This is a genomic window from Bacteroides faecalis, from assembly GCF_003865075.1.
GTDB classification, from domain to species: Bacteria; Bacteroidota; Bacteroidia; order Bacteroidales; family Bacteroidaceae; genus Bacteroides; species Bacteroides faecalis.
The window spans coordinates 1-57,671 of the sequence record NZ_BHWB01000004.1 but is presented as its reverse complement, the minus strand read 5'-3'; the positions used below and the strand labels follow the sequence as shown (position 1 = coordinate 57,671).

At 39.1% G+C, this 57,671-nt stretch carries 37 protein-coding genes, 4 tRNA genes, 2 rRNA genes and 5 pseudogenes (1 of these 48 running past the window's edge); 6 read left to right on the top strand and 42 right to left on the bottom strand.

Annotated elements, in window-relative coordinates; translation table 11 throughout:
* The 11 genes and pseudogenes from EJF25_RS08135 to yaaA all read right to left on the bottom strand — a co-directional run.
* Positions 1–157 carry the 5' portion of a glycoside hydrolase family 88 protein gene (locus EJF25_RS08135; protein ID WP_125040835.1) on the bottom strand. 1,043 nt of this gene lie to the left of the window's left edge, so the window shows 157 of its 1,200 coding nt (coding positions 1–157); its start codon is at positions 155–157; its stop codon lies off the left edge, out of view.
* A gap of 160 nt (positions 158–317) precedes the next feature.
* Positions 318–808: pseudogene (locus tag EJF25_RS08130) on the bottom strand (DUF4488 domain-containing protein).
* Positions 809–963: 155 nt separating this feature from the next.
* Positions 964–2,625, bottom strand: coding sequence for an IS1182 family transposase (locus tag EJF25_RS08125; RefSeq protein WP_125040504.1), 1,662 nt, complete (start codon positions 2,623–2,625; stop codon positions 964–966).
* Between the two features lie 139 nt (positions 2,626–2,764).
* Positions 2,765–4,168, bottom strand: a complete 1,404-nt coding sequence (gene asnS / locus EJF25_RS08115) for an asparagine--tRNA ligase (protein ID WP_025075943.1) — start codon at positions 4,166–4,168, stop codon at positions 2,765–2,767.
* A 27-nt stretch (positions 4,169–4,195) separates the two neighbouring features.
* On the bottom strand, positions 4,196–5,674 hold the full coding sequence (locus tag EJF25_RS08110; RefSeq protein ID WP_125040833.1) for a pseudouridine synthase: 1,479 nt from the start codon (positions 5,672–5,674) through the stop codon (positions 4,196–4,198).
* A gap of 72 nt (positions 5,675–5,746) precedes the next feature.
* Positions 5,747–7,093, bottom strand: coding sequence for an adenylosuccinate lyase (gene purB / locus EJF25_RS08105; protein ID WP_125040832.1), 1,347 nt, complete (start codon positions 7,091–7,093; stop codon positions 5,747–5,749).
* Between the two features lie 149 nt (positions 7,094–7,242).
* Positions 7,243–9,123, bottom strand: a complete 1,881-nt coding sequence (locus tag EJF25_RS08100) for a glycoside hydrolase family 35 protein (RefSeq protein ID WP_125040831.1) — start codon at positions 9,121–9,123, stop codon at positions 7,243–7,245.
* A gap of 100 nt (positions 9,124–9,223) precedes the next feature.
* Positions 9,224–9,298, bottom strand: a tRNA-Val gene (locus EJF25_RS08095).
* A gap of 34 nt (positions 9,299–9,332) precedes the next feature.
* A tRNA-Val gene (locus tag EJF25_RS08090) sits at positions 9,333–9,407 on the bottom strand.
* Positions 9,408–9,857: 450 nt separating this feature from the next.
* Positions 9,858–10,409 carry a sugar O-acetyltransferase gene (locus tag EJF25_RS08085; protein ID WP_125040830.1) on the bottom strand — a complete coding sequence of 184 codons (552 nt, stop codon included), beginning with the start codon at positions 10,407–10,409 and terminating at the stop codon, positions 9,858–9,860.
* 4 nt (positions 10,410–10,413) lie between these two features.
* Positions 10,414–11,187, bottom strand: a complete 774-nt coding sequence (gene yaaA, locus EJF25_RS08080) for a peroxide stress protein YaaA (protein ID WP_025076386.1) — start codon at positions 11,185–11,187, stop codon at positions 10,414–10,416.
* A 108-nt stretch (positions 11,188–11,295) separates the two neighbouring features.
* Here yaaA and EJF25_RS08075 point away from each other — a divergent pair, with 108 nt between their 5' ends.
* Positions 11,296–13,620 (top strand): PAS domain-containing sensor histidine kinase, encoded by a 2,325-nt coding sequence (locus EJF25_RS08075; RefSeq protein WP_125040829.1) that lies wholly within the window; start codon positions 11,296–11,298, stop codon positions 13,618–13,620.
* Positions 13,621–13,774: 154 nt separating this feature from the next.
* Here EJF25_RS08075 and carB read toward each other — a convergent pair whose 3' ends face one another.
* The 3 genes from carB to EJF25_RS08055 all read right to left on the bottom strand — a co-directional run bounded on the left by carB (position 13,775) and on the right by EJF25_RS08055 (position 19,319).
* Entirely contained in the window at positions 13,775–16,996 is a 3,222-nt protein-coding gene (gene carB / locus EJF25_RS08070; protein ID WP_125040828.1) for a carbamoyl-phosphate synthase (glutamine-hydrolyzing) large subunit, read from the bottom strand.
* A 336-nt stretch (positions 16,997–17,332) separates the two neighbouring features.
* Positions 17,333–18,535 (bottom strand): DUF4934 domain-containing protein, encoded by a 1,203-nt coding sequence (locus EJF25_RS08060; RefSeq protein WP_125040826.1) that lies wholly within the window; start codon positions 18,533–18,535, stop codon positions 17,333–17,335.
* Between the two features lie 55 nt (positions 18,536–18,590).
* Complete coding sequence (locus tag EJF25_RS08055; protein ID WP_125040825.1) at positions 18,591–19,319, bottom strand: 6-bladed beta-propeller; 729 nt, start codon at positions 19,317–19,319, stop codon at positions 18,591–18,593.
* Between the two features lie 399 nt (positions 19,320–19,718).
* On the opposite strand from EJF25_RS08055, the gene EJF25_RS08050 reads away from it, so the two are divergent.
* The 3 genes from EJF25_RS08050 to trpS all read left to right on the top strand — a co-directional run bounded on the left by EJF25_RS08050 (position 19,719) and on the right by trpS (position 25,460).
* Positions 19,719–21,002: a 3-keto-disaccharide hydrolase gene (locus tag EJF25_RS08050; RefSeq protein ID WP_125040824.1), complete on the top strand. Its 1,284-nt coding sequence runs from the start codon at positions 19,719–19,721 to the stop codon at positions 21,000–21,002.
* Between the two features lie 1,009 nt (positions 21,003–22,011).
* Positions 22,012–24,195 carry a glycosyl hydrolase gene (locus tag EJF25_RS08045; RefSeq protein ID WP_125040823.1) on the top strand — a complete coding sequence of 728 codons (2,184 nt, stop codon included), beginning with the start codon at positions 22,012–22,014 and terminating at the stop codon, positions 24,193–24,195.
* A gap of 167 nt (positions 24,196–24,362) precedes the next feature.
* Positions 24,363–25,460, top strand: a complete 1,098-nt coding sequence (gene trpS, locus EJF25_RS08040) for a tryptophan--tRNA ligase (protein WP_125040822.1) — start codon at positions 24,363–24,365, stop codon at positions 25,458–25,460.
* Between the two features lie 91 nt (positions 25,461–25,551).
* Here the strand turns inward: trpS and EJF25_RS08035 are convergent.
* From EJF25_RS08035 to tig, 16 genes and pseudogenes are all read right to left on the bottom strand, one after another.
* Positions 25,552–26,643: pseudogene (locus EJF25_RS08035) on the bottom strand (DUF2339 domain-containing protein); the annotation flags it as partial.
* Positions 26,598–26,804, bottom strand: a pseudogene (locus EJF25_RS25550) (hypothetical protein). The pseudogenes EJF25_RS25550 and EJF25_RS08035, both read right to left, overlap by 46 nt.
* Before the next feature lie 12 nt (positions 26,805–26,816).
* On the bottom strand, positions 26,817–28,103 hold the full coding sequence (locus EJF25_RS08025; RefSeq protein WP_009040242.1) for an IS1380-like element ISBf12 family transposase: 1,287 nt from the start codon (positions 28,101–28,103) through the stop codon (positions 26,817–26,819).
* 135 nt (positions 28,104–28,238) lie between these two features.
* Positions 28,239–29,458 (bottom strand): annotated as a pseudogene (locus EJF25_RS08020) (DUF2339 domain-containing protein); the annotation flags it as partial.
* Positions 29,459–29,655: 197 nt separating this feature from the next.
* Complete coding sequence (locus EJF25_RS08015) at positions 29,656–30,843, bottom strand: OmpA family protein (RefSeq protein WP_025076165.1); 1,188 nt, start codon at positions 30,841–30,843, stop codon at positions 29,656–29,658.
* A gap of 103 nt (positions 30,844–30,946) precedes the next feature.
* Positions 30,947–32,848: a DNA mismatch repair endonuclease MutL gene (gene mutL / locus EJF25_RS08010; protein WP_125040820.1), complete on the bottom strand. Its 1,902-nt coding sequence runs from the start codon at positions 32,846–32,848 to the stop codon at positions 30,947–30,949.
* An 88-nt stretch (positions 32,849–32,936) separates the two neighbouring features.
* The gene (locus tag EJF25_RS08005) at positions 32,937–33,239 is read right to left on the bottom strand and encodes a hypothetical protein (RefSeq protein ID WP_025076167.1); all 303 of its coding nucleotides are present in this window, start codon (positions 33,237–33,239) and stop codon (positions 32,937–32,939) included.
* A gap of 1 nt (position 33,240) precedes the next feature.
* On the bottom strand, positions 33,241–34,971 hold the full coding sequence (locus tag EJF25_RS08000) for an OstA-like protein (protein ID WP_125040819.1): 1,731 nt from the start codon (positions 34,969–34,971) through the stop codon (positions 33,241–33,243).
* A 21-nt stretch (positions 34,972–34,992) separates the two neighbouring features.
* The gene (locus EJF25_RS07995) at positions 34,993–36,375 is read right to left on the bottom strand and encodes a peptidylprolyl isomerase (RefSeq protein WP_125040818.1); all 1,383 of its coding nucleotides are present in this window, start codon (positions 36,373–36,375) and stop codon (positions 34,993–34,995) included.
* Positions 36,376–36,384: 9 nt separating this feature from the next.
* Positions 36,385–37,230, bottom strand: coding sequence for a peptidyl-prolyl cis-trans isomerase (locus EJF25_RS07990; protein WP_125040817.1), 846 nt, complete (start codon positions 37,228–37,230; stop codon positions 36,385–36,387).
* Positions 37,231–37,284: 54 nt separating this feature from the next.
* Positions 37,285–38,829, bottom strand: a complete 1,545-nt coding sequence (locus EJF25_RS07985) for a peptidylprolyl isomerase (protein ID WP_125040816.1) — start codon at positions 38,827–38,829, stop codon at positions 37,285–37,287.
* 131 nt (positions 38,830–38,960) lie between these two features.
* Complete coding sequence (gene guaB, locus EJF25_RS07980; RefSeq protein WP_125040815.1) at positions 38,961–40,439, bottom strand: IMP dehydrogenase; 1,479 nt, start codon at positions 40,437–40,439, stop codon at positions 38,961–38,963.
* An 86-nt stretch (positions 40,440–40,525) separates the two neighbouring features.
* Positions 40,526–42,705, bottom strand: a pseudogene (gene recQ / locus EJF25_RS07975) (DNA helicase RecQ).
* Positions 42,706–42,873: 168 nt separating this feature from the next.
* A complete protein-coding gene (clpX, locus tag EJF25_RS07970) occupies positions 42,874–44,118 on the bottom strand; it encodes an ATP-dependent Clp protease ATP-binding subunit ClpX (protein WP_125040814.1) in 1,245 nt (414 codons plus the stop codon).
* A 2-nt stretch (positions 44,119–44,120) separates the two neighbouring features.
* Positions 44,121–44,783, bottom strand: coding sequence for an ATP-dependent Clp endopeptidase proteolytic subunit ClpP (gene clpP, locus EJF25_RS07965; RefSeq protein WP_125040813.1), 663 nt, complete (start codon positions 44,781–44,783; stop codon positions 44,121–44,123).
* 135 nt (positions 44,784–44,918) lie between these two features.
* Positions 44,919–46,274 (bottom strand): trigger factor, encoded by a 1,356-nt coding sequence (gene tig / locus EJF25_RS07960; RefSeq protein ID WP_125040812.1) that lies wholly within the window; start codon positions 46,272–46,274, stop codon positions 44,919–44,921.
* Positions 46,275–46,672: 398 nt separating this feature from the next.
* Here tig and rbpC point away from each other — a divergent pair, with 398 nt between their 5' ends.
* Positions 46,673–46,918 carry an RNA-binding protein RbpC gene (rbpC, locus tag EJF25_RS07955; protein WP_025076175.1) on the top strand — a complete coding sequence of 82 codons (246 nt, stop codon included), beginning with the start codon at positions 46,673–46,675 and terminating at the stop codon, positions 46,916–46,918.
* A gap of 80 nt (positions 46,919–46,998) precedes the next feature.
* Here the strand turns inward: rbpC and EJF25_RS07950 are convergent, their stop codons facing one another.
* Both EJF25_RS07950 and EJF25_RS07945 read right to left on the bottom strand, forming a co-directional pair.
* Positions 46,999–47,769 (bottom strand): ABC transporter ATP-binding protein, encoded by a 771-nt coding sequence (locus tag EJF25_RS07950; RefSeq protein ID WP_125040811.1) that lies wholly within the window; start codon positions 47,767–47,769, stop codon positions 46,999–47,001.
* The gene (locus EJF25_RS07945) at positions 47,766–48,509 is read right to left on the bottom strand and encodes an MlaE family ABC transporter permease (RefSeq protein ID WP_077155368.1); all 744 of its coding nucleotides are present in this window, start codon (positions 48,507–48,509) and stop codon (positions 47,766–47,768) included. Before EJF25_RS07945 ends, EJF25_RS07950 begins: the two co-directional genes overlap by 4 nt.
* 75 nt (positions 48,510–48,584) lie before the next feature.
* Here EJF25_RS07945 and lptB point away from each other — a divergent pair, with 75 nt between their 5' ends.
* On the top strand, positions 48,585–49,349 hold the full coding sequence (gene lptB / locus EJF25_RS07940) for an LPS export ABC transporter ATP-binding protein (RefSeq protein WP_025076178.1): 765 nt from the start codon (positions 48,585–48,587) through the stop codon (positions 49,347–49,349).
* Between the two features lie 100 nt (positions 49,350–49,449).
* Here the strand turns inward: lptB and der are convergent, their stop codons facing one another.
* The 10 genes from der to EJF25_RS07895 all read right to left on the bottom strand — a co-directional run bounded on the left by der (position 49,450) and on the right by EJF25_RS07895 (position 57,332).
* Entirely contained in the window at positions 49,450–50,763 is a 1,314-nt protein-coding gene (gene der / locus EJF25_RS07935; protein ID WP_125040810.1) for a ribosome biogenesis GTPase Der, read from the bottom strand.
* 48 nt (positions 50,764–50,811) lie between these two features.
* Complete coding sequence (gene era / locus EJF25_RS07930) at positions 50,812–51,693, bottom strand: GTPase Era (protein WP_125040809.1); 882 nt, start codon at positions 51,691–51,693, stop codon at positions 50,812–50,814.
* Positions 51,694–51,776: 83 nt separating this feature from the next.
* Positions 51,777–52,784, bottom strand: a complete 1,008-nt coding sequence (locus tag EJF25_RS07925; protein ID WP_125040808.1) for a beta-ketoacyl-ACP synthase III — start codon at positions 52,782–52,784, stop codon at positions 51,777–51,779.
* An 87-nt stretch (positions 52,785–52,871) separates the two neighbouring features.
* Entirely contained in the window at positions 52,872–53,057 is a 186-nt protein-coding gene (gene rpmF, locus EJF25_RS07920) for a 50S ribosomal protein L32 (RefSeq protein ID WP_002562387.1), read from the bottom strand.
* Between the two features lie 12 nt (positions 53,058–53,069).
* Entirely contained in the window at positions 53,070–53,648 is a 579-nt protein-coding gene (locus tag EJF25_RS07915; RefSeq protein ID WP_077155372.1) for a YceD family protein, read from the bottom strand.
* Between the two features lie 200 nt (positions 53,649–53,848).
* Positions 53,849–53,959 (bottom strand): 5S ribosomal RNA (gene rrf, locus EJF25_RS07910).
* 108 nt (positions 53,960–54,067) lie between these two features.
* Positions 54,068–56,950 (bottom strand): 23S ribosomal RNA (locus EJF25_RS07905).
* A complete protein-coding gene (locus EJF25_RS26115; RefSeq protein ID WP_262707190.1) occupies positions 56,951–57,082 on the bottom strand; it encodes a hypothetical protein in 132 nt (43 codons plus the stop codon).
* A 25-nt stretch (positions 57,083–57,107) separates the two neighbouring features.
* Positions 57,108–57,184 (bottom strand) — tRNA-Ala (locus EJF25_RS07900).
* 74 nt (positions 57,185–57,258) lie between these two features.
* Positions 57,259–57,332, bottom strand: a tRNA-Ile gene (locus EJF25_RS07895).
* Positions 57,333–57,671: the final 339 nt, after the last annotated feature.

Genomic DNA, 57,671 nt, shown 5'->3' with positions numbered 1-57,671 from the left:
TGTTCTGTACATCTTTCAATTGTTCTGCCATGTAAAGCAGCTGATGGTTAGAAGTCTTCACTGCATTCTTAAACCATTTTGGTGTACTTGCCCAAGAAGCACTACAACTAGCAAGCAAGCCCATAGCACAAATGGCAATACATAGTGTTCGTCTCATTTTCATTTTAACAATGTTAGTGTTATATTAATTAATAGTCCATTATTCACGCTACTGATACACAAAATAATGATTCGTCAAAAATATACAAAAATTACGTACTTCTACTCTATACAAAAAAAGAAATACGCAATTTTCCTATACAATATGACAAATTTACTTATCTCACAATATCTTCTGGGAATTTATCCGGCATCCCAACTCGTTTCCATGTTTCTTGATACCAGGTATTCAACTCATTTCCGTTCAAATCATTTTTATAAAAAACTTCAAATGCATGTAATCATTATCCTCAATTACAAACTCCAATACATTGTCCTTATTATCCAACATCGGAAGATGAATATTCTTCTCGATGCTCTCTTTATAAGAATTCTTCGTCAGTTGTTTCCACGTACCATATCCGGTAATGATTGCATCAGAACCGGGAATAAGAGTAAAATTCACAATTCGGCCGTCATCACTCAATACCTTAAAAGTATTACTAGGTTTCAAGTAACCTGCAACGTCCGGGCTCTCTGACACATAATGACATAATTGCCATATTCCTTTCAATTCGGCGGGTTTGAACTTTGTTTTCTTTTGGGCCATCACACCAGTTACTGCCATTAACATCACAGCTAAAACAGTAAAGAAATAGAGCTTTTTCATGATAATATGATTTTAATTAATACTCTTCAATCCCTATGTCCAAATATAAATATTTTTTTTGAAAAGACAATTATTATGAGCAAAAAAAGAGGTTGTGTCAAAACGTTGGCACAACCTTTTTCTAAAATTTATAGTCCTGTTATCTTTTCTTTTGGCTATGCCGCTTTTTTCTCATTCATTTGGTAACAAGTTACTATATTCCCGTTGTATCGAGTTATAAATAGCCCAATAAATATAGATTTAGCAAGTGTAATGAACTCCTTTCCTGCCTTTCTCAGTTTTGCACACATCTTTTTGATATTAAAAGCTATGGCAAAGAAGGCAAAGTCCATTGTCACCTTGTCTTCTCCCATATGCCGGAACCTTCTGTATGCCATGTTGTATTTCATTTGTCCAAAAACGGCTTCCGGTTCTATACACCGCCTGCCCCTATGCCTGATTCCTTCTTCTGAGAGCAACCTTTCCCGTGCCTGCCTTTTGTATTGGTTTAACCGGTGGTTGACTTCTATAATACGGTTCCCCCGGGCTTTAAAGCAACTGCCACGCAAAGGACAGCCTTCGCATCTTTGTGCTTTATACCGGGCACTTTCGGAGATGTATCCGCTCGCTGTTTTGTCACGTCTGGTTCCTATACGGTTCATGTGCTGCCCCATAGGACAAACGTAGTAATCCTCCCCCGCATTGTAATGGAGACTCTCCGCATGGAATGGGTTGGGGGTATAACGGGGACGCTGTTCTTTATGGAAGTAGTTGTACTTGACAAAGGCTTCTATCCCATTATCTTGCATGAACCGGTAATTTTCTTCCGAGCCGTAACCGGAGTCTGCCACACCGATACCCGGTAAGCGGTTATAGCGGTGCTGGAAGGAGTGGAAGAAAGGGATCAGGGTCAGCGTATCGGTGGGGTTGGGAAACAGCCGGAAGTCTATGATGAACTGGTTTTCAGTACCTGTTTGTAAATTATACCCGGGCTTGGTCTGCCCGTTCTTCATGGCGTCTTCTTTCATACGCATGAATGTAGCATCAGGATCGGTCTTAGAATAGGAATTACGTTCTCCAAGGACTTCAAGGTGATTGTCGTATTCCATCAGCTTGTCACGGTACTCCTCAAGTTCCCGGACCTGTTTCTTCTTTTCCCGGATGACTTTCTTTTGTTCCTTGTCCTTTGTTACAGGCTGGTGTTCCAGCACCTCTTTAAGTTCATTCACTATATCTGAGAGCATGGCAGGAGTGAACTCTACGGATGTGTCTTTGGAGGAGTTCTCTTGGGCTATGGCTTCATCTACCTGCTCCAGGAGAATGCGGATCTTATCCATCAGCTTTGTACGGTTCTTTTCGACTGTCTTGCGCCAGACAAAAGTATATTTGTTGGCCATGGACTCAATCTTGGTACCGTCGATATACTCTACGTCAAGGCTGATAAAACCTTTGTCGGCAAGGACAAGAACCAACTGCGTAAATACGGTATTTATTTCTTCTTTTACACGGTTTCGAAAACGGTTGATGGTAATAAAATCCGGATGTTCATTACCGGAAAGCCAGATATAATGGATGTCACGTAGGAGAAGCTTCTCTATTTTGCGGCACGAATAGATATTGTTCATGTAGGCGTAGATAATTACCTTGAGCATCATTTTAGGATGATAAGGACAACGACCGGTTGCTTTATAAAGCTTCTTGAAATTGTCAAGATTGAGATTATCAACAACTGTATTAACGATGCGAACCGGATCGTTCGATGCTATGTTCTCATCAATTCTTCCGGGAAAAAGAACTGTTTGGTTGGGAATGTAAGGACGAAAATGTAACTTTGCCATAACGAAAAACTTTATGCCTAAAGTTACAAAAATTTTGGGTAATAACAAAGCCCGGGCTTGCGAAAGTCTGGGCTTTGCGCATAAAAAAAGGTTGTGCCAGCATTTTGACACAACCTCTTTACATAAATATACTAAAATATTAGAATTCAGCATTTCTTGGCGTACGCGGGAATGGTATCACATCGCGAATATTCGACATACCTGTCACAAATAACAGTAGTCGTTCGAAACCGAGCCCAAAGCCCGAGTGAGGACAAGTACCAAACTTACGAGTATCCAAATACCACCACATATCCTTCATTGGAATATGTAGCTCTTCAATACGGGCAACCAACTTGTTATAGTCTGATTCACGTTCAGAGCCTCCAATAATTTCACCAATTTTCGGGAAAAGAACATCCATTGCACGTACTGTCTTATTGTCATCATTCATCTTCATATAGAAGGCCTTAATTTCCTTCGGATAATCAGTCAGAATAACTGGACGTTTGAAGTGTTCTTCTACCAAATAACGCTCATGTTCAGAAGCCAAATCCACTCCCCAGTAAACGGGGAATTCAAATTTGTGTCCTTTTGCTACAGCGTCTTCCAGAATCTTAATACCATCTGTATAAGACAAACGTACAAAGTCATCTTTCAAAACACCCTGCAGACGTTCTATTAATTCCTTATCGAACATATCGTTCAAGAATTTCACATCATCCGCACAGTTATCCAATGCCCATTTCACACAATATTTAATGAACTCTTCTGCCAAGTCCATATTGTCAAGAATATCATTGAAAGCTACTTCCGGCTCAATCATCCAGAACTCGGCCAAGTGGCGTGGAGTATTAGAATTCTCAGCGCGGAAAGTCGGACCAAATGTATAGATAGACCCTAAAGCTGTAGCAGCTAATTCACCTTCCAACTGACCAGAAACAGTCAGACTAGCCTGTTTTCCAAAAAAGTCATCATCATAAATGATAGAACCGGCTTCATTTTTTTTCAGATCATAAAGGTTCATTGTGGTTACCTGAAACATTTGTCCGGCACCTTCACAATCGGAAGCTGTAATAAGCGGAGTATGGAAATAGAAAAATCCCTTATCATGGAAAAACTTGTGAATAGCAATCGCCATATTGTGACGAATACGGAACACTGCACCAAAAGTATTGGTGCGCGGACGCAAATGAGCAATCTCGCGCAAAAATTCCATGGAGTGACCTTTTTTCTGCAATGGATAGGTATTGTCGCAGACACCCAGAACTTCGATTTCACGAGCCTGTATTTCCACTTTCTGACCGGAACCCACAGATTCCACCATTACCCCATTCACACTCAGACAAGCGCCGGTAGTAATCAACTTCAACATCTCCTCGTCAAAATTAGCCAAGTCTACTACAACCTGCACATTATTTATTGTAGAACCGTCATTCAGTGCGATAAAGTTTACTTGTTTGCTACCTCTACGGGTGCGAACCCATCCTTTCACATTGACCACAGCGCCAAAATCTTCGCGCTTAAACAGATCAACAATTTTTGTTCTACCAATCTTTTCCATAAAATTAATTTAATACAATATTATAAATTACTCAAACGCTCCCATACGGAGATAGTTTACTTCTACCTCTGTCAGGTAACGCCAGTCTCCGCGGCGCAAACCTTTCTTAGTAAGTCCAGCAAAGAATACCCTGTCGAGTTTTATTACTTTATATCCCAGTGATTCGAATATACGACGAACGATACGGTTCTTACCTGAGTGAATTTCGATACCAACCTGGTTTTTCTTAAAATCATCTGTATAGCTGATGTCGTCTGCATGAATTTCACCATCTTCCAATTGAATTCCAGCTGCAATTTGTTCCATATCCGCTTTTGTCAGATTCTTATCCAAATGAACATGATAAATCTTCTTCTTCAGAAATTTCGGATGCGTCAGTTTAGAAGCCAGATCTCCATCATTCGTTAATAGCAATACACCAGTTGTATTACGGTCGAGACGCCCCACGGGATAAATACGTTCTGCACAAGCACCTTTTACCAAATCCATCACAGTACGACGTTCCTGAGGATCATCAGAAGTTGTAACCGTATCTTTCGGTTTATTCAGCAATACATATACTTTACGTTCAATGCTAACCGTTTCATCATGAAACTTCACAACATCTGCACGTTTAATCTTTGTTCCTAATTCTGTAACTACTTCACCGTTTACAGAAACCACACCGGCAGTAATAAACTCATCAGCCTCACGACGGGAGCAAACGCCAGCATTTGCCAAGAATTTATTCAAACGGATCGGTTCGTTCGGATCAATAAATTGTTCTTTGTACTCAATTTGTTTCTTTCTGCTATATTTAGCATTTGGATCATAGTCATTGGTACGTGGACGCGGACGGTAACCACCTTGTCGGTCATTATTAAAGCGTGGACGATAGCCGCCTTCACCATTATTATTGAAACGAGGACGATAAGGACGATCACCGTATGAGCGGTCACCTCCCTCACGATTGTAAGGACGTTGAGGGCGGTCGCCACCTTCACCATTATTGAAACGAGGACGATAAGGACGCTCACTGTATGAGCGGTCGCCTCCCTCACGATTGTAAGGACGCTGCGGACGTTCACCACCTTCACCATTATTATTAAAGCGTGGACGATAAGGGCGTTCACCACCTTCACGATTATAAGAAGGACGTTGTGGACGGTCACCATAAGAACGGTCGCCACCTTCACGATTGTAAGGACGCTGCGGGCGTTCACCACCTTCACCATTGTTATTAAAGCGTGGACGATACGGACGATCACCACCTTCACGATTGTAAGAAGGACGTTGAGGACGGTCACCATAAGAACGGTCACCATAAGAACGCTGAGGACGTTCACCACCTTCATTGTTAGCATTAAAGCGTGGACGATACGGTCGATCGCCACCTTCACGATTGTAAGAAGGACGATACGGACGTTCTCCACCTTCTCTGTTGTAAGACCTGTTACCATCACGGCCGGCACCTGTATTCTCTTCATTAAAAGAATTTTCGCGCCATTCTTCGTTTTCTGTGCTCATTGTTTATTCGAATAAAATTAGACTTTGGCCTCACGGCCTGATTTAAAAACACGTTTATTGTATAGTAAACAATTAAAGTCCCGTATAAGTATGCGGAGTAATTGCTCTTAACTCTTTTTTAATATTTTCGCTTACATTTAAACCCTCAATAAACTCTTTAATAGAACTTTCAGTAATAGCCTGATTCGTTCTTGTCAATGCCTTCAAAGCTTCATACGGATGAGGATAAGCTTCGCGGCGTAAAATGGTTTGTATAGCCTCAGCCACTACGCTCCAACAATTGTCCAAATCACGACATATAGCAGATTCATTGAGCAACAGTTTACGAAGTCCTTTTAAGGAACTCTGAACAGCGATAACAATATGACCGAAAGGTGCACCGACATTACGCAGCACAGTAGAATCCGTCAAGTCGCGTTGTAAACGTGACACTGGAAGCTTCACTGCTAAATGTTCTAAAATAGCAGTTGCAATACCCAGATTACCTTCTGCATTTTCAAAATCAATAGGATTTACCTTATGCGGCATAGCGCTTGAGCCCACCTCTCCGGCTTTGATCTTCTGTTTAAAGTATTCCATTGAAATATACTGCCAAAAGTCCCGATTCATATCCACCATTACAGTATTGATACGCTTCATTGCGTCAAATATTGCAGAAAGGTTATCATAATTAGAAATCTGCGTAGTGTATTCCTCGCGCTCCAAACCAAGTTTTTCAGCAACGAAACGATTACCAAATTCTTTCCAGTCATATTGAGGATAAGCTACATGGTGAGCATTATAGTTTCCGGTTGCACCACCAAATTTTGCAGTAATCGGACAAGCCTTCAAGGTTGCCAACTGACGTTCCAAGCGATAAACAAAAACCATAACTTCTTTACCTAGACGAGTCGGAGAAGCCGGCTGTCCATGAGTCTTAGCAAGCATAGGAATATTTGCCCACTCTGTTGCATAACTCTTCAACTGTGCAATCAGCTCTTCCATCAACGGATAGTATACCTCTTCCAAAGCTTCCTTGATAGAAAGAGGAACAGATGTATTATTGATATCCTGAGAAGTTAATCCGAAGTGAATGAATTCCTTGTAATCATCCATTCCCCCCAGTTTATCAAACTCTTCTTTCAAGAAGTATTCTACTGCCTTTACATCGTGGTTAGTTACACTTTCGATATCTTTAATACGCTGCGCGTCAGCTTCTGAGAAATTACGATAAATATTCCTCAAGATTTCAAAAACGCTCTTATCAATTCCTTTCAACTGAGGTAACGGAAGCTCACATAAAGTAATGAAATACTCCACTTCCACCTGTACACGATATTTAATCAGTGCGAATTCTGAGAAATAAGCTGCTAAAGCTTTAGTTTTGCCTCTATATCGACCATCAATTGGAGATATGGCCGTTAATACATCAAGTTCCATAAGTTTTTAGATAATTATCAGGTCGCAAAATTAACTCTTTTTCCTGATTAACAAGTTAAAACGATGGGTAAAGTTTCTATAAAAGTGACTAAAAAACAATGAGCGGCAGATACTGTCGCTCATCACCATCTATATTTTCACCTACTTTTTCAATTTAATTTCATCAGAACCGGAGTCTTCACTGTCCTTACTTCTGTTTTTGGCTTCTCATTCAATTGCTCAAAAACAACAATTTTATTTTCACCTTTTTTTAGCCAGACACCCGGTATGTAAAGCGTCTGTTGAGGTCCAACTTGCCAATAACGCCCAATATTAATTCCATTAATGAAAATAATTCCCTTACCCCAGTTTTCCATATCAATAAATGTATCACCTATTTTATCCAGTGTAAACGTTCCACTATAAATCACCGGACAGTCTTTTAATTTCTCACTTGCCGATTCATTATTGTCATAAACATCACCTGTTAGCTTTGACAAGTCAGGCACTTCACTCATCGGAAGCTGATACATATCCCATTCACCGGTAATTTCTCTTCCGGCAATCTTCACCGGACTAATAATACCTTTATTATTGTGCACTATTTCACTCCCATAGTTTATACGCCCCATATTTTCAACCAAAATCTGCAAGGTAGCATTGAAAGGCACCTCTATCTCCATAGAATATATCTTTGCATTCCGATTCAAAACTCCCACCTTTTCACCATCTACATAGACAACTGCATAATCACGCAATCCCGGGATTTCAAGTATTCCGCTAATTGGCTGATTAAAGTGACGCGTATAAAGCACATAACCATAACCTTGATTCAGTTGTTCAAATGTTAAAGGAGTATCAGCAGATACTGGCTTCATTTTTTCAGCGAAACCAATCACATCTGCTACTTTATTCAATTTAATAGAAGGTATCTCAATAATAGGATTTTTAGCAGGTACGGCAGGAATCGGATATTTCACATATTTCTTAATGACATTACGCACTGAATCATATTTAGGCGTCTCCCATCCGGCCTCACTTATTGGCGCATCATAATCATAACTAGTCAAATCCGGTTGTATATCACGCTTCTTATCATAATTCGCCCCACTGGTAAATCCAAAATTAGTACCGCCATGCACCATATAGAAATTAATAGAGACATCATTTTTTAAATAAGCCTCAGTTTGACGAGCAACTTTCGAAGCATCTAATTGAGGAAATGGTTCAGCCCAGTGAGACAGCCACCCCGGATAAAACTCCGCTACCATATAAGGACCCTTACCATTATGATACTGATCAACCACTTTTTTCAGATTAGCAATATCACTCTCTCCATTAGCCGTTGGCAAAGCTCCAGGCGTGGAACCACCCTCAAATAGCCAGCTTCCGTCTGAAGTAAATAGTGGCACATCAAATCCTGCATCAGCCAATTGTTGTTTGATCTTCGCATTATAAGCCCGGTGTTCCTCCAATGGAATATCCGTACGCTGAGAGACATAAGATCCAAACTCATTTTCACATTGTACCATTACAATAGGACCACCTTTTGTACACAACAAACCGCCAACTTCTTTATACAAACGATCAATATACGCTTTTGTACATTTCAGAAACTCAGCATTATCCCTTCTAATCTCCATACCTTTTATATTCTGAAGCCACCAAGGATATCCACCAAATTCCCATTCGGCACAAACATATGGACCAGGACGAAGAATAACCATCATACCCTCCTCACCTGCTATTTTAATATATTCTGCCAGATTCTTATCGCCTGTAAAATCCCAGACACCCGGTTCAGGTTCATGAATATTCCAAAACACATAAGTAGCTACGGTATTCAATCCCATTGCTTTCATCATCTGAATACGATGACGCCAATACTGATGAGGAATACGGGGATAATGCATTTCACCGGAAATAATAGGAGTCACTTTTCCATTTCGATAAAAGGCTCCGTCCTTAATCTCAAAATTATTCTTCTGAGCCATTACAAACAAAGGCAAGAATGCCACGAATAGTAACCAGATAATGTTTTTCTTGTGCATAGTAATAATATTGATTAAAAATAGGGGTTATTGACAAATAAAACGCAAAGATAAATAAAAAAAGAGTTCCGTAACAGAATTACGGAACTCTTTTTCAGTGTGGGCGTTGACGGATTCGAACCGCCGACCCTCTGCTTGTAAGGCAGATGCTCTGAACCAGCTGAGCTAAACGCCCTTGTTAATGAGCCGGAAGTGCTTGTGTTTTAGTGTGGGCGTTGACGGATTCGAACCGCCGACCCTCTGCTTGTAAGGCAGATGCTCTGAACCAGCTGAGCTAAACGCCCTTACACTTCCGTTTCAAAAGCGATGCAAAGGTACGGCTTTTTTCGAGACCTGCAAACATTTGCTGAATTATTTTTCAAGAACTTTTCTATCTAAAAAGGAACTCATTGATTATCAATAAATAATAAATAAAGTTTTTTTCATGTAACTTTTATCTCCCTTAAACCGTTTCTTATAAATAGAATAAAAAAGATAATCGCGACTCTTTCTCTCTCATTAAATAATAAACAAAAGATGAAACGAATGATTAGTATCAGCCTATGCATGTCACTTATTGCGCAAAATTTACAGTTAAAGAGAAGAATTACGTTGGAGAAAAAACGTAGAATTCACAAATGTCATTTAAAAGACGATCCTTCTCTTATCTTATATACCTTGAAGATGGCATACAAACGAAGACAACAATGCAGACACACTAAAGTCCGGATAATAAATTTCTCGGATACTCAGTTCTAATCTTTCTTGCGGATAATGCGAGCAGGATTTCCCACTGCAACACTGTCATCAGGAATATCTTTTGTAACAACACTTCCCGCTCCAATTACACAACGGCTTCCAATCGTCACTCCAGGACATATAATCGCTCCACCTCCTATCCAGCAGTCCTCACCTATTGTTACCGGATAAGCATATTCTTTCGAACCGCGACGTTCCAAATAATCCATCGGATGATGAGGAGTATAGATCTGCACACAAGGTCCGACTAATGTATGGGCACCTATCGTAACATATCCTCCATCCAAAAATGTACAATTAGCATTCACAAAAACGTGTTCGCCCAACTGAATGCCATCTCCATGATCACAATGAAAAGGCGGACAAATGATCGAGGTCTGCGGAATTCCAGGGATCAGTTCCTCTAATAATTCTCTATATTCCTCATCATACGTACTCAATCCTCTCATTTGTGCTAATAACTTTTTAGCCCGTTCAAAACTTGCCTGTAACTCGGGCACCGACATATCAGCCAACTGGCAGTTACGCATTTTTTCTACTTCTGTCATTTTCTCATCCTTCTTTACCATTAATAAACACATAGCTTTTCTCATCCGAGAGAGATTCATCAAATTCGAATCCTTCCCACGAAAAACTTTTTAATTCTTCCGGGTCCTCTATCCTGTTTTTTAAAATAGAGCGCGTCATTTCCCCACGAGACATTTTAGTATATACAACAACCGTAGCCGGTTTCCCGTTCTTCCATACATGAAACTCAGGAGTTACCACCCGGACCTCTTTTTCTATCCGTCTCCAATCGAATAATCCCTTCATCTCGTCACTAGCCAAATTACAAAGTATTCCCCCAGCCTTCTTTATGTCATCTATAAACACATCTGTCAACCGAGACCTCCAATAAACAAACATATTTTGAGTGCCCAATTCGGGTAACACAACGTCTCCTTCCAACCTGTATGGATGAATCATATCCAATGGACGCAACAGTCCATAGCAAAAAGATGTCAGCCGCAAATGCTCTTGCGCATAAGAAAATTCCTCCACCGAAAAGTCTTGCGGATTCAAACGCTTAAACACAATTCCTGTATAAGCCAAAAAAGCAGGCAGTTCTGAAGTTCCCTCCGCGTGAAAAGCCTGATAGCGTTTATAGTTCTCAACAGCTATCTTCGAATTCACCCGCAAAATTCTTTCCAAGTCTTCCACAGAGAACTGCGACATCTGAAGAGCTATCTCAGAAGCCTCTTGCCGAAAACGTGGCATTGTTTCAAATGGGGTGGTTATCTTAGACGAACCACTCATTGTTTTAGCACAAGATAATAATACAATCATCCGATCTATCTATTTTTATCATTTAAGAAACAAATATAAATTATTTTATCGTACCTTTGTTCGTATCTGATAAAAAAAGAGAGTTCAACATCATCTTATAACAAGATTATGATAGCACAAAAAGCAAACATTGAGAGCAACAGCGATCTGCAAACCCCAAAAACTGTGTTAGATTATGGCACTATTTTCAACAAAGCTCCGGTAGGACTAGAATATTACGATAAAGACGGAATTCTGGTTGATATAAACGAAACAGCCCTACAGATCTATGGATGTGCCGATAAAGAACATCTATTAAAAAGCCGTATCTGTTTTTACGATCATCCCAACTACAAATCACAAATAAAAAATGAAGCTGACAAATACCGTACCTGTACTTGCAACTTCAACTATGACTTCGATTTGCTTAAAAAGGAAAACTATTACCTCGATAGTAAACGTTCCGGAAAAGTCAGAATACAAAATAATATCGAACCTATAATAAATGAAAAAGGGGAGATTGAAGGAACTATTGTCTCAACTATAGAGATTACCGAAGACACTAACCTTAGATACGAACAACTTTATCGTGAAAAAGAAATTATCACAGAAGCACTTCCCATTGGACTCGCCATATACGATAAAGATGGTTACCAACAATTTATCAATCCGGCATTAGCTTCTATTTTTGGAGTAGAAGATATTGAAGCTCATTTAGCTAAACATATCAATTTGTTCGAAGACCCAATAATCTCCGAACATTTAAAGGAAAAAATTCGAAATAACGATATTACAGAAGCAAGTATTGAATATAGTCTTCAAGCTGTCTCCCAAACTAATTATTTCGACACTGGATTACCAGAAACTACTATATACCTAAACTGCAAGAGTAGAAAAATAAAAGATAAATCCGGCAACGTTCAAGCTATTATGTTGCTCATATCCGACGCAACAAACTATGAAAGAAAAAATCAGGAACTTCAAGAAGCTTACCAGAATTTGAGTTTAGCTCTGGATGCGGGAGATATGGCCGCTTGGATGTTTGACATTCACACAAAAATGTATTACACCATTCTGGGCAATACAATTGCCGGTGCTGGCATTTCCCAGGAAGATAACCTGAAAATATTACACCCTGACGACCAACAAATGCAACAAGACTTGTTGTCCTCTATAGCTCGTGGAGAAAAAGAAAAAGGAATAGCCGTATTTCGTTACTTATCAGAAGATGGTAAATACCACTATTACGAAAGCCAGATCATTCCGAAAAAAAAGAATGGAAAAATAACACATCTTACCGGTACGCAGAAAGATGTTACAGAGTGGTATAAGTTAACAGAAAAACTTAAAAGAATCAATCAGCAAAATACACTGATATTGAATAATATCAATTCCGGATTAGTCTATATATCTGCAGACTACAAGGTTATCTGGGAAAATGTATCTTTCATTTTCCCAGAACAATCTAACGGAAAGCGATACTACGAAGCAGGAAAACTATGTTATGAAAGTGCTAAAGATTCGGATTCTCCCTGTCAAGGATGCACTATGATGAGAGCTATGGAATCTAAAAATGTAGAACACTCTGAATATTCTATTCTTGGTAAAACAATAGAAATTTATGCGAATCCTATTTTGAACGAACAAAACGAAGTGGAGGGAGTCATACTACGAATTGATGATATTACTCAACGCAAACAGATTCAGAATGAGTTGGAAGCTACAAGAAACGAAGCGCTTGCTTCTAATGAGCAATTAAAACAGGCAAGAGACAAAGCGGAACAGTCCGATAAGTTAAAATCTGCCTTCCTTGCCAACATGAGCCATGAAATCCGCACCCCTCTCAATGCCATTGTCGGTTTCTCCGAACTCCTTCATAACACTGTCAATAAGGAAGAAAGTGCCGAATATTGGAAGATCATCTCTACCAATAACAATTTACTTTTAACGCTAATAGGTGACATTCTCGATCTCTCCAAAATAGAAGCAGGTTATGTTGATTTGGTAAACAGAGAGTTTGATATCACTCAGCTTTTTGAAGAGATGGCAACTCTTTATAAGCAAAAGATGAATGACAAAGTTACCTTCCGCTGCTATACTCCATATCAAAGTTACATTGTTAATTTGGATAAAAACCGTTTGACTCAAATCCTGACCAACTTTGTCAATAATGCAATCAAATTCACCCAAGAAGGCTCTATTGAAATAGGATATGCTATTTGCAATGATTTTCTAAGAATTTATTGTTCGGATACAGGTATCGGCATCTCGGAAGAAAACACTGTTAAAGTATTCGGACGCTTTGAGAAATTAAACGATTTTGCGCAAGGTACCGGATTGGGACTCTCGATTTGCAAAGCAATAGTAGATGCACAAGGCGGTACAATCGGAGTTAATTCGAAGACAAACGAGGGTTCCACATTCTGGGCAGAATTACCACTAAATAAAAATTGAGACTATCCGAAAAGTCTGTAAACCTGATCGTTTTGTCATTCAGTACATTGTTCTCCCCCGATAACGGGGAGTTTCGACGACATTTAGGATGACAAATACAGTATACAGTAACTTTCCGGACAGCCTCAGTTTATATATCTTCAGATAACAGACTTTATTTATATTCTTGCCAGCTCTTTATCTGGATATCGCTCAACTTCAATTCACAGAATGCTTCGATAAAAGCACTTGCCAAACGAGCATTGGTAATCAAAGGAATGTTATGATCGATAGCGCCACGACGGATACGATACCCATTCGTTAATTCGCGCTTACTGTGATTCTTCGGGATATTGACTATCAAGTCGAACTTATGATCTGCAATCATCTTCATTACATTATCTTCAGCACCTGTTTTCTCATCCGGCCAATAAACCGGAGTAGCCTCAACACCATGAGCATTCAAGAATGCAGCAGTTCCGGAAGTTGCATAAATCTGATAACCTTTAGCAAACAACATACGGCTTGCATCCAATAAATCAACTTTCGATTTCATTGCACCCGAAGAGAACATTACTGCTTTTTCAGGAATCTTGAATCCGGTAGCAATCATTGAATTAAGTAATGCTTCAGAGAAGTCATCACCAATACAACCAACCTCTCCTGTAGATGACATATCTACGCCTAATACGGGGTCAGCCTTGTGCAAACGTGAGAAAGAGAATTGAGAAGCTTTTACACCAATCCAGTCAATATCAAAAGCTGATTTATCAGGACGAGTATAAGGTGCATCCAGCATGATACGGGTAGCTGTTTCAATAAAGTTACGTTTCAGTACTTTAGATACAAACGGGAAGCTACGAGAAGCACGCAAGTTACATTCAATAACCTTTACTTCGTTATTACGAGCCAGGAACTGAATATTGAACGGCCCGGAAATATTTAACTCTTTTGCAATCTGACGGCTGATCTTCTTGATACGACGTGCAGTTGCAAAGTAAATCTTCTGAGCCGGGAATACTAATGTTGCATCACCAGAGTGTACTCCGGCAAATTCTACATGTTCAGAGATCGCATATTCTACCACTTCACCGTTTTGAGCGACAGCATCAAATTCGATTTCTTTTGTATTTTCAAGGAACTGAGAAACAACAACCGGATATTCTTTAGAAACTTCAGCAGCCATCTTCAGGAAGTTTTCCAATTCTTCATCATCGTAGCAAACATTCATTGCAGCTCCCGAAAGAACGTAAGAAGGACGAACCAATACCGGATAGCCAACTTTATCAACGAAGCCTTTCACATCTTGAAGGCTGGTCAATTCCTGCCAAGCCGGCTGGTCGATGCCAAGTTGGTCAAGCATAGCAGAGAACTTGTTACGGTTTTCTGCACGATCGATAGATACCGGAGAAGTTCCTAATACCGGAACAGATTGGCGATAAAGTTTCATTGCCAGGTTGTTGGGGATCTGTCCACCTACAGATACGATCACACCGCGCGGTTGTTCCAAGTCGATCACGTCGAGCACACGTTCGAATGAAAGTTCGTCAAAGTACAGACGGTCGCACATATCATAGTCAGTAGATACTGTTTCAGGATTGTAGTTGATCATGATAGACTTATAGCCCAATTTGCGAGCAGTCTGTACAGCATTCACAGAACACCAGTCAAATTCTACCGAGCTACCAATACGATAAGCACCTGAACCTAAAACAACTACTGATTTTTCATTTTTGTAATAATTCACATCATAACCTTCTACTGCATAAGTCATATACAGATAGTTAGTCAGTTCGGGATGTTCGGAAGCAACCGTATTGATGCGTTTCACAGCCGGAAGAATGCCCAATGCTTTACGATGTGCACGCACTGCCAGGTTTTCTTTTTCCATATTACCTACCGGATTCAATACGAAACGTGCAATCTGGAAATCAGAGAAACCTAAAACCTTAGCTTCGCGCATCACATCAGCCGAAATATCTTCTACCTTATTATAAGTAGAAAGCTTTGCTTTGTAATCAACAATATTTTTCAGTTTGCCAAGGAACCAAGGATCGATCTTTGTCAGTTCGTGGATACGTTCGATAGTATATCCTTCTTCCAAAGCCTGTGCGATAGCAAAAACACGCAAGTCTGTCGGACGAGAAAGTTCGCGATCAAGATCATCAAAATGCAAGTCGTCGTTACCAACAAAGCCATGCATTCCCTGGCCGATCATACGAAGTCCCTTCTGGATAATTTCTTCAAAAGAATGCCCAATAGCCATGATCTCACCTACCGACTTCATACTCGAACCAATTTCACGAGATACGCCGGCAAACTTCGTCAAATCCCAACGAGGAATCTTACAGATATAGTAATCAAGCTGCGGAGCCACATAAGCTGAGTTTGGAGTACCCATTTCACCGATCTGATCAAGTGTATAACCTAAAGCAACCTTTGCAGCAACAAATGCCAACGGATATCCGGTAGCTTTAGAAGCCAAAGCAGAAGAACGGCTCAAACGGGCATTTACTTCGATCACACGATAATCATCTGTCTCAGAATTGAATGCGTACTGGATGTTACATTCACCGACAATACCTAAGTGACGAATACATTTTGTAGAAAGTTCCTTAAGCAAAGCCAATTCCTTATCGTCCAACGAACAAGTAGGAGCTACAACGATTGACTCACCTGTATGTATACCCAGCGGGTCAAAGTTTTCCATGCTGGCTACAGTGAAGCAATGATCGTTAGCATCACGAATCACTTCAAATTCGATTTCTTTCCAACCTTTCAAAGATTCTTCTACCAGGATTTGCTTAGAGAAAGTAAACGAACTTTCAGCTAATTTCAAGAATTCCTCTTCGTTAGCACAGATACCGCTGCCAAGACCTCCCAATGCATAAGCCGAACGCACCATGACAGGATAACCAATTCTGCGAGCAGCAGCAATAGCATCTTCCATGTTTTCTACAGCCTGGCTCACCGGAGTCTTCATATCAATCTCGTTCAGTTTCTTAACGAACAAATCGCGGTCTTCAGTATACATGATTGCTTCCACTGAAGTTCCCAATACTTTCACGCCATATTTATCAAGAATACCTTGCGTGTACAGTTCTGCGCCACAGTTCAAAGCTGTCTGTCCACCAAAAGCCAGCAAAATGCCGTCCGGACGTTCTTTCTTGATAATCTCCTCTACAAAATAAGTAGTAACGGGAAGGAAATACACTTTATCAGCAATTCCTTCGGAAGTCTGAATAGTTGCGATGTTCGGGTTTACCAGTACCGAGCTGATACCTTCTTCTTTCAAAGCTTTCAGTGCTTGTGAGCCTGAGTAGTCGAATTCTCCGGCTTGTCCGATCTTGAGTGCTCCAGAACCCAAAACGAGGACTTTCTTGATTTCCTTTTCCATTTCTTTTGTTGTTATAATAAGTTGTTATTTCTAAGTTCGTTCATAAAAAAAATGCGTTACCCTCAAAAAAGGATTAACGCATTACCAAAGAACTAAAATATCGTTTTTGGAATAAAGAGAAGAAGCTGACCGATTCCGGATGAAATGCATCCGAATGGAGATAATACTTACTTCTAATTTCCTGTTGATTCATTTTGTCTTCAAAATTTGTGCAAAGTAACGACATATTTTGGACATAGCAAAAAGAAATATTTATTTTTTTATAAATTCTTTCTATCAACAGTTCGTTAAACTTTAATTTAATGAGGAACACTTTTATTTCCTATTTCAATCCGTCTAGTATATCAAGCTCCCTTTATCAAAATGCTCTTTAAGCTTTCCTATAAACATAATATTGTTTCCGTTTTCATCAATGGAATTCTTTAATTCTTCCAATACTTTACGATCTTTATCCGAACAATCGGAACCAGAAAGCCGCTCATCAATCAATTCCAATAGTTTATACGGCTCAAACATTTGATAATACCATCCGTTTTTTATAGAAGTTGCCAATTGGGCAACAGGAAGATTACCTGCAAAGTCATTCTTTACATCCAGATAATAAGATTGCTTTTCTTGCTTATTCACCATAATGGTATTTGTTGGAGGAGTCCAATCCGTACCGGGAAAAACAAATACTAAAAAACAGAAAGGAGTCTCATTATAAAGACAAAAAGTATTTTGATGATTCTTCAATGTAAAGCTTGGATATGTTTCATGAGTATCCGGTTTAAAAGCATAAAGTGTATCAAAAGCTGATACCTGATAAGTTAGATATGGCATATTATTCCAACTCCATAACTCATTATTAAAACCGATAGTACTTCCTTTATGATCCTCACCGGCAAGCATCATTGTTTGAACCGGAGGAACAGGAACCACACTACTGTCTTTCTCTACTCGTAAATACTGAAATCCGGTTACTCCGGTGAAGACCAAATGAGTGGTTGTGAATGAACCGTCTTTTTCATACCGCATTCCGGGTTTATTCAATCTAAAACCTTCACCCAGTCGTCGAACGAAGTTACCTTTTATATCATATTCCTGAAGGGGACCACTCATGTCCCCCAAACATATTCTATTATTTTTTTCATTCAGTGCAGCGTCATAGACATATTTATATTCTCCTGGTCCTTGTCCAATGCGTCCAATACATCCCAAAAACTGACCTTGGTGATCAAACAACTTAAAAGGAGATGCCTCATCGGATATTCCGATATAATTATCGGAAATATAGGTTCTCCATCCTCTAACTAAAGCCGAATCCGAATCTTCAAGATGAACAATCTTAAAATCTGTAATCCAGTCACTCAGTTTTGTTTGGGCAACATCCCGATTGATTAACGAAGCATCACAAATATACAAAGTATCACTTTTTGAGATCTCGTAAGACAAAGAGTGATCTTCCGGTAAAGAACGGCAAGCATTTATTAAAAAAACAAGAATAATACCTCCTACTATAATAGCTGCATTTTTCATCTTTGTTATCTTATTCACCATTGTTTCTATTTCTTTAAATCAGTTATTCATCACAATCTCTTGAGTTTCACAATCATCAAGGCTGTTTCTTTCGCTTCATCCAAATTCTGAAAGAAACGATCCGCTCTCTGCTTATCGTCAATCCTTCACTACAGCGGAATAGAGGACGAGGCCAACTTTCATGATAAGTATGAGAATTCATAGTACGAATATGCGGCTCCACATTCTTTATACCACCAATCATTCGCCCCTTCTTATTTATAAAATCCAGTTCATATTCATTATACCCAGCATTATATTCAGCTCTGGCAAATAAACTGTCATTGACAGTTAAAAAGTAAAAACCATAAAAGCTATTGTCATCTATTTTCGCCCGAATACAATCCAATTCTTTTCCTTTGAAATCATAAACCTTTATTTGATTAGGTTTAGTTGTATATATGTAAAATCTAGAATTTTCAACATCCATATCAAAAGATCCACAAGATGACAATGGTACTTTATAAACCAATTCACCCGAACTATTGAAAGCAAATAAATCAGTATAATCCTGCACCAAAATCAAGCTATCCGAATATTGAACATTCAGAATATCACGAAATTCCTTATACTTCAATTTTACATAAAACACACTATCTGCAATATTGCTTAGTTTAAGTGTATCCGTCGATTCGGGATAATCCGGCCGTAAAACAACCGTAGTATCTACACTTTCTTCTGTAAATATCTCAATCGTTTTTTCTCTTCGAAATTGGCAACATGCCAACAGCAAAGAAAAGAGAATAACAACTATCTTGTTTTTCATAATATCTTACCCGTAAGCTTAATTAATGATTTAACGCGAAGTGTACCTTACTACACATTGTTTTCTTTTACATTAGAAGAGGTAAAACTTCTAATGTCTTCTCAATACAAATATAATTAAAAACCAATATTAGCAAAATTCTACAAGATTTACAAGAAGTTTCCAATTAAAGTTCTTAAAATAGCAGATTATGAACTCTATAGGATGTGTGTTAATTTGCCCATAACTCAAATCAGCACACAATAAAATCAACAATTGTTTGGCAACTGCATATTCCTTCAAATAAACCAAATTCGCATTATTTTTATTTCCTCTGACGAGAAATTAAAGAATCATCATATATCTTTGGAAATAAAAACTAACTTTGTCCCAATATTAACCCAATCTTATTCTAAAACCATGAAAGTAGTAATAACTAAAGCAACTACAGGACTACTCGCGACATGCGCGATTACATTGGCTTTGTTTAGCTCTTGCGAAACAAAACAGAACGTACTAACCCCCGAAGAAATAGCCGATGGCTGGCAACTTCTTTTCGACGGGAAGACTCTCAACGGCTGGAAAGATTACAATGGAACAACTCTGACTCAACCTTGGCACGTAGTGGATGGATGCATTCAAGCGAAAGGTGATGGTAGTGATGCCAGCGGATATATCGTAACGGATAAACAATATGAGAATTTTGAACTTTCCTGGGATTGGAAACTCTCAAAAGGTGGAAACAGTGGAATGTTATATCATGTAGTAGAACGTCCGCAATTTGCCGTACCCTATGTTACAGGTCCGGAGTATCAACTGATCGACGAACCAAACTTCCCGGAACCACTCGAAGAATGGCAAAAGTTAGGTGTAGACTATGCAATGCATCTGCCTGACCAATCCAAAATGAAAGTCAATCCACAAGGAGAATGGAACAATTCAAAAATCGTATTCGACAACGGTCATGTGGAACATTGGCTAAACGGAGAAAAAATATTGGAATTTGAAGCTTGGACAGACGATTGGTATGCAAAGAAAAATAGTGGAAAATGGGCTAACGCTCCAGAATATGGCTTGGCTAAAAAAGGGGTACTTTGCTTACAAGACCATGGTTATCCCGCCTCTTTCCGCAATCTCAAGATCAAAGAACTTCCCCGGAAATCGAAAGAAGTTGATTTATTCAACGGTACTGATCTGAAAGGTTGGGAAGCATACGGAACGGAACTTTGGTATGTAAAAGATGGTTTGTTGGTTTGCGAAAGCGGTCCGAACAAACAATACGGATACCTGGCTACACGTGATTACTATGATGATTTTGATTTGACAGTGGAATTCAAACAGGAAGCAGATGGTAACTCAGGTGTATTTATCCGGTCTTTCATTGAAGAAGGTGTGAAAGTAAACGGATGGCAGGTTGAAGTAGCTCCGAAAGGTCATGATACAGGGGGGATTTATGAGTCGTATGGGCGCGGTTGGCTAGTACAAATTCCGGATGAAAAGGAAAATATTCTGAAAGAAGGTGACTGGAATACTATGCGTATTAAAGTACAAGGTAACAATGTACAAACTTGGTTAAATGATCAGGAAATGGTCAATATCGACGACGAAAAGATTGGTGCCGGACAAGGGCGTATCGCTTTACAGATACATGATGGCGGTGGTATCAAGGTTCTTTGGAGAAATCTAAAATTAAAGACTTTATAAAAAACACCCTTCCTCCTTTCTCTGTTGAAACAGGCAAGGAAGAGAATGAAATAGCTCTTGAACAGGACATCTCAGTTCAAGAGCTATTTTTTATTCGAGACTAATCTATTTACCCTTTTTACACAAGAGTTCAAAGAGTCTTTTCCAAAACATTTATGATACCAAACAAGTACTTTAAACATACTACTGCTATATGACTATATCTTATTTACTTTAAATTATCGAATTTAATAGTCTTCCAAGAAACAAACAGCACATCACAATCTATGAAAAAAGGCTGTAATAACAGTATTCAAACCGTTTATTTAGTTATTCTACACACTGCATTAATGTCTTTTTTCACCGTTGATAGATCGTTTCACGTACATAGACCCATCGGTTCACGTACGTGATCTATTCGGTTCATGTACGTAGTCCAAACGTTTCACGTACATGAAACAAAAGTATATACCCAACAAAATATACTAATAAAACCTTGTCTACATATTAAGTCTACTTACGTTTCTACTATTGCACGCGATATTTTGAGGTAAAACCTATCAAATCACCAACAAACAAGTGACATCATAAGAGTAAAATTGGGTTTTCAACGAGAACCAAACGTGGTAATTCGCGTCAGAATACAAATTGATGGCAGATAATGTTATTTTTAACATTTGGATACACAGTTACTTATTATGATTTTATTCACTGTAAATCAATGTCTTAAATAAGGCATAGAAAATAAAAGAGTGATAATAGTTTTCTTAAATAGTCCTATTATCACCGACTATTATCACCACTAAACATCATATTATAAGGATCTTATCTTTAAAAAGTGACAAATGACAATAGAAAGCACGAATAAAATCTCATAGAAAAGAAAACCCAGAATTTAAGGTGTAACTAAGTATCCAATAATACAAGAAAATTATATTCTTTATTCATTTATTTAAAATTATCTCTATTATTTACAATGATTAATCACTAAAAAAGAATACTTTTGTTATTCAATACAAATTACATTATAATGAAACACCTACTTCGCATATCTTTATTCACCGCCTTCCTATTATTAGGTAGTTGTCCTATCCATCCGGTTAAAGCACAAATCACTGCAAATGAGTTCAAAAATCCTCCTATCAATTATCGTCCCATACCTCTTTGGTTCTGGAATAACAGTACTATTGAAGAAAATGAACTGCAAATACAATTTCAGCAGATGATAACAAAAGACGGATATGGAGGTTGTGCTATTCTTCCGTTTGGAAACGGATTCCGACCTCAATATCTTTCGGATGAATATTTCACACTTTACGGAAAAGCGATAAAAGAAGCTGAGAAAGTAAAGGCACAGTTATCTCTTTATGATGAATACGGCTTTCCCAGTGGAAGCATGGGAGCAATTAATGGAGACGATACTCCACGTTTTATGAATAAATATCCGGAGGCTACCATCAAAAGACTGGATAAAGTAGAATACTCCGTATCTCCAGGAGAGCGTTTCAGTCAGCAGATTCCGCAAGGCAAGTTAATGGCAGTAATGGCAATGGATACTGTCACTTTCAAACGAATATCGCTAAGAAAGCAAATTCAAAATGGAAAAGTAAATTGGACTGTTCCGCAAGGAGCATGGAAAGTATTCTTTTTTGTCTGTGTAAAGGACGGTGATCCTAATGTGGATTACTTATCGCCGGAGGCAGTAAAATTGTTCATAAGTGAAACACATGAAACTTATTATAAACATTTTCCTGACGCTTTTGGCAAAACCATCACAACTACCTTCTTTGACGAACCTACCATGTACAGGGCAGGAGGAAGAATATGGACGAATGACTATAACGACAAATTTATCAAACGATATGGATTCTCACCTGAATTGTTATATCCGGCACTGTGGTACAATATAGGTGAAGAGACTCCTGCTGCACGTAATTACTTATTCGGATTTCGTTCACAACTATATGCGGAAGGTTTTATGAAAACTATCCAAGAGTGGTCCGAAGAGCATGGTATCCAATCTACGGGACATCAAGATCAGGAAGAGATTCTTAATCCTGTAAGTGTCTCAGGAGATTTGATGTTGTGTGGTAAATATATGGGTATCCCGGGGATAGATAAAATAGGAGGTGGACGACCTACGGAACAATTCTATAAAGTAGTGTCTTCCTCAGCTCAGAACTGGGATAAAGCATTCGTCATGTCCGAAACGTATGGGGCGATGGGTAATATATCTGTAGAAACACTCTACCGGATTGCAATGGAGCAGTATACAAAAGGAATCAATCACTTGATTCCTCATGCTGTATGGTATAATGATCAGTCTGTGACGTTCTTACCCGAACTGTCTTATCGTAATCCTCTTTATAATAAAGAACTACCGGCTTTCAATCTGTTCCTCTCACGTTTAAATTATGTTTTGGCCAGATCCGGCAGGCATATAGCTGATATTGCAATGATCTACCCGATTGAATCTTTACGATCAGAACACTATCTGGATGGTGCTAAAGGACATTATGAAGGAGGAGTAGAAATACCGAATGTAGATTATACACATATATCTACCATATTGACAGATAGTTTAGGTAAAGATTTCACTTATTTGCATCCGGAAGTTATCAACAACAAATGCCGGATAAAAGACAGTAAGTTAGTTCTCAATAATAAAATCAATAACGAAAAATATAGCATACTGATTGTCCCCAGCATGAAAACAATATCAGTAGCCAATTTAAAGATAATAGAAAAGTTTTATAATGCCGGTGGATGCATATTATTTACAACTCAACTACCGGAACAATCCGTAGAGTTCGGTCAAAACGAGAGAGTTAAAAATACAATTAACCGCATATTACATAACCCAAAAGGAAGAGGAAAAGCTTTCTTTATCCAAAGCCCTTCATCGGAAACCGTAAAAAGAATACTGGATTTATGCAATGTTACTTTCGACGTAGACTTCGTAAACCAGCAACCATTGAACTATATACATAAAATTTATGACAACCGTTCAGTATATTACTTTGCCAATTTAAGTAAATCTCCACGTAATTCGAAAATAGTACTTAAAGGGAAAATACATCCGGTCCTATTCAATCCACACACAGGGGAGACGAGTGAAATACCTTTCACTCACCAGACAAAAAATGAAACGGAAGTTACTGTATTGACATTATCACTGGATGGAAACTCGTCTGCATTCCTGATAGAACAATGAAGAAACAGAAAACTCATCTATCAATCGTTTTTCAACTAAATATTCATTTTGATGCAAACAAAAGATAAACAACAAAATGCGTAATAGTGGCAACTAAGAAAACTCATTTTATTTGTATCTTCTGTGGTTTCTAACTATCTTTGCGTCTCCATATTAAATATATAGCAATGAGCAAAGAAAAGATTATATTGACGGGTGACCGTCCTACCGGAAGACTCCACATAGGACATTATGTTGGTTCACTGAAACGCAGAGTTGAACTACAAGATGCAGGCGATTACAGCAAAATGTTTGTATTCATCGCCGATGCACAAGCATTGACCGACAATATAGACAATCCCGAAAAGGTGCGCCAGAATGTGATTGAAGTCGCTCTTGACTATCTTGCTTGCGGACTGGACCCTACTAAAGCTACTATCTTTATACAATCTCAAATACCGGAACTGTGTGAACTCAGTTTCTACTTTATGGACCTCGTTACTGTATCACGCTTACAACGTAACCCGACTGTAAAGACTGAGATTCAGATGCGTAACTTCGAGACTAGTATACCGGTAGGTTTCTTCACTTACCCTATCAGTCAGGCGGCTGATATCACAGCTTTTCGTGCAACAACTGTTCCTGTAGGCGAAGATCAGGAACCAATGCTTGAACAGGCTCGTGAGATTGTGCGTCGTTTCAATTATATTTATGGCGAAACTCTTGTAGAACCGGAAATTCTATTGCCGGACAATGCAGCTTGTCTGCGTCTGCCGGGAACTGATGGTAAAGCGAAAATGAGCAAATCTTTAGGTAACTGCATCTATCTGTCGGAAAGTGCAGATGAGATCCAAAAGAAAATCATGAGTATGTATACCGATCCGGGACACCTCCGCGTACAGGACCCGGGAAAGATTGAAGGTAATACAGTATTTACTTACTTAGACGCTTTCTGCCGTCCAGAACATTTTGAACTTTATTTACCGGATTATCCGAATTTGGCTGAACTGAAAGCTCATTACCAACGTGGTGGACTAGGTGATGTGAAAGTAAAACGTTTCCTGAATGCTATTATGCAGGAAATGCTTGAACCGATTCGTAATCGCCGCAAAGAGTTCAGTAAAGATATTCCAGCTGTTTATGAAATGTTGAAGAATGGTTGTGATGTAGCAAGAGCTGCCGCTGCAGATACGTTATCGGATGTAAAGAAAGCAATGAAGATTAATTATTTTGACGATGCGGAATTGATTGCAGAACAAGTAAAACGCTTCGCTGGTCAGGAATAAAAAGTTTGTAAAGAGTAAATAAAATAAGAAAGGTATACTTTCATTAAAACTGCCCCTAAAAGTCGAAATCAACTTTGGGGGCAGTTTACTTTTAAGGAACATTTTCATCATTCTTAAAAAGCACATCTTTTAATTTCTGGTAAAGGAAGGATAGTACCAACAATATTAGTCCGAGAATAATAAATACTATAATCTTACCTATTGTAGGCATTGCCCACAAATCAATAAAGACAAGTTTAAATAAGACTATTCCAAAAGTAGCAAGACTTATCATTCGCAATACTTTTTGGTGGAAACGCATACCAAGTCCCATCTGAACAAATCCGGCAATACTTAAAGATAATGAGAATCCGGCACTAAATTCTTCAATTTCGATTTGCCAAAGGAAGGAACGTACAATTGTCACCCAGAGAAGTGTAGCAAGTATATTTAAATAGATCGTAAAGCCAACCTTTAACTCAGCGACAGTTGCATAATAATGTCGTACAACATAACTAAGGTTAGCAATGACAAATAACACTGTACACCATCGCAACAAAGAAGGGCATAAAGTCATATTCTGCCACTGTTCGCACCAAATATTTAGTATATATACAAATACGTTTATTCCTATAGCCGATATATAAAGAAACATATTCCTTTTCATAGGGAATCGTTTTCTGAAAGCATAACAAAGAAGTCCAATTACTACTGAAGTAAACAGTAACATAGCACCGCTTCTCGTGGTTCCATCAAAATACAAGTAAAACTCTTCCATGAAGGTATAGTATAGGATGGCTACGGACAAAAGAAACATCATAGCATTCCAGGGAGTATAGTTTAAAAGACGGGCTTTAGAGAAAAAGTCCCGATATTGCTCCATTAACAATGCAAACGTACCCATTGCCAGTCCAACAAATATAGATGTAGCGAAAGTACTATTCAAGAAAATTATTCCGATGGGATCATCTATCGGCGCTTTAAATACATCCACTAAAAAAGAGATCAGAGTAAGGCATACAAGTATAAAAGTTCCACGCTCATATACCCTGATTTTCGATTTGGTGTACAACCAAAGTAACAGTACCATTTCGGAAGCCCAACATAGCGTGATAAGGTTTCCATCTAACTGAAGGGGCACAGTAATAGATACAAAGGTCAGAACAAGTCCCAACATGGTATAAAAAAGGTATCGAGAATCTTTTTCCTCAAATCCGCAACTAAGCCCTTGAACGTCCTTATTGCGTTTACACGTCCTCTCATTACTGAATTTGCAGATAATTTGAACTTGAAGCACCCACTTCTGCCTACAATATCCCCTTACCCCACAATGTGACTTGAGGCAATACACAATATCATTCCCATAAGTTGTAGGCATTATCCAAAATCAGTCTGGAAAACATCTGCGTAAGCATTATTACAGGTATAGATGTTCAGCACATACCGCCTTGATGTCCTGATCCACTTGGCTGGTACAGAGATAAACCTGAAGACAAACGCTTTTATGCGACTTGTTGCATTGAGCCCGAACTTCTTTACGTCAAGTCTTTGAATAATGGCCTTGTAAAAGTTACGGATAAGTGCTGTAAGAAGAAGGAACACTGTGTTCTCTGCCATGAAGGATTTGGGCAATCTGTCCCACCCGAAACCATTGTTCATATCATCGAAGATACGTTCCTTTCCTCCACGAAGGTTATAGAACTCGACAATTTCTCTTACGGAAGAATCATAGTCGTTAGTCAGGATACAACGGTATGTGTATTCTCCTTCCCAAAAATCCTGCACACCATCCATCCGTTTCTGTCTTTGAATCACAAGTCGATATGCCTTACCTTTCCACTTCTCAACAAGGATAGAGTTCAATTCAAACTCAATGCCATTGATTTCCTCAGTTTTCCAGCCTTTGAGAGCAAAGGTGTCATTGTAGATCGAACTGCAGCGGTTAGCACGGATATAGAAGGACTTGCAGTGTTTTTCTATTTCCTCCACGATTTCCTCGGAACATGATCCACAATCAGCTCTGAAGCGATTGATAGTGAGCCCATTCTGTTCAAATCTCGCAAAGAACCTCTTCAGCGTGTCCTTCTGATGGAAACGAACATTTGTGTTACCATCGCTATTCTCTATACCGACTATCAAATCGCCAATAACCGCCACGCCAGGGCGATAACCAAGGAACTTCTTGTATGTAGGCTTTGCATCATACTTCTCTGTCTCTATGAACTGATGGTCGAAATCAACATCATACATCTCACCCTCTTTCAGTTGGCCAGATGCAAATATACAATTGAGCAATAAAGTATTGAGAGTGTCAGCCGTATTGAAATCGTAGGTCTTGCCCATATCTGATGTGTATGAAATGTTTTCTTGCGTCAACTCCTTTATCGCCCTGAGGATAGTATCAGAGCTACAAGTGCGAAGTGTCGGATGAAGCGAGAGGTGGTTCATCAAATGAGTAGTGACATCCTCAATACATGAACCGCTACAGAAGTAGATACTCATGAGAGAACGGATGATTTCGCTGTACTGATAACCGAACGATCTACACCTTAGACCGAGGGTTGAGTCGATTACAGATGATAATGTGGAGTCAAATTGCTCCATGATTGAAAATAATCCCCCAAAAGGAGTGAGTCTCTCAGATTTAATTTGTATCTTCGCCATGTCTATCGTCGGATTCTCTTGTTTTTTTTGCAACACTAAGATAAGTGAAAATTCTGACATGGCAAAATCCTGAGCAACTTTTTGTTGCTCAGGTACTTAAAAAGTTTAATTTATAATAGTGTTGCGGAATTAAGGTTTTTTACTTTTCCACAACCAAATAACTAAAACCAAATTGACGATAGCAATGAATAAGCTTAGCAGGCCTTCTGACTTGAAAGGCAGTTCCATATGCTGCAAAAGCAAAATTCCTAAAAGTAGATAAACGAAATTATTCGTTATAACAGCAAATATCAAAACCTTACTCATCTTCTTGGTTTCCACTTGAAGTATTGACAGGATGGGTAATAGAAATATAAAATAGAATAGGGTGGCAAACAGAAACAAATGCCCGGATACTACAGTAGAATTATAATCATAACCTGTCAAAAGGTATATTCCCATCACCAAATAGGTAAAGACAAAGGAGACGACCGGAAGTTCCCCCCATTTTTATATACGGAAAGCCAGAACATTCCTAAATTCAGAATACTCAAATACGTAAACAACACCATATAACTGCCTTCCCCGCTACTTACGATAAAAGGTGCTAAGAAGCCTCCGACAAGTGAAATGATAGCCAATTCACGCCGGTCGTATATGGTGGACAGAACAGACATAAAAACTGTAACTCCAACTAAAATAATAAATGCTAACGTCTGAGAGAAAAGGTGGTAATAATGGAACGCAATAGCTACCGTAAGATAGAAGACTGCGAATGCACCTCCTGCAAGCAACGAACTAAATGTACGGTATTTCTTTTGTAAACGTGCGGCGACTGCTAACAATGCAGCACCTGTTAAGAAGCCGAGAATAGTACGGAAAATCTCATTTATCCAATTTTTATCAATCGCATACTTCACAAAAAAGCCAACACCTATCACAAAGATAAGTATACCTATTTTTCCAAAAAGATTCTCGCCAATAAACTTCTCATAATTGACATTCTTACGTTTGGGTGCAATTGGCAAGACTTCTTCCACAATCTTACGCTTGACATCTTCCTGAACCACTTCCTGTTCTTCTTCAACCGATTCTTCGATTAATATTTCTTCTCTTAACGGCTCTTCCACTGCTAATAGCTCTTCTTGCACTCCAGGGGGAATCGGTACATTTTCTACTGCCTTCATTGAAGAATGCTCTTGTACTTTTTCTTCCTTAACGGTTACCTTCTGCTGAGTTTTAAGATATGTATCCATGCGTTTCTTAATCTCATCCAGTTCTTTTTCTACTTTCCCAAAACGGTTATCAAGCTTACGCAATATAACAATAAACAAAATTATAGCAAGTAGTGGGCATATTGAACCAAAATCTTCCATAGTATCTTATATTTGAGTTAGATAAAACAAATATAAAAATATTAAATGAGAAAGTATTATGCCAGGACTACAATTTAAAAAAAAGACCTAAATTAGCCAACAACTATATACCATAGATACATAAATAAATAGCCCCATTTGCAATTTAACGCAAACGGGGCCAATTTAACGACTACAATATTTTAATTAATTCAATATCAATTGCTAGATTCTACCAATACTACACGATTCAAAATCGGCTGACCAAACTTATCAACACCACCACCAGCAGCGATAGACAATCTATCGGCAGAAATACCATATTTTTTAACTAACAGATCTTTAACAGCTTGCGCACGTTCCAAGCTCAATTTTTGATTGATAGATGGGGTACCTGTTGCAGAGTCTGCATATCCATTAATTGTATATTTAGCATTCGGGAATTCTTTCATCTTGCTAACAAGATATGACAAGTTCATTTCTTCTTGTGGAGACAACTTGTATGAACCGATCGTAAAGAATACAGTACGAGGAGCAATATTTGCATCAGTTACAACAACCTCTTCAGTTTCTTCTACTTCAACCGGTCGCTGTGCATTAGCCAACTGTTGTTGCAAATCCATGTTAGCAGCTGCCATTGCATTCATCTGATTGCGCATCTGTTGCAGTTCGATCTCAGAGATAATCTGAGGAACAGGGCGTTGGAATCCACGATTCGGGAAATAATAAGTTAAACCAAGAGTAGCACCAAGCATGCCATCATAATCACGTTTTCCTCCGTGTTCTCCGTCAAACTTACCTTCCATACCTGTAGCACTTAATTCCAGATTCAAATCAAGAGCATTCGACAAACGGAAACGGTTGATAATACCAGCATTGAAAGTTGCAGCATGTACATGAGGTCTTGAGTATGAATGAGTGAAACCAGCACCGATATAAGGTATGATTTCATACACACGATTAGGATTGTAACCACCGAACAAAGCATTCAGATTAAATAAGATATCACCATGCAAATTCATGTAGTCCCATCTTTGTTTATACGATCCGTCCTCTCTAGGACCACCGACTACATACTCTGCAGTCTCGCTAGTAGTAAACCCTTTTGCCTGCAATCCACTGTATTGCATACGTAATCCCAAGCCTGGAGTAAACCATTTACCAAGTGAAACATTTAATGTAGGAGCAACACGGTCCCTGAATTTACCAATATGATCATTATTACCAAACAGAACCTGGGCACCACCTCCCACAGAAAAGAACCAGTTACTCCAAAACGGGTTCGTTAATACTTGATATTTATCTTGTACCTGAATTACTTCGTATTCAGTTACGGTCATAGTCTGCTGCGCAGAAGCGACAGACGCAACGCCGGCAAAAGCCAGCAACATCAGAATCTTTTTCATATACCTTAATAGTTAAGTGGTTATTATATTCTTTTCTTTGTTGAACTATTTAAATAACACGAACAGAACTAAAAGGTTTTAAGAAAAGATGATTTTATTTGTTTTATTTGAATAATCTTTCGATATCTTCCTCCTTAATGGTTGTCAAAACAGTTTTCCCATCAGGAGTATAATTCGGTGAAGGACAGGCGAAAAGGCTGTCTACCAGGCTTATCATTTCATCATTACTCAGCACCTGGCCATAAACAATGGCTGCAGCACGAGCTAATGTTAAAGCTAAAATGTTTTGGATTTCTTCTTTGACATCACTCCCTTTTTCCATAGCTGTATGTAGCATATTACGCACCAATTCTACCGGATTTAGCCCTTCAATACCTGCAGGAATGCCATTAATTGCATAACTTCCTCCTCCCAAATTGCTCAAATCAAACCCTACAGCCGATAAGTCATCCATGATACTTTGTAATACAGCAGACTCCGAAGCAGGCAATTGCAATATCTCAGGGAAAAGCACTCCTTGAGAGACTCCTTGTTTTTGACGGATCTGTACCAAATAACGATCAAATAGTACACGAATATGTGCCCGATGTTGATCGATCAACATTAATCCCGATTTCACTGAAGTCAGAATAAACCGTCCTTTGAACTGCAAATGTAGATTTCCTTTCTCTATCACAGACTCATCAGCATACAATGCGGATGAAACAACAGATACAGTTGAAGTGGTATTTTCCTCAGCATTCATTAGGGGTTCTGTAGAAGATGGTTCTTCCCAATCCATTTCTGGTTCCGGCTGAGGTTCATTCATCTTGCTAGCCTTTGTCAAACCGCTATACAATCCTTCCCACTCTACCTTTGGACGACTATATGATCCGCCATTACTACTTCCAATCGAAGTTTTGAACGGATTGTAATCTGAATCATAACGTACTTTAGGAGGTGCAGGAGGCAAATTCTGTTCGAACGCGGGAATTTCAGGCATATCTTCCGTATCAAAATCAATAGAAGGAATAGCACTGAACTTTCCTAACGACTCTTTAACTGCCGCCGAAAGGATTTGCCAAATGGCCTGTTCATTCTCAAATTTAATTTCAGTCTTAGTCGGATGGATATTCACATCAATATTAGCCGGATCTACTTCAAAGTATATAAAATAAGAGACTTGTTCACTGGCTGGAATCAATTGTTCATAAGCCTCCATCACCGCCTTATGGAAATAAGGGTGACGCATATAACGTCCATTAACAAAGAAATATTGATGTGCCCCTTTCTTACGGGCTGTTTCTGGTTTAGCAACATACCCTGTTATCTTTGCCATGGTAGTATTCACCTCTACATTTAGCAATTGCTGATTAAGCTTTTTGCCAAAAACAGCCATAATACGTTGCCGTAAAGGAGATACAGGCAAATTGAATAATTCAGAATCATTACTATATAATGAGAAAGCAACTTCGGGATGTACCAAAGCGATTCGTTCAAACTCCGCCAGAATATTACTTAACTCTGTAGAATTAGCTTTTAGGAATTTACGTCGCGCAGGAATATTAAAAAAGAGGTTTTTTACTGAAAAGTTACTTCCTTTGGAGCAAGAAATGACTTCCTGACTCTCAATTTTAGAGCCAGCAATAACCAGTTTAGTACCCAACTCTTCCGATTCAAGACGTGTTTTCAATTCGATTTGAGCCACAGCTGCAATGGAAGCCAGTGCCTCCCCACGAAATCCCATTGTACGTAAAGCAAATAAATCAGACGCTTCCCGTATTTTAGAGGTTGCATGACGTTCAAAAGCAAGTCGCGCATCTGTTTCTGACATACCTTTCCCGTCATCAATAATCTGAATTGAAGTCTTACCTGCATCCATTACCAACACGTGTATATTTTGCGCATCTGCATCAATTGCATTTTCTACCAACTCCTTGATAACAGACGCCGGACGCTGTATTACTTCACCAGCAGCAATCTGATTAGCCACTGAATCAGGCAACAAATGTATTATATCGCTCATACTTGTTATTTAATAGGTATATAGTAAAAATGAAGAATGTCATACAACCATAATGTAAACCTCAATTCTTCATTCTTAATTCTTCATATTAAAACGACCAACTTCCCGTATGTAAATAATGCCAAACAAATAATAGGAAAGCTATAATTAGCAATATGATTCCAAAAGAGACAGGTTTGCGACCACTAGCTTTTTTTCGTCTCAGGTGCGTAGTTCCCTCTACAAACTTTCCACGAATGTCTTCCGGATTAAACTCTTTTTCAGGAAGCATTCCCAATTCACGCTTTGCCTTCTCTTCCATCTTGGCAAGTTTCTCTTTCCGCTCATCAACATAGATATATTGATGATTGAATCTACGAGGTTTTCTCATTGAGTTGAAAAACATTCCCATATTACTTCATATTAATTAAGTTTCGTTTATCTGTTTTCGGTCTCCTGTCAGTAGTCGGTTTCAACGACTCTCCTGCTCTCTTACTTCTCCAATCAAATATATCTTCTTTACTCAACGGGCGAATATAATCGAACCAGGCAAATGTAGGCAGACGTAATTTATCGGGTGGTATCTGATCCATTGGATACATAGTTCCATTCGACTTTCCATCAAATTTACCTTTCTCCATCTTCTTTTCTTTCAAAAAAAGATGAAGCAAACTTCCTTCCGAAGTGTTAAATCCAGTCATTGTACTGTCTTTCTCTTCCGGATAAAATGCTGTCTGAACATTACCAATCACTTCAATATGACGCATATCACCATCAATAAAGTATGCCTTCATTTCTTTCCCGGCTACTTGATTATAATGAATAGAGTCTTTCATTTCTACTGTCAATGTCTGATTGATAATATGCACCCAATCGATGGTACTATCATTCATATAGATTTTAATCTCTTCACCAAGCAATTGTTGTCCCTCATTCCAAAGAATCGGATCACGATACATGGTCAAACACGAATCTTTCGAATTATATACTAATGAGTCACAAACACCTTGCACATCTACACGATACATACGCACTTTATGATAGGCTTTCATTAACCGATATAAGGAATCCGTATTCAAATTGTAAGATACGACCTGCAATGTATCTCCATGTAAAAACAAACTATCTCCTTGAGAATAATCGATTGCAACGGCACGTTTAGTAGCAAAAGCTGAGTCTGTCAGTTCATTATAAAAACAATAATCTCCTGTCAGTATATTCTTATTAATGCTGTCAGTCATCCGAACATTATCAAATGCTTCACCGTAACCTGCTTTTCTGTCATAAAACAGACTGTCACCAATTAATTTCTTACCTTGATTTGTCAATATGGAACGGTCCAGTAACTCTGCCTGTTCACTCAATGTATTATAGAAACCTCGTTCTGAGTAAATATGATTATCATCACTTACGATATTAGACGGACCGAGTATATTTGCCACTTTAGAGAAAGTATTGTAACGCAATGTATCAGATGTCAATACAAATTTAGGATTCACCAATTTTACGTCATGGTTGAATACCGATTGCTTGGTAGCCGGACTATACTCTCCCCAATCTGAAGTCAGCACATTTTCTTCATCCATCAATGTTCCACCTTCAAAATAGTATCCAAGATCATAAAGACGGTCATAGTTCAAACTGTCAGTCAGCAGAGTTGTATTTCGATTCACCATCTTCACATTCTCACGAAGCTGGGCTATTTGCGTTTGTCCATCATAATAAAGATAGTCTCCATCAATAAATAAAGTATCACCCTGCCGCATCTTCACATTGCCAAATGCTTCAAAAGAATTAGTCTTTTCAAAAAGTAATGCACTGTCACAATCCATATACATACTGTCGTGACGAAACCTCACATGACCAATCAAGATCTGCATATCGGGATGAATCAGCTTGTCAGCCTGTGCTTCATCACTATGTAACAGATAGACTTTTGTTTTCTTTCTCTGCTTTTGCTGATCCGCAGTTTGAGCTACTTTAGACGTATCTTTATCCACCTTCATTGTGGAATCTACAGAATTTAATCTCGGCTCGGTAGGTCTTACCTGAGCCACAAGACAACAACCAAACAGGCATAGAAAGCCTATAAAGAGCCATCTATGCCTGTTTGGTTGTTGTTTTTTCTTATTTTGTTTCAGCATATAAAATAAAGCTGTTAAACATCAATCCTTTTTAATCCAACCCGGATATTTAAAGTCACACTTCTGCCAGTTTTCGTTGATACGTACATAAGTATGTCTTTGTTTCTCCAAAATCCACTTATGCAATACTTCATCCCGACGTTTTGCCATCACAATGTCTTTCAAATCCTGATAGTCGTCTGCAATAGTTGCTTTATGGCCATTGATCTTAGCTTTCAGCTTTACAATGGCACAAACTTCCCGGCCATCTTTCTCATTGATCATAGGAAATGCCCTGGAAACTTCACCGACATTCATTTTATCCACTACTTTAGCAACGTCCTGAGGAAGATCCTGCATTTCGAATTTAGAAGTAGTCACACCAGTATTCTCATTGATATTGACCATAATTCCATGATTGTTACGCGTATCTTTATCATGCGAGATAACAGCTGCCGCGTCATCAAATGAGAATTTATTACTACGAATTTGATCAGCTACTGAGTCCAGACGCGCACAAGTTGCTGCCAACTCCTCGTCTGACACTTTTGGTTTCAATAAGATATGACGAGTTTTGATACGGTCACCACGTTTTTCAATCAACTGAATAATGTGATAACCAAACTCTGTTTCCACAATCTTGGAAACTTTCTTTGGGTCTTGCAAACTAAATGCCACATTCGCATAAGCCGGATCTAACATACCACGTCCCATAAACTCCATCTCACCTCCTCTATATGCAGTTGCTCTATCTTCAGAATACAAACGGGCTAAAGTAGAAAAATCAATATCTCCTTTCGTCACACGGTCCGTATACTCACGCAATGTTTTCTTTACCTCCTCTATTTCAGATATAGGAATTTTTGGCTGAAGAGTAATAATTTGCACTTCTACCTGAGTTGGAATATAAGGAATACTATCCTGAGGAAGATCTTTGAAATAACGACGTACTTCCGAAGGAGTTACTTTGATTTCTCCAACTAACTTCTGCTGCATCTTTTGTACTGTTATTCCATCTCGTGCATTATCACGCAACGCTTCGCGGATCTGAGTTGATGTCTTATTGAAATACTCTTCCATCTTCTCTCTGGAACCGATTTCCTGAATATACATATTTGTCAGCATATCTACCCGTTGAATAATTTCTGACTCAGCAACATCAATACTATCCAACTTTGCCTGATGTAGGAATAATTTCTGTACAGCAATTTCTTCAGGAATTATACAATAAGGATCACCATCAAATCTGCGTTGTTTATACAGGGCCTCTAAACGGGCCTCTTCTACATCTGATTTCAAAATAGCTTCGTCACCAACGACCCAAACTACTTCATCAATCACATTGTCTTGTGCATACGTTTCCATATTAGCAATCATTGCCAAGACAAGAATAACAACAAATCTAAAGTTTATAAACTTCTTCATTCTTTGTATTTAATAATTATATATAATCTTCTTTTTATCTACTGCCCGTTGATACAGGTCGCTCTTTACTTGTTCCATAAAGCTCACACTTCTCTGATTGACCAATAGATCTTTTACTTCTGCACGAGCAAACTCAAACGGTTTTTCATCTCCTACTCCCCGATAATCAGTTATGTTCAGAAAATAGTAAAATGCTGTATCTTTTAGTTCCACCTGACGGTGTTGGTTCACATATTCTTCCGGTGATTCTATATCAAGCGGTATCATATCCAATATATCGGTCACAGGCACCCATTTATCATAGAAATACTTATATTTTACAGCATTCTGAAAACTATACTTCTCCAAGTTGTCTATCATATCCTGCTGTTCTGACTTATACCAGCGGCGCACATTATTCAATTGCGGAGCAGTCAGCGGAACTTTGATAAATAAACCTTTGATCAACGGATGCTCTAGTTTGAACAAGTCCTTATTTTCTTGATAATAAACAGCAACCTCTTGTTCCGGAATATCGTTAGTCAGCTTCTGATTGATCAACTCCTGTTGATAAGTATGCATAATCAAAGCTTTCCGATAATTTTCTACTAACTTATCTACCTCTACATTATCTGGAATATTATTCTCAGCTTTTTCATATAGCAAAATATCTTCTACCCAACTACGAATATAATGCTCAACAAAAAGAGTACTGTCGTCTTTTGATAATCCAACCGGAAGCACAGACATCAAATCTTCTTTATATAAAAAGTTACCATCCACCTCTACTAAAGGTGTCTTGCCTTTATGGTCGTGTATTTCTTTACACGCTCCACAGCAATAAAGGGTAACCAGTAAGAGGATTATTATTCGCATTGCCAATTGAAATCTACTTATTTGAGGTACGAAGATAGTGAATAATCGGTTACATCAGTTATTATTAACGGTTTTTAAAACCTCTTCGTTAATTTCAACCTTAGCGGAAGCCTGCAATTCCCGCTCCCAGTATGTATAAAGATAGTTTCTATAATCCTTTCTCACCCGTTCTATAACTTCTCTATAATCATCCGGTCCCTTCCTTTTCCGACCCACGACAACAGTAAAAGGATAATACATAACAGGTTCAAATTCACCTTTCTTAAAGACCAATTTATCTATGTATTTATTATCCCCGCCGGCAAAAATTCCTTGTTCGACTTTTATTTTTTCATCACCAAATGTATTAAAAGTTTTCTGCAATGTATCAGCCCACTCTTTTTCCGGTACTTTCTTTAAAAGCTTTTTAGCCTGTTTGGCTATTCTTTTATCAGCACAGTGTAGAATAATTCCTTTATATCTTGGACTTTTCCAACGATAATCCTCTTGATGAAACTTAAAATATGTAGCCAAACCTACTCGATCATTTACTGATGGCAAATCTATTTGCTGACGTGTTACTTCTGTAACCAGATAATCTTCGCCATATTCTTGCACAGCACGTCGAACTTCCGGATGTTTACTCTCCAACTGCTCACTTTCATAATCAAGTAATGACTTCGCTATAAATCCATCCAACTGGCGCTTTATCGACAAAGGATGAGAAGCAGCAAACCGTTTAAACATTGTCCCCGTATACTCTTGGCCATCAATAGTAAACAAAGTTTGTGTTGTTACTCCCCGGCCCAATAGTTCTTCTATTCCCGACTGATTTAAAGTATATTGATATTCTTTTTTCAACCGTTCAACCACGACCTCTGTCCCTTTATTCAAAACCTGTAAATTATTTAATCGCTTCGCAAGTATCCCTGAAACATTTTCGTAAACCGGCATTTCTTTTTTATCAATCACTTTTAGAATATGTAATCCTTCCGGAGTAAAAAAAGGTTGAGAAACCTCACCCTTTGACAAAGAGAATGCTACTTTTTCCAACTCAGAGGTTGTTTGTAAAGTCTCGATCCATTGACAACGTTTATCATCCGAATATTTTTCCACCAAGGAAATAAAATCTATATCAGGCTGACTTTCTATCAGTCTATATAAGGAGTCCATACGGTTTTGTTCCTCCTGAATTCGTCCGACAGTCATTGTTTGGGGAAGAGATTTAAATAGTTGCATCACTTGGATCTGTCCATTTCCATGGGTTGATTGAATTTTCTGATAAAGTATCCGAGAACAGCTATCCAACACCAATGTATCGACAAGATAAGACTTCCGTAGCCTCTCCAGATACTCTTTTTGTCGGTCACGAAAACTCAAAGTAGTATCAATCCCCACTGCTTTGGCAGCATCAACCTTCAACTTATGTAAAACGAAAAGTTTTGTATATTCTATAGGAGAAAGTTTTGTTTCCGAATTTGCCGAATTACGCCGATAAGCATATTCAAACTCAGAGCGAAATATTTCTTTCCCGTTAATTCGCATCAACACTGGATCTTCCTGGGCAAAAGACAAGATTCCCCAAAAACAAATCACTCCTAAAAGCAAACTCCTTTTCATATCATATTCTTTACTTTTCAAACTGCAAACACATTGAGAATGATAAAAAGCACAAACGGTGAATGGCAAGCACTATGCAGAAAAACATAGCTGTTCACCGTCCACCGTTTATCATTTACAGTTCTTATATTTTATTCCGGACGACTGTAGTTAGGCGATTCACTAGTAATCGTAACATCGTGCGGATGACTTTCCATTACCCCTGCATTGGTTATACGTGTAAACTTCGCATCATGAAGTTTCTCAATGCTAGCGGCACCGCAATATCCCATACCTGCACGTAAACCACCTGTCAGTTGATAAACTACTTCATAAAGAGTACCTTTATAAGGAACTCGTGCAGCGATACCTTCCGGAACCAACTTCTTCACATCAGCAGTTCCACTCTGGAAATAACGATCTTTTGAACCATTTTCCATTGCTTCCAAAGATCCCATACCACGATATGACTTGAATTTACGTCCATTGAAAATAATAGTATCGCCCGGAGACTCTTCTGTTCCTGCAACCAATGAACCGATCATTACGCAATATCCACCCGCTGCCAATGCTTTTACAACATCACCGGAATAGCGTAAACCACCATCAGCTATCAAAGGAATACCAGTACCTTTTAATGCTTTAGCCACATCGTATACAGCAGAAAGTTGAGGAACACCAACACCGGCAACAACACGGGTAGTACAGATAGAACCTGGACCAATACCTACTTTCACAGCGTCAGCACCTGCTTCTGCCAATGCTTTTGCAGCGGCACCAGTAGCGATATTACCTACTACTATATCAATATTCGGGAAACGTTTCTTTGCTTCTTTCAACTTCTCGATCACGTACATTGAATGTCCATGAGCAGTATCAATAACAATAGCATCTGCACCAGCAGCTACCAAAGCTTCCATACGATCCAAAGTATCAGCAGTTACACCAACACCAGCTGCTACACGCAAACGACCTTTGGAATCTTTACATGCCATCGGTTTATCTTTTGCTTTTGTTATATCTTTATAAGTAACAAGACCAATCAATTTTCCATCTTTACCAACAATCGGCAACTTTTCAATCTTGTGTTCCTGCAAGATTTGTGCAGCAGATTCAAGATCTGTAGATTGATTAGTTGTTACCAATCTTTCTTTCGGGGTCATAACATGATCAACATGTTTGTCCATATCCTTCTCAAAACGCAAGTCTCTGTTTGTAACAATACCAACCAGATAACCTTCATCATCTACTACAGGGATGCCACCGATTTTATATTCAGCCATTATGTTCAATGCATCAAGAACAGTAGAACCTCTTTTGATCGTGACAGGGTCATAAATCATACCATTTTCGGCACGTTTTACAATAGCAACTTGTCTTGCCTGCTCTTCAATAGACATGTTTTTGTGAATTACACCTATACCACCTTCACGAGCAATAGCAATAGCCATTTTCGCTTCGGTAACCGTATCCATAGCTGCAGTCACAAAGGGGATTTTTAACTCAATGTTTTTTGAAAACTTTGTCGAGAGATCGACAGTGCGCGGTAAAACTTCAGAATAAGCGGGGATCAACAATACGTCATCGTAAGTTAATCCATCCATTACAATCTTATCAGCAATAAATGACATAGGGATATGCGTTTAAAATTTATTGCGTGCAAATATACGGTTTTTATTCAAAACCGCATACCTGCACGCCTATTTTTTTCGCTTTTTTAATTTGCCATTTCAGAGATAAACTTGATACGAACCAAGCGAACCTCTTCTTCAGTAAATTCATCTCCTAATTCGTCAGTGCATCATCTATCTTATCTGTAGTCGATTCTTTAAAATAATCATAGATGTCAAGCAAATGGTCTTCATCCATAATCTCTTCCAAGAAATAATCGATATTCAATTTTGTTCCGGAGTAAACAATTGCCTCAACTTCATCCAGTAAATCACCAAACTCAATACCTTTAGATAGAGCAATATCATCTAAAGCTACTTTTCGGTCAATCGCCTGAATAATTGAAACTTTCATTTTGGACTTATTAGCAACGGTTCTCACGCGCAAGTCTTCCGGACGTTCAATTTCATTTTCTTCACAATGACGTTTGATCAACTTACAGAATTCCTCACCATAACGTTTTGCTTTTCCGGCACCTACACCCGGAATATTTTGCAATTCATCCAATGTTACAGGATAGATAGTCGCCATCGCTTCTAAAGATGGATCCTGGAAGATAACATAAGGAGGAACTTCCAATTTCTTTGAAAGTTTCTTTCGCAAGTCTTTCAACATCGAGTAAAGAGCAGGGTCTACTGCACAAGAGCCACCTCCACGTGCCGGAACCTCTTCCTCTGTCTCTTCGAAATCATTATCCTCGGTAATCTTAAACGATTTTGGTTTCTTCAGGAACTTATGTCCTTCTTCCGTTACCTTCAGGAGACCATAATTCTCCACATCTTTACTTAAGTAACCGGCAATTAATGCCTGACGAATCACCGCATTCCACGTTTTATCTTCTTCACCCATTCCCGATCCGAATACTTCAAGATCTTCATGTAGGTGAGCTTGTATTTCTGACGTTTCTTTACCTTGTAATATGTCTATTATATAATCTGCTTTAAAATTCTCTTTCACCGCGATAATCGCTTCAATCACGGTGCACAATAACTCTTGAGCCTCCACTTGTTTTTTAGGGTTTAAACAGTTGTCACAATTTCCACAATTTTCTTCCGTATACTCTTCACCAAAATAGTGTAATAACGTCTTACGACGACATACGGAAGATTCGGCATAAGCAGCGGTCTCTAACAAAAGCTGCTTGCCTATTTCCTGCTCAGCTACAGGTTTTCCTTGCATGAACTTTTCCAGCTTCTGCAAGTCTTTATTTGTATAAAAGGTTATACACTGACCTTCACCACCATCTCTACCGGCACGTCCTGTCTCCTGATAGTATCCTTCCAGACTTTTCGGTATATCGTAATGAATCACAAATCTCACATCCGGTTTATCAATACCCATTCCGAAGGCAATAGTCGCAACAATTACTTCTACTTTTTCCATCAGGAAGTCGTCCTGATTCTTCGTTCTAGTCACTGAATCCATTCCAGCATGATAAGGTCTCGCATTAATACCATTTGCCTGAAGAATTTCAGCCAATTCTTCAACCTTCTTCCGGCTCAGACAATAAATAATACCCGATTTTTCCGAATTGTTCTTGATAAATTTGATGATATCTCTATCAATATTACTAGTCTTTGCACGTACCTCATAATAAAGGTTCGGACGGTTGAACGATGATTTGAATACTTGGGCATCTACCATGCCCAGATTCTTCTGAATATCGTGTTGTACCTTTGGTGTCGCAGTTGCTGTCAATGCTATCAATGGAGCTTTGCCAATCTCATTTATGATAGGACGTATCCTCCGATATTCCGGACGAAAATCATGTCCCCACTCAGAAATACAGTGAGCTTCGTCTACAGCATAAAACGAGATCTTTACCGAGCGTAGAAATTCCACGTTTTCTTCCTTCGTCAAAGACTCAGGTGCTACATATAGCAATTTTGTCTTTCCGGCAAGAATGTCAGAACGAACCTGGTCTATTGCACCTTTATTTAATGAAGAGTTAATGAAATGTGCAATACCGTCCTCTTCACTGAAGTTACGCATTGCATCCACTTGATTCTTCATCAGTGCAATCAACGGAGAAATAACAATCGCCGTACCTTCCATCAAAAGTGAAGGTAACTGATAGCATAGAGATTTTCCACCACCAGTAGGCATCAGCACAAAGGTATCTCCACCATCGAGCAAATTATGAATAATTGCTTCCTGATTTCCTTTGAATTTATCAAATCCGAAATACTTTTTCAGTTCATCTGTTAAATTAATCTTCCCTGCCATCTTTAACTTTAGGTTGTTTTATTCAGTTTATGGTTTAACTTTAAAGCGCTCTCCATATGAGAGCCTTAACAAAGTTATAAACAACTTCTTAATTACCAAGCAAAATACGACTAATATTTTCAAGAAAAAACAGAAAAAATCATTTTTACTTGCCTTTACCTTTTGATATTAAGCAGTTTGTAATCTTGCCACATTCGCCTTCTCCAGCTGATGTTTAGCATAATCCAGCGTCACTTTATAGTCTTTTTTGTTTTCTGACGGGATTTCAAACATGACATCCATCATGATTGTCTCCACTATAGAACGCAGTCCGCGCGCACCAAGTTTATATTCCACTGCCTTATCTACAATATATTCAAAAACCGATTCTTCAAATGTCAGTTTAATACCATCCATTTCGAATAGTTTGATATATTGTTTGATTATAGAATTTTTCGGTTCGGTAAGAATAGCACGAAGTGCATTACGATCCAAAGGATTCAGATAAGTCAGTACCGGAAGACGTCCGATAATCTCGGGAATTAATCCGAATGACTTCAAATCTTGAGGAGCAATATACTGCATCATATTATTCTTGTCGATCACTGCTGTTTTTTGAGAAGCAGTATAACCTACAACATGAGTATTCAGACGCTGTGCTATTTTCTTCTCGATACCATCAAAAGCACCTCCACAAATAAAAAGAATATGCTTGGTATTCACTGGAATCATTTTCTGGTCAGGATGTTTACGTCCCCCCTGAGGAGGAACATTCACAACTGAACCTTCTAATAATTTTAGTAAACCCTGCTGTACTCCTTCCCCGCTTACATCACGAGTGATGGAAGGGTTATCCCCTTTACGAGCAATCTTATCTATTTCATCAATAAACACGATACCTTGCTCGGCCTCGGGAACATTATAATCTGCCACTTGAAGCAAACGAGTCAGAATACTTTCAATATCTTCTCCCACATACCCGGCTTCTGTTAAAACAGTTGCATCCACAATCGTAAACGGGACATGGAGAAGTTTGGCAATCGTGCGTGCCAGTAACGTTTTTCCTGTTCCGGTACTACCCACCATGATGATGTTTGATTTTTCTATTTCCACATCATCGCCACTATCTTTTTGCAAAAGACGTTTATAATGGTTGTACACTGATACAGACAGGAAGCGTTTTGCGTCATCCTGTCCTATTACATACTGATCAAGGAATTCTTTAATTTCTACCGGTTTAGGCAGCTCCTTTAAATTAAGTTTGGTAGTTCCCGCTCCTTTTTTGCTTCCTCCTAACGCTTCTTGAGTAATCTCATAAGCTTGAGTAGCACAACTATCACAGATATAACCGTTCATTCCTGTAATTAGGAATCCGACCTCATTCTCCGAACGTCCGCAGAAGCTACATCTTTTCTTTGTCTTTGAATCAGCCATTTTTATTTTTTAATCAACACTTCATCAATCATACCGTATTCTTTTGCTTCCTGAGCAGTCATCCAATAGTCGCGGTCTGAATCAGCCCACACTTTGTCGAAGTCAGTATGCGAATGTTCAGCAATGATTGTATAAAGTTCTTTCTTCAATTTCTGAATTTCACGAGCCGTGATTTCAATGTCCGAAGCCTGTCCCTGAGCACCTCCCATCGGCTGATGAATCATCACACGCGAATGAGGCAACGCAGAACGTTTACCAGCTGCACCAGAAACCAATAAAACAGCAGCCATTGAAGCAGCCATACCTGTACAGATGGTAGCCACATCACTTGAAATAAACTGCATAGTATCGTAAATACCTAATCCAGCATATACACTTCCACCAGGAGAATTGATATAGATAGAAATGTCCTTACCCGGATCTACAGAATCCAGATAAAGCAACTGAGCCTGGAGCGTATTAGCTGTATAATCATCGATCTGTGTACCCAAGAAAATGATACGATCCATCATCAATCGTGAAAAAACGTCCAACTGAGTTACGTTTAACTGTCTTTCTTCCAAAATATAGGGATTCAAATACCCGGCTTGCGACTTAATCACATCATCCAGTACCATACCATTCATACCTAAATGTTTGGTAGCGTATTTTCTAAAATCATCCATGTTATTGTTCCTTTCTATTATTTTTAAATAAATGTAAGTGCAAAGAAACGAAAAAGAACACAGAGATACAAAAAAACACAGAGTTATAATTTTATAAAAACTCTGTGTTTCTGTGACTTTATATTCTGTTCAAGATTATTCAAACATCTTATTGAATTCTTCCATAGAAACAACCTTGTTCTCCAATGTTACCTTAGCCTTTAACGCTTCAGCCAATTTCACTTCCACTACGCGGCTTACCAGATTATTGATTGTTTCTTTCTTCTTCAACATTTCCTGTGCATAGTTATCAAGTACATCATCCGGAATAGACAACATACCGTATTGAGCAAACTGAGCCTTAGTAGTTTCTTTTGCCATCTTCAGAACATCTTCTTGTTCTACCTTGATATTGTTTGATTCTACCAACTGTTCTTTGATCAGATGCCAAGTCAGTTCTTCGATGCTCTTATCGTAGTTCTCAGCAACGTATTCTTCACCTTTTTCTTCATTGTTCAGCAACATGATACGTTTCAGCAATGCATCCGGGAATTCCAGTTTACCAACTTTTTCCATCAACACTTTACGAATATCGATCAAGAATTTATAGTCGCTGTCAGCAACAAATCTTGCAGCAATATCTTCTTTAATCTTAGCACGGAATTCTTCTTCTGTCTTCACAACACCTTCACCGAAAGCCTGGTCGAATACTTCCTGGTTCAAATCACCCGGAACAAAACGAGTTATTTCTTCAATTTGGAAGCTAAAATTAGACTTCACATCTTTAGCTATTGCCTTGTCAATCTTCAATAAAGAAGCAAGTTCTGCTTCGTGACCATCATAAGCAACGTTCGGGTTGAATACCAAAACATCATTTATTTTAGCATTAGCAAAGATAGCTTTCTGTTCATCGTTCTTCATGTATGAAGGCATCAAAACAGCTCCTTCTACCTGAATACCGCTTTCCTTTGTATTACCTTCATCGTCCAGTTGTGCCAACAGCCCTTTCAGCATGTCATTTTCTTCGTAAACGTCTACCTTATCATATTTACCAGTACGTTGAGTGTACATCTTCACCTGGTTTTCAACCATTTCGTCAGACACTTCAATTGTATAGTAATCTACTTTATCTTTTGTATCAACTTCAGCTTTGAATTCAGGAGCCAATGCGATATCGAATACAAAGTCAAACTCTTCCATTGTATCGAAGTCGATAGCTTGTTGCTTCTCTTCGTTAGGCAATGGTTCACCCAACATATTTACCTTATTTTCTTTAATATAGTTGTAAACAGCTTCTTGCAAAGTCTTATTCACTTCTTCTGCAATCACTGATTTACCGTACATTTTCTTAATTAGGCTCAACGGAACCATTCCCTGACGGAATCCTGGAATCTGCGCCTTCTGACGAAGTGACTTCAACGACTTGTCTACCTTCCCTTGATAGTCAGCTTTCTCAAGCTTTACAGTAAGCTGTGCGCTTACTTTGTCAATGTTTTGTAATGAAACGTTCATTCTGACAATTATTTATTTGATTTATACTTTGTTCTATATCCTCAAAGAAGGTGCAAAATTAGCGCTAATCTTTTAAATTTCAAAAGACATTGCGGATTTATTTCTAATCTCATCTGGAATATCAATGTAACAAATCCATGACAGGCAACCTTTATTTGAACTCATCGTATTCTTTTTTTCTCATTTTCTGCAAATTAAAGGGAAAAAAGATGGTCAATCCAAAAATTATTCTTTTCTTTGTCCCGGATTGATGGAGCATTAGTTTTTCGATTTCTATCACAAGGTTTTACTGCTGTTGCAAAAACGCATTTGTAAACTCTCTGTTGTTTTAATCCTAGTATTAGTAACCATCTATCCGGAGAGTTTTATTCATTTATTTATTTTTTATCATTTTCATTATGAACATTTATGTTGGAAACCTTAACTACCGTGTTAAGGAACAAGATCTGCAACAAGTGATGGAAGATTACGGAGCAGTATCATCAGTTAAAGTAGTTATGGACCGTGAAACCGGTAAATCTAAAGGATTCGCTTTCATTGAAATGGAAGATGACGCTGCCGCAGCTAAAGCAATTGCAGAATTGAACGGTGCTGAATACATGGGACGTACCATGGTAGTTAAAGAAGCTAGACCTAGAGCCTAATTCCCGACGCTAACATAGCTAATAAAAAAAACTTCTGCCACTTGTGACAGGAGTTTTTCTTTTTATATCATTCCTTAATATTAGCCTTCCAAACTTTGCACTTCCACATCCTTAACTTTACGAAGCAGATCAGAAGCAAAAATAAAGTTATTCAACCGTTGATTTGTCGAAGTGAATATATCATCTTTGGTTCCTTCCCACTCTTTATGACCATCATAAATATAAATTACCTTTTCACCGATTCCCATAACAGAGTTCATATCATGAGTATTGATAATGGTTGTCATATTATATTCTTGAGTAATATCATGAATCAAATCATCAATTACTAAGGAAGTTTTCGGGTCCAATCCTGAATTCGGTTCATCACAGAACAAATACTGAGGATTTAAAGCAATAGCACGAGCAATAGCCACACGTTTCTGCATACCTCCACTTATCTCACCGGGATATTTATCTTTCGCTTCTGCCAGATTCACACGTTCCAAACAAAACATTGCCCGCTTTGTACGTTCACGAAGCGTGTCGTTACTAAACATATTCAACGGAAACATCACATTATCCAGTACCGACATAGAGTCGAAAAGTGCTGCACTTTGGAAAATCATTCCCATCTCCTTGCGAAGCATCTTTTTCTCCTTTTTACCCATCAATACAAGATTACGACCGTCATACAAGACTTTTCCTTTCTCAGGAACCAGCAAACCAACGATACATTTCATCAGTACTGTTTTACCTGATCCACTCTGTCCAATAATCAAGTTTGTCTTTCCATTTTCAAAAGTCGCATTGATATCGCTCAATACGGTCTTGCCATCAAATGATTTATAAAGTCCTTTTACATCAATCATCCCATTAAAAGTTTAGTTAATACCAAATCTGCAAACAGAATTAAAACACTACTGCACACTACGGCATCTGTAGAAGCCTTTCCCACTGCAATTGAGCCGCCTTCTACCGTATATCCGAAGAAAGCCGAAACACTAGCAATAATGAAGGCAAAGAAAAGGGATTTGATAATGCCTGCCCAGATAAACCATTCGACAAACATATACTGCAATCCATATTCCAGATCGACAGCATTCATCACACCGGCAAACCAACAGGTACAAAAAGCACCAATGATTCCGGCAAAAATACTGAATGTCACTAAGATTGGAATGACAGTTACCATTGCCGTAATTTTAGGCAATATCAGGTAATTGGCAGAATTAACACCCATAATTTCAAGTGCATCAATCTGCTGTGTTACCCGCATCGTTCCTAATTCCGAAGCAATGTTCGAGCCAACTTTTCCTGCCAGAATAAGACACATAATCGAGGAAGAAAACTCCAACAACATGATCTCACGTGTCACATATCCTACTGTCCAGCGAGGCATCCATGGACTTTCAATATTCAATTTAATCTGAATGGTAATAACCGCGCCGATAAAAAATGAAATTAACAGCACGATACCAATGGAGTTCACACCTAGTTGCTCCAACTCGTTAAGGTATTGTCGGAAAAACATACGCATACGTTCAGGACGGGAAAAAGTCCGCCCCATCAGCATGATATATCGTCCGACGGTTCTCAATGCTTTTATCATAACTCACACTATTTGTCTGCAAATGTACACTATTTCAGCTTATTTTTACTACATTTGCCGCAAAATAACTTGAATATGGAAGAAAGCAAGATGGTGCTTCGTACGGAAGACCTGGTGAAGAAGTACGGTAAACGAACCGTTGTTAGCCACGTATCCATCAATGTGAAGCAAGGCGAGATTGTAGGTTTGCTTGGACCTAATGGTGCCGGTAAAACGACTTCATTCTATATGACTGTGGGATTGATTACTCCTAACGAAGGACGTATCTTTCTTGACGATCTGGAGATTACTAAGTTTCCCGTTTATAAACGTGCACAAACAGGTATTGGTTACTTGGCACAGGAGGCTTCTGTATTCCGTCAGATGAGCGTAGAAGACAATATCGCTGCAGTCCTAGAAATGACCAATAAACCTAAAGAATATCAAAAAGAGAAACTTGAAAGTTTAATAGCAGAATTCCGTCTACAAAAGGTGCGTAAGAATAAAGGTAATCAACTATCCGGTGGTGAACGCCGCCGAACGGAAATTGCCCGTTGTTTGGCTATTGACCCCAAATTTATCATGCTGGATGAACCATTCGCAGGAGTCGATCCAATCGCGGTAGAAGATATTCAGCAAATTGTATGGAAACTAAAAGATAAAAATATCGGTATCCTGATTACGGATCATAATGTTCAAGAAACATTAAGTATTACCGATCGAGCCTATTTGTTGTTTGAAGGAAAAATTCTATTCCAAGGTACACCGGAAGAACTTGCAGAGAACAAAATTGTGCGTGAGAAATACCTAAGTAATAGTTTTGTGCTGCGTCGTAAAGATTTCCAGTTAGATAAGGATTAAAGGTTTATCAGAAACTAACTCTGTATTTTCAAAGAAATAAAATAAAAATGCCCGGGGACATCAGTTCTCGGGCATTTTAGTTGAAATATGTTTTCTATAATTATTTCTGTCGAATATAAATATTAATCGGTGTACCTGTCAGGTCCCACTTTTCACGCATCTTATTCTCAAGGAAACGTTTATATGGCTCCTTTACGTATTGAGGCAAATTAGCAAAATAAACAAATGAAGGTACTTGAGTATTTGGCAACTGCGTGACATATTTAATCTTAATATACTTTCCTTTATTTGAGGGAGGAGGATAAGCCTCAATCAATGGAAGCATCTCTTCATTCAAACGGGCAGTAGGTATCTTAGTAGTACGATTTTCAAATACAGTACGAGCTTCTTCAAGGACCTTCAGAATACGTTGTTTCGTTAATGCCGAAGCAAAGATGATCGGAAAATCCACAAAAGGAGCAAAACGCGAGCGCACCGCCTCTTCAAACGTCTTCATCACTTTCACTGTCTTATCTTCCACTAAATCCCATTTGTTTATAACAACCACCAAACCCTTCTGGTTTTTCTGGATTAATGAAAATATATTCAAATCTTGGCTTTCAATACCTCTCGTAGCATCCAACATTAGAATACAAACATCTGCACCTTCAATGGCACGTATCGAACGGATAACTGAATAATACTCTAGATCTTCATTTACCTTATTCTTTTTACGAATACCAGCAGTATCTACCAAATAGAAATCGAAACCGAACTTATTATAACGGGTATAAATAGAGTCACGAGTAGTTCCAGCTATTTCTGTCACAATATTACGGTCTTCACCGATAAACGCATTTACAATAGAAGACTTTCCTGCGTTTGGCCGACCAACAACAGCAAAACGAGGAATATCATCATCTAATATTTCTGAAGTATCTTTCTTAAACTTGCTGACAACCAAATCCAACAAATCACCCGTACCGCTTCCCGTAATAGCGGAAATACAATTCGGATCACCCAACCCTAATTTATAAAACTCAGGAGCATTGTAGTGTAATTCGTTATTATCTGTTTTGTTAGCGACTATAATCACCGGACTATTCGCACGACGTAAGATAGATGCTACTTGCAAATCTAAATCAGTTACTCCATTTGTTACATCTACAACAAACAGAATGACATCTGCTTCATCTACTGCCAATAACACTTGTTTACGAATTTCTTCTTCAAAAACATCATCAGAGTTTACTACCCATCCTCCTGTGTCTACCACTGAGAACTCTCGGCCTAGCCATTCCGACTTACCATATTGTCTATCGCGAGTAGTACCCGCTTCTTCATTCACAATAGCCTGACGGGTTTTCGTCAGACGGTTAAATAAGGTAGACTTGCCCACATTCGGACGTCCTACAATTGCAACTAAATTTCCCATAGTTCAATACCTTGTTTTTTTACGACTATCACAGTCGTATGAATACTTTTAATCTAACTGATAACCAAAATTACGCAGTTCTTTATCCGAACTACGCCAATCCTTATCAACTTTCACATACGTCTCAAGGAAAACAGTTTTTCCAAAGAAACGTTCCAGTTCCCGACGCGCTTCGGTAGCGACCTTCTTCAGCGCCTTTCCCTGCTTGCCGATAATAATTCCTTTCTGCGAATCACGCTCCACATAGATCACTGCCTGAATATGGATTTTCTTCGCTTCTTCTTTAAATTGTTCTACGACCACTTCCACCGAATAAGGGATTTCTTTATCGTAGTATAACAATATCTTTTCCCGAATAATTTCATTCACAAAGAAACGGGCAGGTTTATCCGTCCACTGGTCCTTTCCAAAATAAGGAGGAGAGTCTGGCAGCAATTCCTTGATCCGTTTCATCACATAGTCTATATTAAACTTTGATGCGGCAGAGATCGGAATAATCTCAGCCTGTGGCAGCAATTCCTTCCAATCTTCCACCAACTTAACCAGCTTTTCCTGATCTGTAAGATCTATTTTATTAATAAGCAATAGAACAGGTACTGTCATCTGCCGTACCTTATCCATAAACTCATTATTCTTATCGGGTGTCTCCACCACATCAGTCACATAAAGCAAAATATCCGCATCAGTCAATGCCGAAGTAGAAAAATTCAGCATCGACTCCTGCAATTTGTAGTTAGGTTTCAATACTCCCGGAGTATCAGAAAAAACAATCTGCATCTCATCCGTATTATAGATACCCATAATTCGATGACGGGTAGTCTGAGCTTTGAATGTGGCTATCGATATACGTTCACCCACCAAAACATTCATCAATGTCGACTTTCCGACATTTGGATTTCCTACTATATTTACAAAACCTGCTTTATGCATCTCTTTTATATATTGGTTAAGACAAAAAAACGCATCGAATCGAAATAGGATGCGTTTTATAAGTTATAATTCAGTAACTAATGTTACGATTCTTTTTTTCCATCATAACCCCATTTTACATAAACCGCACCCCATGTAAATCCGGCGCCGAATGCTGTAAAGATGATGTTATCACCTTTCTTAAGTTTATCCTCAAAATCCCAGATACATAATGGAAGTGTACCTGCACTTGTGTTACCGTAATGCTCGATATTAACCAATACCTTATCCATTGGAACTTCCAAACGATGAGCCACAGCCTCGATAATACGGACATTTGCCTGATGAGGAACAATCCAGTCGATAGTATCTCGTGTCAAACCATTCTTTTCTGCAATAGCAGCCGATACATCTGACATACTGGATACAGCATATTTAAATACTGTTCTTCCTTCCTGGTGCAGATAATGCATTTTATTGTCTACTGTGAAATAAGACGGCGGACAAACCGAACCTCCAGCTTTCATGTGAAGGAAAGGTAAACCTTTACCATCTGTTCTCAAAATAGAATCCATAATACCATAATCTTCTGTTGTCGGCTCTATCATAAAGGCAGCGGCACCATCACCGAAAATAGGGCAAGTTGCACGATCTGTATAATTAACCATTGACGACATCTTATCGGCACCGACAATGATAATCTTCTTATATCTTCCCGAACGAATAAAATTAGCAGCTGTCTCCATCAAAAACAGAAAACCGCTACACGCAGCCTGTAAATCGAAAGCAAATGCATTTTTCAGTCCGAGTTTATCACAAAGAATAGAAGCAGTAGAAGGAAAGTGATAGTCAGGAGTAGTAGTAGCAACAACAACTAAATCAATATCGTCAGGATTAGCACCAGTCTTTTTCATCAACTGTTTAGCAGCTTTACGCGCCATATAAGAACTACCTAATCCTTCCTCATTCAGAATATGTCTTTCTTTTACTCCAATACGAGTCATAATCCATTCATCGTTGGTATCCACCATCTTTGATATCTCGTCATTAGTCAAGATATAATCAGGTACGTATCCTCCGACTCCTGTGATTACTGCATTTATTTTTTCCATCAAACCTATTTTAAATTAGCAATACTATAATACCTAAAGCAGCCGGAGAGCTTTGCCCCCTGGCTGTCTTGAGTATAACCGTACTGATTATACAGCTGCTTCTTTTTCGATAGCTAACTTACCTCTGTAGTATCCGCAAGCGCCACATACAGTGTGATAAACATGCCATTCACCGCAATTTGGGCATATAGCCAATGTAGGAGCTACTGCCTTATCATGAGTTCTTCTCTTCGCAGTTCTTGTTTTTGATTGTCTTCTCTTAGGATGTGCCATTTTCTTAAAACTTTAATTATTATCTAATATTTTTTTTAATTCATTCCAGCGAGGATCAACTTGTTCCTCCACTTCTTCCTCTATCACGATTTCATCCCCTCCAGTGTCGAAAACTTCATCGCTATCTTCATCAGCACTTGTTTTTATGTGCTTACTCAACTTGCTTGTCATAGCCTTGTTACACTTACCAGGAGCATGTACATGCTTCATCGGAATTGAGAGTGCAACAAACTCATACATGAACCATGCAACATTAATCTCCCCTTCTTCTTCAGGGATCACAATCAGATTATCACCTTCTTCTGCATATTCACGTCCAAACTTCACCATCAGTTTATCAGAAGAACTGATTGGCAGTTCCATTTCATCCAGACACCGGTCACATGGTACCCATACAATTCCATCTGTTTGGAAACTCAATTCGAAAGCACGAGAGGTTCTCTTTACAGTTAATGTAACATTGACTTTTCCTTTCTGAACTTCAGGACCATCAATGTGAGCGAAATAAAGATTATCCAATACAAACTCATACTTAGCAGAGTCTGCTTGCATGCCTTTCAAATCAATTTTGTATTTATCAAACTTTCCCAAAGCTTCTCTCTTTTTTAAATCGTTGGATTACAATTCGGGCGACAAAGATACAAATAAATATCCTCATAACATACAAATTATCAGTAAATCTTCACTTTTTTAATAGGTATCACAAGAATTGTACAATAAGCACTCTCTTAATCAGAGCGGATAAAAAACAGAAAGCCCCTCCGGTCAATCGACTGAAGGGGCTTCTTCAAAAACGGCAGTTACCTACTCTCCCACTGTTACGCAGTACCATCGGCGTGACGAGGCTTAACTTCTCTGTTCGGAATGGGAAGAGGTGGAACCCTCGTGCTATAACCACCTGAAAAAGGTTATGACATGATGAAAAGTAAAATTACAGTAATCATTATTATCAATAGTATTTATTATATTAATAATCATAATACGCTAAACGTATATAACAAACAAAACCAGAAAGAAAGTAGACGGGCAATTAGTAATGCTCGGCTAAGATGTTACCACCTGTACACCTGCATCCTATCAACGTCATCGTCTTTAACGACCCTAAGAAATCTAATCTTGTGGCTGGCTTCGTACTTAGATGCTTTCAGCACTTATCCAATCCCGACTTAGATACCCAGCAATGCACCTGGCGGCACAACTGGTAAACCAGAGGTCAGTCCAACACGGTCCTCTCGTACTAGTGTCAGAGCCACGCAAATTTCATACGCCCACGATAGATAGAGACCGAACTGTCTCACGACGTTCTGAACCCAGCTCGCGTGCCACTTTAATGGGCGAACAGCCCAACCCTTGGGACCTTCTCCAGCCCCAGGATGTGACGAGCCGACATCGAGGTGCCAAACCCCTCCGTCGATATGAGCTCTTGGGAGGGATCAGCCTGTTATCCCCGGAGTACCTTTTATCCTTTGAGCGATGTCCCTTCCATACGGAAACACCGGATCACTATGCTCTAGTTTCCTACCTGATCGACTTGTGAGTCTCCCAGTCAAGCGCCCTTATGCCATTACACTCTACGGACGGTTACCAATCGTCCTGAGGGCACCTTTAGAAGCCTCCGTTACTGTTTTGGAGGCGACCACCCCAGTCAAACTACCCACCAAACAGTGTCCTCGAAATTACGAGTTAGAACTCAAATAATCAAAGGGCCGTATTTCAACAGCGACTCCATTCAAACTGGCGTCTGAACTTCAAAGTCTCCGGCCTATCCTACACATTAATTACCCAAATTCAATGTTAAGCTATAGTAAAGGTTCACGGGGTCTTTTCGTCCCATCGCGGGTAATCGGCATCTTCACCGATACTACAATTTCACTGAGCTCACGGTTGAGACAGTGTCCAGATCATTACACCATTCGTGCAGGTCGGAACTTACCCGACAAGGAATTTCGCTACCTTAGGACCGTTATAGTTACGGCCGCCGTTTACTGGGGCTTCAATTCAATGCTTCTCTTGCGATGACATCTCCTCTTAACCTTCCAGCACCGGGCAGGTGTCAGGCTGTATACCGAATCTTTCGATTTTGCACAGCCCTGTGTTTTTGTTAAACAGTTGCCTGGACCTATTCTCTGCGCCCAGCCGAAAAGCTGGGACCCTTTATCCCGAAGTTACAGGGTTAATTTGCCTAGTTCCTTAACCGTGATTCACTCAAGCGCCTTAGTATATTCAACCCGACTACGTGTGTCCGTTTACGGTACGGGTACCTCAAAGATTAAGTTTAGCGGATTTTCTTGGGAGTTTGATTACATACGCTATTACTTCATTCCGAAGAATTCGGTATACTATCAGGTTCGACTCTCATCCTGGATTTGCCTGGGATGATCAGCATCTACACCCTTTAACGGACTATTCCGTCAGTCCGCGGTATTGTCACTGCTCCGTCTCCACAATCACTCTTTAAGGTAGTACAGGAATATTAACCTGTTCTGCCATCGGCTTCGCCGTTCGGCTGAGCCTTAGGACCCGACTAACCCTGATCCGATTAGCGTTGATCAGGAAACCTTAGTCTTGCGGCGAGGGGGTTTCTCACCCCCTTTATCGTTACTTATACCTACATTTGCTTTTCCACACGCTCCAGTATAGCTGACGCTACGCCTTCGACGCGGAGTGGAATGCTCCCCTACCGATCATTGCTGATCCCATAGCTTCGGTAAAACACTTAATGCCCGATTATTATCCACGCCAAACTCCTCGACTAGTGAGCTGTTACGCACTCTTTAAATGAATGGCTGCTTCCAAGCCAACATCCTAGCTGTCTTAGCAATCTGACTTCGTTAGTTCAACTTAGTGTTTATTTGGGGACCTTAGCTGATGGTCTGGATTCTTCTCCTTTGGGACATGGACCTTAGCACCCATGCCCTCACTCCTGTGATTGGACTAATGCGCATTCGGAGTTTGTCAAGACTTGATAGGCGGTGAAGCCCTCGCATCTTATCAGTCGCTCTACCTCACATTAGTAACTCACAAGGCTGCACCTAAATGCATTTCGGGGAGTACGAGCTATCTCCAAGTTTGATTAGCCTTTCACCCCCACCCTCAGGTCATCCGGAAGCTTTTCAACGCTTATCGGTTCGGTCCTCCAGTTAGTGTTACCTAACCTTCAACCTGCCCAAGGGTAGATCACTTGGTTTCGCGTCTACTCCTTCCGACTGGACGCCCTATTAAGACTCGCTTTCGCTTCGGCTGCATGTCTCTAGACACTTAACCTTGCCGGAAAAAGTAACTCGTAGGTTCATTATGCAAAAGGCACGCCGTCACTGTTTTAACAGCTCCGACCGCTTGTAGGCGCATGGTTTCAGGGACTATTTCACTCTTCTATTCGAAGTGCTTTTCACCTTTCCTTCACAGTACTGGTTCGCTATCGGTCTCTCGGGAGTATTTAGCCTTACCGGATGGTCCCGGTGGATTCACGCAAGATTTCTCGTGTCCCGCGCTACTCAGGATACCACTACGCTTCGTCTGGTTTAGAATACCGGGCTATCACCGTCTATGGCCGAACTTTCCAGATCGTTCTTCTCACCAGATGTCATGCGACATCGTGGTCCTACAACCCCATAATTGCCGTAACAACTATGGTTTGGGCTAGTCCCCGTTCGCTCGCCACTACTAGGGGAATCATTATTATTTTCTTTTCCTGCAGGTACTAAGATGTTTCAGTTCCCTGCGTTAGCTTCCATCGAGGATGGATGTCATTCCTTCAGAATGACGGGTTGTCCCATTCGGAAATCTCTGGATCAAGGGTTATTTGCACCTACCCAGAGCTTATCGCAGCTTATCACGTCCTTCATCGCCTCCGAGAGCCAAGGCATCCGCCATGCGCCCTTGCTTACTTTCTTTCAAACTGACTTCTTCATGGTTGGCATGGGAATCGTTGTATTGCTACGAAGATACCAATTGATCCAATGAAGAGTGTGCGGCTTGATATATACTTTTAGCTCTTTACTAAATTTTACTTTTTGTTTCATCATGTCAAAGATCGTTTCTCTTGCGAGATGGTGGAGAATAACGGATTCGAACCGTTGACCCTCTGCGTGCAAGGCAGATGCTCTAGCCAGCTGAGCTAATCCCCCGAAGATTATGAAGAATAAGGAGGGAGGTATTGTTTTTATTCATACCATTCGTGTTCCTTTTTGCTTCTTCGAAGTAGTCCCAGGCAGAGTTGAACTGCCGACCTCTACATTATCAGTGTAGCGCTCTAACCAACTGAGCTATAGGACTGTGTTCTACGCATTATCGGCTGCTTTCGGCATAATCGATGCAAGCATCGCTTATGCTATCTCTTGCTCGATAATTCAACCTTGTCTACCATCGTTAGACTCGGCTTCTGTTTTCTCTTGTTTATCTCTATCTATACTTCTATAGATTTGATCTATATGTTATAAATAAACAAGTACTAGTAGTACATTAAATAGAACCTTGATAGTCTATATGTTGGATGGTTGAGGTAGAATGATAATCATTTCTATTTATAGAATAGGAGTGAGAAGCTATCTACGGCCATGCAACGGTAACGACATCGCTCCAGAAAGGAGGTGTTCCAGCCGCACCTTCCGGTAC

Coding starts and splice junctions, on each gene's coding strand:
- EJF25_RS07990 (WP_125040817.1), bottom strand. CDS start 37,230: ATGCGAATAATAATCCTCTTACTGGTTACCCTTTATTGCTGTGGAGCG.
- der (WP_125040810.1), bottom strand. CDS start 50,763: ATGGGAAATTTAGTTGCAATTGTAGGACGTCCGAATGTGGGCAAGTCT.
- clpX (WP_125040814.1), bottom strand. CDS start 44,118: ATGGCTGATTCAAAGACAAAGAAAAGATGTAGCTTCTGCGGACGTTCG.
- EJF25_RS07985 (WP_125040816.1), bottom strand. CDS start 38,829: ATGAAAAGGAGTTTGCTTTTAGGAGTGATTTGTTTTTGGGGAATCTTG.
- clpP (WP_125040813.1), bottom strand. CDS start 44,783: ATGGATGATTTTAGAAAATACGCTACCAAACATTTAGGTATGAATGGT.
- asnS (WP_025075943.1), bottom strand. CDS start 4,168: ATGGAAAAGATTGGTAGAACAAAAATTGTTGATCTGTTTAAGCGCGAA.
- tig (WP_125040812.1), bottom strand. CDS start 46,274: ATGAACGTTTCATTACAAAACATTGACAAAGTAAGCGCACAGCTTACT.
- EJF25_RS07925 (WP_125040808.1), bottom strand. CDS start 52,784: ATGGAAAAAATAAATGCAGTAATCACAGGAGTCGGAGGATACGTACCT.
- yaaA (WP_025076386.1), bottom strand. CDS start 11,187: ATGATTGTATTATTATCTTGTGCTAAAACAATGAGTGGTTCGTCTAAG.
- purB (WP_125040832.1), bottom strand. CDS start 7,093: ATGGAACTTGATGTATTAACGGCCATATCTCCAATTGATGGTCGATAT.
- EJF25_RS08125 (WP_125040504.1), bottom strand. CDS start 2,625: ATGGCAAAGTTACATTTTCGTCCTTACATTCCCAACCAAACAGTTCTT.
- EJF25_RS08050 (WP_125040824.1), top strand. CDS start 19,719: ATGAAAGTAGTAATAACTAAAGCAACTACAGGACTACTCGCGACATGC.
- EJF25_RS08015 (WP_025076165.1), bottom strand. CDS start 30,843: ATGAAAAAGATTCTGATGTTGCTGGCTTTTGCCGGCGTTGCGTCTGTC.
- mutL (WP_125040820.1), bottom strand. CDS start 32,848: ATGAGCGATATAATACATTTGTTGCCTGATTCAGTGGCTAATCAGATT.
- EJF25_RS08075 (WP_125040829.1), top strand. CDS start 11,296: ATGATAGCACAAAAAGCAAACATTGAGAGCAACAGCGATCTGCAAACC.
- era (WP_125040809.1), bottom strand. CDS start 51,693: ATGCATAAAGCAGGTTTTGTAAATATAGTAGGAAATCCAAATGTCGGA.
- EJF25_RS08055 (WP_125040825.1), bottom strand. CDS start 19,319: ATGAAAAACAAGATAGTTGTTATTCTCTTTTCTTTGCTGTTGGCATGT.
- guaB (WP_125040815.1), bottom strand. CDS start 40,439: ATGTCATTTATTGCTGATAAGATTGTAATGGATGGATTAACTTACGAT.
- EJF25_RS08110 (WP_125040833.1), bottom strand. CDS start 5,674: ATGAGCACAGAAAACGAAGAATGGCGCGAAAATTCTTTTAATGAAGAG.
- lptB (WP_025076178.1), top strand. CDS start 48,585: ATGGAAGAAAGCAAGATGGTGCTTCGTACGGAAGACCTGGTGAAGAAG.
- EJF25_RS08000 (WP_125040819.1), bottom strand. CDS start 34,971: ATGCTGAAACAAAATAAGAAAAAACAACAACCAAACAGGCATAGATGG.
- trpS (WP_125040822.1), top strand. CDS start 24,363: ATGAGCAAAGAAAAGATTATATTGACGGGTGACCGTCCTACCGGAAGA.
- EJF25_RS07995 (WP_125040818.1), bottom strand. CDS start 36,375: ATGAAGAAGTTTATAAACTTTAGATTTGTTGTTATTCTTGTCTTGGCA.
- carB (WP_125040828.1), bottom strand. CDS start 16,996: ATGGAAAAGGAAATCAAGAAAGTCCTCGTTTTGGGTTCTGGAGCACTC.
- rpmF (WP_002562387.1), bottom strand. CDS start 53,057: ATGGCACATCCTAAGAGAAGACAATCAAAAACAAGAACTGCGAAGAGA.
- EJF25_RS08045 (WP_125040823.1), top strand. CDS start 22,012: ATGAAACACCTACTTCGCATATCTTTATTCACCGCCTTCCTATTATTA.
- EJF25_RS07945 (WP_077155368.1), bottom strand. CDS start 48,509: ATGATAAAAGCATTGAGAACCGTCGGACGATATATCATGCTGATGGGG.
- EJF25_RS08100 (WP_125040831.1), bottom strand. CDS start 9,123: ATGCACAAGAAAAACATTATCTGGTTACTATTCGTGGCATTCTTGCCT.
- EJF25_RS08025 (WP_009040242.1), bottom strand. CDS start 28,103: ATGGCGAAGATACAAATTAAATCTGAGAGACTCACTCCTTTTGGGGGA.
- EJF25_RS26115 (WP_262707190.1), bottom strand. CDS start 57,082: ATGATGAAACAAAAAGTAAAATTTAGTAAAGAGCTAAAAGTATATATC.
- EJF25_RS08060 (WP_125040826.1), bottom strand. CDS start 18,535: ATGGTGAATAAGATAACAAAGATGAAAAATGCAGCTATTATAGTAGGA.
- EJF25_RS07950 (WP_125040811.1), bottom strand. CDS start 47,769: ATGATTGATGTAAAAGGACTTTATAAATCATTTGATGGCAAGACCGTA.
- EJF25_RS08005 (WP_025076167.1), bottom strand. CDS start 33,239: ATGGGAATGTTTTTCAACTCAATGAGAAAACCTCGTAGATTCAATCAT.
- rbpC (WP_025076175.1), top strand. CDS start 46,673: ATGAACATTTATGTTGGAAACCTTAACTACCGTGTTAAGGAACAAGAT.
- EJF25_RS08085 (WP_125040830.1), bottom strand. CDS start 10,409: ATGACAGAAGTAGAAAAAATGCGTAACTGCCAGTTGGCTGATATGTCG.